Consider the following 56889-nt stretch of genomic DNA (forward strand, 5'->3'; position numbering starts at 1 on the left):
AGGAGTGGAGACAGGTTTCGCGGGCGTATCGAAAACCGCATACGCCCCGGCAACCGCCTCGCGTCTTCGATGGACGCACGGACCGCGAGGCGTCCCATCGGGTGACGCAGCGGATGGTCGGCCGACGGGGAAGGGGCTGTGATCATGCACGAGAACGCGACGGGAGGCGTCGACAGGCGGAGCCTGCTCGGGTGGGGCGGGCTGGCGGCAGCCGGTGCGGCTGCGGCCGCCACGCCGATGGTGGGCGCCCAGCCCGCCCACACCGCCCCGGCCCCGGCCGGCGCCTGGATCCCGCGGGACTGCCTGCCCGGCGGCGCCTACGACCGGTACGTGGCGGAGCTGGCGGCCGCGGACAGGTTCTCCGGTGTCGTGCTGCTCTCGCACCGGGGCCGCACCGTGCTGTCCCGCAGTTACGGCATGGCCGACAAGGAGCGAGGGATCCCCAACCACGAGCGCGTCGCCTTCAATCTCAGCTCAGCGGGCAAGCCGTTCGTCGCGGTGGCACTCCTGCAGCTCGCGCAGCAGGGGAAGCTGAAGCTGGCGGACACCGTGGGCACCCACCTGACGGGCTTCGCCGAGGACATCGCCGAACAGGTGACCATCCATCACATGCTGGCCGGTATCTCCGGGCTCGACTCCCCGGACGAGGATCTGCAGCGCGTCTTCCAAAGCCGGGAGGAGGTGCACGACTACTACGAGGGGTGGGCCCGGCAGTCGAGGTTGGTGGCTCCCGTCGGCACTCCCACCGATCACGCGGGCGCCGAGATCGCTATCTCCGCGATGATCGTCGAGGCCGTGGCCGGTACGAGCTACTGGGACTACGTCGAGGAACACGTCTTCAGGCGCTGCGGCATGACCGGAACGGCCTTCGCCACCAGGCCGCAGTGGCTGACCGACACCCACATCGCGCATGCCTACATGACGCTTGCCGACGGCAGCCGGGTGGACGCCGTGCGCAACCTGGACAAGGGCAGCCCGCACCCCTACGAGCTGGGCAAGAACCCGGCCCGCCTGTTCATCGCCGCTCCCGGAGACGCGGGCTTCGCCACGGCGCCGGATCTGGTCAGGTTCGCCCACGGGCTGAGCGACGGCACACTGCTGGACCGGCCCTGGGCCGACGTGTTCACCGCGGCCAAGGTCCCGCACGGGCCGGCGAGCTTCGGCGCCTACCAAGTGCCCGTCAGCATCGTCCAGGGCCAGTGGGTGTACTCGCGCGCCGGCGGCGACCCCGGTGGCGGAGCCAACTGGAACATCTACCCGGACACCGGCTGGGTCGGCGTCATCCTCGGCAACCACGACGACTTCCCGCTGGTGGAGATGATCGAGCGGGAGACACAGGCCGTCACCGGCGGCCGCTGAGCAACTGCCGGCACGGAGCGGGACACCGTCGGACACCGGTCACGCCGCGTCGGGCATGATCAGCCCGTGGACACGTATCTGGAGACCGAGCGCCTGGCCCTGCGCCGTTTCACCGCCGACGACGCGGAGCTGCTGATCGAGCTGGACAGCGACCCGGCGGTGATGCGCTACCTGACCGGCGGACGACCGACCGCACCGGACCTCGTCCGCGAGCGCTATCTGCCCAACATCCTCGCCGGGTACCAGCGGTGGGGCGGTGACCTGGGACTGTTCGCGGCGCACGAGAAGGACGGCGGCGCGTTCATCGGCTGGTTCATTCTGCGCCCCGAGCCGGAGGGTCCGCTGGACGAGGTCGAACTCGGCTACCGGCTGCGGCAGGCGGCGTGGGGAAAGGGGTACGCCACCGAGGGCTCCCGTGCCCTGCTCCGCAAGGCGTTCACGGAACTCGGCGTCCGCATGATCTGGGCGGAGACGATGTCGGTGAACCACGGCTCCCGCAACATCATGGCCAAACTCGGCATGACGCACACGGACACCGTCCCCACTCCCCCCGACATGCAGGCGGTCGAGGGCTCCGAGCACGGAGGCGTCCGGTACGAGATCACCGCGGAGCGGTGGAGGCAGCAGTGACCAGCGTGCGGGTGTTCCGGGCCGTGGCCCGCGATGCCCGCGGCGGCACCGTCTGAGCACTCCGGGGAATACCGGGCCGCCTTCGCCCCTTTGCATGCGGTGGCACGGTCGCGCCCGGTTCTCCGGCGCGCGGCCGTCCAGGCCATGTCCGGACGGGGGAAGTCGGTGATCACGTGATGCGGGCGGTGCGGTTCCACGAGTACGGCGGGATCGATGTGCTGCGGGTCGAGGAGGTGGAACGGCCGGTACCCGGTCCCGGACAGGTGCTGGTCGAGGTCCGCGCGGCGGGAATCCAGCCCGGCGAGGCGCACATCCGCACCGGCGCGCTGCACGCGCGTTGGCCGGCGACGTTCCCCTCGGGGCAGGGAAGCGATCTGGCGGGTGTCGTGGTGGAGACCGGCCCGCACGTGCGAGGCTTCGCGGTGGGCGACGAGGTGCTCGGCTTCACCCACCGGCGCGCCAGCCATGCGCAGTTCGTGGTGGTCGACGACGTCCATCTGGTCTCCCGTCCCGCGGGGTTGTCCTGGGACGTGGCCGGCGCCCTGTACGTGGCGGGCACCACCGCCTACGCCACCGTGTTCGCCGTCGAGCCCGGCCCGGACGACACGGTCGTCGTCTCCGGAGCGGCCGGCGGCGTCGGGTCGCTGGCGGTGCAACTCGCGCGGCAGCGCGGCGCCACGGTGATCGGGCTGGCGAGCGAGCGCAACCACCCGTGGCTGAAGGAGCGCGGTGTGCTGCCGGTCGCCTACGGGCCGGGGGTGGCCGAGCGGATCCGTCAGGCGTCCGGTGACAGGGTCGACGCGTTCATCGACACCTTCGGCGACGGCTACGTGGCCCTGGCAGCGGAACTGGGCGCCCGGCCCGAGCGGATCAACACGATCAGCGACTGGCAGGCGGCGGCCAAAATCGGCGCGCGCACCTACGGCGAAGGCGCGGCGGCGTCCGCCGTCGTCCTCGGCGAGCTGGCCCGGTCGGCCGCGCGCGGCCTGCTGGAGGTACCGATCGCCCGCACCTATCCACTGGCGCAGGTGCGGGATGCCTTCCGCGAGCTGGAACAGCAGCACACCCACGGCAAGATCGTGCTCCGGCCCTGAGGACCTGCCAACGGGACGCGTGACCGGCCCGCGGACGCGTTGATCCACCTGTCCGGACTCGGCGCAGGCCCGCCGTCGAGGGCGTACTCCAGGCCGGCGCGGGCATGCGCCCCGACGGCCGCGCGGTGCCGACGGGAGGGCTGCGATGGAAACGCCATCAGCGCGAGCTCCGGCGGCACAGCCCCTGGAGGACGAGGCCCACCGAGGCGGTTCGCACGGACTGGCGCGCTACGTCCTCGCCGCCCTGCTCGTACGCAGCGCCGACAGCGGCGCGACCGTCGGGGTGGTCCTGCTGGCGCTCGCGGTGCGCGGCCACCCGGGAGGCGGCGCCGCCGCAGGCGGCCTGCTGGCGGCGGCACTCAGCGCCCCGCACCTGTTCGGCCCCTGGCTGGCCCGGCGACTGGACCGGGCACATGAAGGCCTTCGGCTGCTGGCCGGAGCGTTCGTGCTGTACGCGGTGGCGCTGGCCGGCACGGCGGTGGCGGTGGGCCGCGCACCGCTCGCGGTGGCGCTGTGCACCACGGCGGTCGCCGGATCCTGCGGGCCCTTGCTGACCGGTGGGTTGAGCAGCCGGCTGGCCGCGCTCGCCGGAGGCGGCGAGCACGCGCAGCGCCGTGCGCAGGGCTGGGACTCCACGACGTACGGGCTCGGCGGGACGCTCGGCCCCGCGGCGGTGGCGGGAACGGCGGCGCTCGCCGATCCGCGGGCCGCGCTGCTCGCTCTGTGCGGCGCGGCGACCACCGCGGCACTCCTCACCGCGACCCTGCCGTCGGCCCGTTCGGACGGCCCGCGTCCGAAGCCCGCGACCGCCGCGAACCCCGGGGCCACGCCCACCGTCCGCCAAGGCGTCGGCATCCTCGTCCGGCACGGTCCGCTGCGCCGCGTCACCGTCCTCACCCTCATGTCCGCGCTCGAACTGGGTGCGTTGCCGGTCATCGCCATGACGCACGGCCCTCAGCTCGCCCACCGCCCTTCGGCGGGTGCGGTGTTGACGACCGTCATGGGGCTGGGCAACCTCGCGGGTTCGCTGCTGGTGACGGCCGTGCCGTTGCGCGGGGACGCCGAGGTGTGGGCGCTGCGGCTGTTCGCCGTCCTGGCCGCGGTCACCGCACTCACCGCCTGCGCTCCCGGCTACGCCACGGCACTGGCCGGGTTCGCTCTGGTCGGCGTGGCCAACTCCTTCTCCTTCACGGCCACGTTGGCCGCCCGTTCCGCCTACGCCCCGCCGGCAGCGCGAGCCCAGGTCTTCGTCACCAGCGCCGGGCTGAAGGTCGCTGTGGCCTCCGTGGGAACAGCGGCGGCGGGGGCCGCCTCGGGCCTGGGCGGCCGGCTCATCCTGCTGGCCGCTGCCGCCTGCACCGCGGCCGCCGTCTGCGCCGCCCTCGCCGACCGCCTGCGCGCGGCCCGCCGCGCCGCGGACGCCCACGGCGTGTGAAGCGAGCCCGCAGGTGGGCACGGACCTGGCGGAGCCCTCGGGCCTCGGCGGTGAAGCCGAATATGGCCGCCATCATGGCGACGTTGACCAGTTCGGCATCGCAGTCTCGTTCTGGTCTCCGCAGGCGCCCTTGGACCACATCACCAGGAGGAACCCGTGTCGTGCCCGCAACCGCTCACCGCCGAGGAGAAGCTCGCCGACGCGAAGAAGCTGTTGAGCCTCCCGCCTGTCGTCGTGATCTGCGGGTCCACCCGCTTCATGACCGAGATGAACGAAGCCGATCTCCGGGAGACCGCAGCCGGAAAGATTGTCGTCAAACCGGGCTGCGACATGAAGTCGCCACACGAACTCTGGTCCGACCCTGCCGAGGCCGAGGCGCTGAAGGTACGACTCGACGATCTGCACAGGGCGAAGATCCGGCTCGCCGATGAGGTGCTCGTCGTCGGCGACTACATCGGAGACAGCACCCGCACCGAAATCGCCTACGCCCGATCGCAGGGCAAGCCCGTGCGGTTCACGCACGCCGAAGTCGACCCTGACGCCTGACCGCCCGCTGCCACCTCGACGCCCAGTCCGGCGGCCCGCCGTCTGACCGTCCCGCGGTGGCCTCGGCCGCCGCCCAGGCCACACCCTCCGCAAGCATCGCTGAGAATTGATCACCTAGCTTCGCCCGTGGCGGGTATACGGCTTCCGTAGCCAAGACACTGGCCGTGAGGGGGCAGCGTGGACGGGTCGGACGTGGTGCGCGGAAGCCGGAGCATCGGACGGCAGCAGCGCAGGGGCCAACGGGCCGAACAGCGGGGCCAGCGCAGAGCGGCAGCCCGGACGGTGGAGAAGTGGACCGGGCGCGCCGCGCCGCTCGGCGCCACCTATGACGGCGCGGGCACCAACTTCGCGCTGTACTCCAGCGTCGCGGACCGGGTCGAACTCTGCCTGCTCGACGACGCCAGGCACGAGACCCGGGTGGAGCTCACGGAGGTCGACGGCTTCATCTGGCACGCCTACCTGCCCGGTGTGGGCCCCGGCCAGCGGTACGGCTACCGGGTGCACGGCCCCTACGACCCCGGCAGCGGTCATCGCTGCAACCCGGCGAAGCTCCTGCTGGACCCCTACGCCAAGGCGATCGACGGCCAGGCCGACGGCCACGAGTCGCTCTTCGGCTACCCGTTCGCCGATCCCGCGGCCCGCAACACGGCCGACAGCAGGACGCACGCCATGCTCTCGGTGGTCGTCGACGAGGAGTTCGACTGGGCCGGCGACCGCGCACCGGGCCACTCGTACCACGAGTCCGTCATCTACGAGGCGCACGTCCGCGGCCTGACGATGCGCCACCCCGGTGTGCCGCCCGAGCTGCGGGGAACCTACGCCGGCCTGGCGCATCCCGAGGTGGTGGGCCACCTGACGCGCCTGGGTGTCACCACCGTGGAGCTCATGCCGGTCCACCAGTTCGTGCAGGACGGCCACCTGCTGGACCGGGGGCTGTCCAACTACTGGGGCTACAACACCATCGGCTTCTTCGCCCCGCACAACGGCTATGCCTCCACCGGCGGCCGCGGCGGCCAGGTGGCCGAGTTCAAGTCCATGGTCAAGGCGCTGCACGCGGCCGGCATCGAGGTGATCCTCGACGTGGTCTACAACCACACCGCCGAGGGCAACCACATGGGCCCCACCCTCTCCTTCCGCGGCATCGACAACCCCGCCTACTACCGGCTGGTCGACGACGACCCGGCGCACTACTTCGACACCACCGGCACCGGCAACAGCCTGCTCATGCGCAGCCCGCACGTGCTGCAGCTGATCATGGACAGCCTGCGCTACTGGGTGACCGAGATGCACGTCGACGGCTTCCGGTTCGACCTGGCCGCCACCCTGGCCCGGCAGTTCCACGAGGTGGACCGGCTGTCCGCGTTCTTCGACCTGGTCCAGCAGGACCCGGTCGTCTCCCGGGTCAAGCTGATCGCCGAACCGTGGGACGTCGGCGAGGGCGGTTACCAGGTGGGCAACTTCCCGCCGCTGTGGAGCGAGTGGAACGGACGCTACCGGGACACGATCCGCGACTTCTGGCGGACCTCCGACTCCGTCCTGCCCGAACTGGCCTCGCGGATCACCGGGTCCTCCGACCTCTACCAGGACGACAGCCGCCGACCGCGCGCCTCGGTCAACTTCGTCACCTGCCACGACGGTTTCACCCTGCGCGACCTGGTGTCGTACAACGACAAGCACAACGAGGCCAACGGCGAGGACAACCAGGACGGCGAGAGCACCAACCGGTCCTGGAACAGCGGCGCGGAGGGCGAGACCGACGACGCCGAGGTGCTGGCGCTGCGCGCCCGCCAGCAGCGCAACCTGCTGACCACCCTGCTGCTCTCGCAGGGCGTACCGATGATCTGCCACGGCGACGAGCTGGGCCGCACGCAAGGAGGCAACAACAACGCCTACTGCCAGGACAACGAACTGTCCTGGGTGGACTGGGACCTCGACGCCGAGCGCCGCGGGCTGCTCGACTTCACCAGCCGGCTGATCGCGCTGCGCCGTGACCATCCTGTCTTCCGGCGGCGCCGCTTCCTGCGCGGCGACCCGGACGGCACCGGCCGCGGGGACGCGGTGTGGCTGACGCCGGGCGGGCGGCAGATGCGCGACGAGGACTGGCAGCGGGCCGATGCCCACGCGGTCGCCCTGCTGCTCAACGGCGAGGCGGTCGCGGAACCGGGACCACGCGGCGAGCGGATCGTCGACGACTCGTTCCTGCTGCTGCTCAACTCCCATTGGGAGCCGCTGGACTTCGTGCTGCCCGATCGCACGCATGGTGAGCGGTGGCGGATCCTGGTGGACACCGCGGAGGAGCCGGACGCCGTCGACGAGACCGAGATCAAGGCCGGCGGCACGGTCCCCGTGGCGGCCAGAACCGCCGTCCTGCTGACCCGTCCGCATGCGGGCACCGGCGGCCTGGCCCGCCGCGCGTGGGCGAACGCCACCCGCAAGCGGCGCCAGGGCTAGGGCGTTGCGGATCATCCGATCGCTGGTCCGGGTGTGCCGTTGAGCAACGCGCAGTGGGCGCGGACCGAGCCGTTGTCGCCGGACCGGACGGACGGGCGAGGCGGGCGGTGGCGGGATCAGCGTGCGGCTGCGGATGTGGTCCACCGACGGCACCTCCGGTGTCGGTCGGCTCCCCGATCGGGCGCGCCCACCAGCACGCGGTCGGGGCCCGCAGACAAGGGCCCCGGCCGGCGAACCGGCAGGTCATGCCATGGACCGGTCCCGCGCCGGCCTGGCCACCCGTGACGGCGAGACCGCCACCCTCCACCTCGCCGGACTCGGCATCGTGGGCATGCCTGGCCGTCCGGGGTTGGGTCGTTCAGGATCCGATGAGTGTCCAGTAGGCGTTGACTTCGGCCCAGTTGGTCCAGCCGCCGGCGCTGCTCTGGGAGTAGCCCATGTGCCCGCCGCTCCCGAGTGCGAACGCGGTGTTCTGGGCGGTGTCCGGGTCGTAGACCAGGGTGGGATCCTCGGCGAAGTTGTTCCAGTAGCCGTTGGCCTCGGTCCAGTTCGACCAGCTCGCACCGTCGTTGCCGCTCTGCGCGTAACCGATACGCCCGTCACCACCGCGAGCGAAGACCGTCATCCGGTTGGTCGTGGGGTTGAAGATCACATGCGGGTCACCGGAGAAGTTGTTCCAGTAGGCATTGACCTCCGCCCAGTTCGACCAGCTCACACCGCCATTGCTGCACTGGCTGTAGCCGATACGGCCATCACCGCCACGGGCGAAGACGGTGACCCTCTTCGTGGTCGAGTTGTACACCGCCGAAGCATCACCCTTGAAATTCGACCAGTACGGGTTCACCTGGGTCCAGTTCGACCAGCTCGCACCGTTGTCGGTGCTCCTGCTGATGCCCATGGCACCGTCGGCCGACCCGCGGGCGAAGAGCAGCGTCGCCTTGGCATCCGGGTCATAGACCGCGTTCGGTGTGCCCTGCAACGCCCAATAGCCGTTGGCCTCGGCCCAGTCGCTCCAGCTGGCCCCGCCGTTCGAACTGTTGGTGAAGCCCAGATGACCCCCCGACCCCAGACCGAACAGGCTCATCACCCTCCCACCCGGGTTGTACACCGCCCAACTGCTGTCCGAAGTAGCGGCGCTGGAGTTCCCGTTTCCGGGGACCGAGACGCCCCACTGACCGAAGTCGTCGACGACGGCCTGGTCTTCGTCGACCGACGTGCCGCCGACCTGTATGTCGTTCTGGATCTGCCGCAGTTGGGCGCGGGAATCCCAGTTGCCGCCGGACCAGGCGTAGGTCTGCCAGCCCCAGCTGATCTTGGAGCTGTTGAAGAGCTGCTGGATCGCGTAGTAACCGCCGTACGCACCGGTGCGGTCGCGGCCGATCACCGAGGCGATTCCGTCGAAGTACGCCTCGATCGCGGAAAGGTCCGCGGACTGCACGTCCCAGTCGACACTGAAGTAGATCGGCCGGTCGGCCGGCATTCCGGCCGCCGCTGCCGCACTCTGGGCCTGCTGTGCGTCGCTGACGCCCTGGGAAAGGCCGTTCCGCGGCGCGTACTGCCCCATTTCCCAGTTGCACACCACGTCGATCCCGGCGTTGATGAACGCCAGCGCGCTGCTGCGGGTCAGCGACCCGGGGCCGGCAAGGTACTGGCAGACGAAGGTGTAGCCGTCCGCGGTGATCGTCGAGGGGCTCGGGTTCGGATAGGTGTTGAAGTCCAGGCCCAGCCTCGTGGCGGCCGAAGCGGCTGACGGGTCGCCCAGGTCGAGCCCGAGTTTGACTCCTGTGCCGACGGTCACGGCCGCCATCGCCGCGAGGAGGCGCCGGCGCGAGAGCGATGTGGGGACGTGCTGCTTTTCGGTCAACTTCCACTCCTGGTCTGCGGAGAACGGAACGAGATGAGGGGGGTCGCAGCGGTTGTGGTGACGGCGCATCAGGTTCTGCGGAGCATGAGCCCGTTCTCTTCCCTGTTGTCGGTGCGCGAGGACCCGGTGGTGCTCGGAGGCCGGGTTACGGCACCGAATCTAGGAGCCACCGTCCTGGATCCGTCCTTGTTCCGTCCTTGCAGGGTTTCCTTCGCTGCCGAGCGCGGCGAAGCTCGGGGCACATGGCGTCCCTTCCTCACCGAACCGTCTCGGACGCCAGGACAGCCTCGCCCCACAGCCAGGGACCGCTGCCGCTGGCCGGGCGATTCCCGAGTGCTCATCCCGCGCTCAGCACGAAAGGCCCTGACCCTCTGGTGCGGAGCAGATCCACGACGTCGCGTTCGCCCTCGGGCGCCGTGTGAATGGCTCCGCTCTCCGTACTCACCGCGCTGAGACGCCGTGTCGCCACGGACCGGGATCGCATAGATTGGGACATCGCGTCCGTCGTGGTGACGCGGCCGGGCGAAGGTGCGAGTGACGAGGGGGTTGACCGCGGTGGTGGAGCAGGCGGGGACGAGGCCGGCGAGAGGCGTCGCTTTCCTGGTCTTCGACGGGATGAAGATGCTCGACGTCTCGGGCCCGGCCGAGGTCTTCGCCGAGGCGACTCGGTTCGGCGCCGCGTACGACCTGCGCTACGTCTCCCCCGACGGTCAGCCGGTCCTCACCTCGATCGGGACGCCCCTGACGGTCGACGGCCCGGCCGACGAGGTGGCCGGCATCGACACCGTGATCGTCTCCGGCGCCGACGCCCTGCCGACCTCGCCGATCCCGGCCGAGCTCGTCGCGGCGGCCCGCGCCCTGCGGATGCGATGCCGCCGCATGGTCTCCATCTGCACGGGCTCCTTCGTCCTCGCCGCCGCGGGTCTGCTCGACGGGCGCCGCGCCACCACCCACTGGCGCCACGCCGGCCTGCTGGCGCGCGCCTACCCGGCCGTCTCGGTCGCGCCGGACGCGCTCTTCGTCCACGACCACGGCATCTACACCTCGGCCGGGGTGTCGGCCGGCATCGACCTCGCCCTGTCGCTGGTCGAGGAGGACCACGGGCCGGACCTCGCCCGTGAGGTCGCCCGCAACCTGGTCATGTTCATGCAGCGGCCTGGCGGCCAGTCCCAGTTCGCAGCGCCGCTGGAGGTCCGGGCTCCGCGGACACCCACCCTGCGTACCGTCGTCGACCTCGTGGCGGCACAGCCCGCACTCGATCACAGCACGACCTCGCTGGCGCGGCAGGCCGGAGTGAGTACCCGGCACCTGACGCGGCTCTTCGCCGCCGAGCTCGACACCACGCCGGCGAAGTTCGTCGAGCGCACCCGGCTGGACCACGCCAAGTCCCTGCTGGATGCCGGCCACGGGGTCGCCGAGACGGCCCGCGCGGTCGGCTTCGGCAGCGCCGAGACGATGCGGCGGTTGTTCGTCGCCAGGTTCGGGGTCTCCCCCAGCCAGTACCGGGCACGCTTCACGACCACGACCACGAGCACGAGCACGACGTCGGCGGTCGTGGACCTCGCGGGTCAGTGAGCTCGGCCGCTCACTCCGGCCATGCGTTGCCCTGGATGATGTCGACGAAGTTGGCCCGCTTGAAGCGCAGGTCGAAGTGGGCGAGAACGTCGTCGTTCATCGTGCCGAAGGTCGAGTCCGGCCGGTCGGCCATGCCCTCGTAGAAGGCGTGCAGGATCTGGCGCTTGAAGTCGGGGCGCGGGTGCGCCTCGACGACAGCCTGCTTGTCGGCGTCGGAGATCTGGTCCAGCTCCAACCCCAGGACGTCGGTCTCGACACCGAGGGTGACCACGCCGACCTCGGGCGCCAGGTGCATCGGGATCTCGGGTGTGGTGTGCAGCGCGATCGCGAGCCAGACGTTGCGGGCCTCCTCTTCGGAGCGGCCGTGCTCGCGCAGGAAGCCGTAGGCGGCGTCCGCGCCGTCGACCTCGAAGCGCTGGCTCGTCGTACGGAACTTCCTTGTGAGGCCGAGGTCGTGGAACATGGCGCCGACGTAGGCGAGCTCCGGGTCGACCTCGATGCCACGGGCCTTGCTCTTGAGCATCCCCCAGAGGAAGACGCGGCGGGAGTGGTGGAACAGCGTGCTGCCGACCAGCGGGTCGTCGGTCGCAGCGCGGACGAGGGCGGTCGCCGCCCGGGCGAGCCCGGTGTCGGGAACGGTGATGCCGGCGATGGTCTCGGTCATGACGTGCTCCTGGGAGGTGGAAGTGGGGACACCGTCAAGGCTGGTCCGGAAGCCGCGCCACCCGTCCCGCTTGTTCGGACACACGTCGCTCAAGTTGCGACACCCCGCCCCCGGGGGGGCGAGACCGCCTGAGCGCTGGATGACGTTCGCCCGGCAGACCCCCGAGATCGACGGCGTGGACATCCATCCGCACGTCCCCTCACCGGAGGCCGTACAGCCGTTCCTGGACTACGTGCTGCCCAGGCTGCGGCCCGACCAGACCTTCCTGGTCACCGAGTTCTCGCTGGTCTGGTACTGGCAGGCCCACATGAGCGACCGGATCCCGGCGCGGTTCGCGGACCGTTACGGGTTCGACCCCACCAGCCAGGTCTGGCAGGTGATCCAGGCCTCGATCGAGCAGCCGTTCCCCCAGGAGCAGTGGGACTTCTTCCTCTCGACGAGTCCCTGGTACGAGAGCCAGAAGTACTTCCTGCGCGACCAGATGCAGAAGTTCCGGGACACCGGCCGCCTGGCGGTCGCCACGTACGGCTATCGCCAGGGGCCGTCGATGGTGAAGGACTTCGGGCCGGGCAAGCCGCCGTGGCTGCTCAACACCGTCTTCGCACCCGACACCGTCGAGCCGTGGCGCAACGGCACCACCGGACGCGGTTATGCGTGGATCGAGGAGTTCCGGGCTCTCCAGCAGGGCGTCCCGAACGCGATCGGCTGACGCGCCGCTCCCGGACCGGCCGCACGGACAGGGGCGCCCCACCGATGGTGACCGGTGGGGCGCCGGTGTCCGTGCGGCCGGCGGCTCCGGAGCCTCTGCGACCGCGCAGTGCCCGGATGCCGCCGCGTGACGTGTCAGGGAACAAGGTGGCCCGCGGCGCGGAACAGCTCGTACCACTCCGCCCGGGTCAGCCGGAGGTCCGAGCCCTGGGCGGCGCCCGCGACGCGTTCGGGGCTGGTGGTGCCGAGCACGACCTGCATCTGAGCGGGGTGGCGGGTGATCCAGGCCGTCGCGATCGCGATGGCGGGAACGTCGTACTGGGCGGCGAGACGGTCGATGACCGCGTTGAGTTCGGGGTAGTCCGGCGAGCCGAGGAAGACGCCGGTGAAGAAGCCGGCCTGGAACGGGGACCACGCCTGGACGGTGATGTCGTTCAGACGGCAGTAGTCGACGATGCCACCGCCGTCGAGGGTCGCGGCCTGCTGCTCGGCGAGCATGTTCGCCGCGACCCCCTGCGTGACGATCGGCGCGTGCGTGATCGACAGCTGAAGCTGGTTGGCCACGATGGGCTGACGCACGTACCGGCGCAGCAGGTCGATCTGGCGGGGCGTGTGGTTCGAGACGCCGAAGGCCCGTACCTTGCCGGAGGACTCGAGTTCGTCGAATGCGCGGGCCACCTCCTCGGGCTCGACCAGCGCGTCGGGGCGGTGGAGCAGCAGGATGTCGATGCGGTCGGTCCCCAGGGCGGCGAGAGAACCCTCGACCGACGTCATGATGTGCTCGTACGAGAAGTCGTAGTAGGGGCCGTCCGTGACGATGCCGGCCTTGGTCTGGATCGTGATCTGGTCGCGCTGCGACGGGGTCAGCGCCATCGCCTCGGCGAAGCGGCGTTCGCAGGCGTGCAGTTCGCCGCCGTAGATGTCGGCGTGGTCGACGAAGTCGATACCCGCGTCACGCGCGGTGCGCACGAGTTCCCGGACCTCCTCGTCGGATTTGTCGGCGATGCGCATCAGGCCGAGCACGACGTTCGGGGCGAGGATGTCGGTGCCGGGCAGGGTGAAGGTCTTCACGACGGCTTTCCTTTCAGACGTACAGGTCCGCACAGGACAAGCGGGGCCGCCGGCTCCGCCAGGTACATCAAACCCGTGCCGGTTCACCGGGGAGCCGCCGGGGTGACCAGGTGGAACACGGCGTACGGGGGCTGACCCCACCTCGGGGGTGGGTGGCAGCAGGATCGCCCCGCGCGCCGGAGGTGGATTGACTTGCGGTGACGGTTCGTCGAGCGGAAACGGGGTGTCGGTGATGGGTGCGGCGGCAGGAAAGCGCGGACTTGTGGTGGCGTGGGCGGTGGCTCTGGTGACCACCGCGCTGGCCGCGGTGCCCGCCACGGCACGGACCGGGACGGCGCCCGGCGAGCGGCCGTCCGCGGGCGGCTCGACGGACGGCGGCTACTCCGTGGCCGACCTGCGAAGGGACCTCGCCGCCGTGCGGGCGGCCGGCGACGGGCAGGTGAACGTGGTGGCCGAGCTGGACCGGGCCGGTCAGGCCCCGCTCACCGCCCGCTCCAGCGCCGCGCTCCCCCGCGATCCGGAGTTCCGGGTGGCCAGCACCAGCAAGACCTTCACGGCGGTGGTCGTGCTCCAACTCGTCGCGGAGGGGCGGCTGTCGCTGGACGACACGGTCGACAGGTGGCTGCCCGGCGTGGTGGCCGGCAACGGCAACGACGGCTCCCGCATCACCCTGCGCGACCTGCTGCGGCACACCAGCGGCCTGTACGACTATGTGGCCGATCCGGAGATCCAGGACAAACTCCTCAACCACTTCGAGGAGAACCGGTACGACGACACACCGGCGGCCGACCTGGTGGCCGTCGCGATGCGCCACGCGCCGCTGTTCACGCCGGGCGAGGGTCCGCAGCAGTGGGCCTACTCCAACACCGACTACCTGCTGGCGGCGATGATGGCGGAGAAGGCAACCGGGCAGAGGTGGGACGAGATGGTCGAGCACCGCGTGATCGCGCCCCTCGGCTTGCGGCACACCTACATCCCCGGCGCCGGCCCGTTCCTCGTCGGCCCGCACGTGCGGGTGACCGTCGACGGCCCGGACGGCAAGCCGGTCGACCTGACGGAGGAGAGCTTCGAGCACACGGCCGACTCCGGTGTGGTCAGCACGCCGTCGGACCTGAACACCTTCTTCCGCGCGCTGGCCGGCGGCCGGCTGCTGCCGGCCGCGCAGTGGCGGGAGATGCGGGAGACCGTCCCCTACGACGACCTGCCGGTGCCGCCCGCGGGCCGGCAGGGCGGCTACGGACTCGGACTGCGGGTCCTACCGCTGACCTGCGGCGGGGTGTACTACATGCACGAGGGTGACGGGCTGGGCGTGTACGCGCGGCCCGCGGCGTCCGCGGACGGGCGCCGCGCCGTGACGGTGTCCATCACGACCACCACCGCCCTGATCGACCAGGACCGGGTCAACCGGGCGGTGCAGTCGCTCACCGACCACGCGCTCTGCGGACGCGCCGGCTAGGTCGGCCGGCCCGCGCCGCTGCGCGAGTCGGTACTCTCAGGTGCCGCCCGAGGCGATGCTGACACTGCCCGCCCAGAGCGACCGCCGAAGAAGGCCGCGTGCGGCGCCCGGAATTGAAGGTGTCCCGCCCAACCCGTGCATCAACGCGGGCTGCGAACCCTGGTCTTTCCGAATGGCCTAACTGATTGGTCGTCAGGGAAGGCGGGTGCCGATAATCGCGTCATGGCTGCGATCGTCGCCGCGGGCGCGTTCTTGATGACGCTGATCGGCGGGATCGTCGCGCAGCGCGTCGGCGACCGCCGCCATCTCGTTCTGGGGCTGGCCGCCGGGCTGATGCTCGGCGTGGTCGGCTTCGATCTGCTGCCCGAGGCGCTGAGTGCCCAACCGCACCAGATCTTCCACGTGCCCGCCGCACTGGTGTTGTTCGTCGGCGGTTTCCTCACCATCCATGTGGTGGAGCGGTCGGTGGCGATGCACCGTGCACATGAGGGCGAGTACGCGAGCCATGAGCACGCCCACGCCGTCGGCCACGGTCACGGCCACGGCCACGACGCTCCGGGCCTCGGTGTGGCGGCGGCCGGCGCGCTCATCGCGCACAGCCTGTTCGACGGCTTCGCCATCGGCGCTGCGTTCCAGGCCGGTTCCGGCGTCGGCTCGGTGGTGGCCATCGCCATCATCGCGCACGACTTCGCCGACGGTTTCAACACCTACACCTTGACCCGGCTGTACGGCAACGAGCGGCGCAAGGCGATCGCCCTGGTGGCCGGCGACGCCGTCGCACCGGTGGTCGGCGCGTCGCTGACCTTGGCTTTCACCATCCCCGAAGGGGTGCTCGGCCTCTATCTCGGGTTCTTCGCCGGCTTCCTGCTCTACCTCGCGACCTCCGACATCCTGCCGGAGGCGCACAGTTCGCACCCGTCGCGCGCCACGTTGCTGTTCACGGTCGCGGGGGCGGGGTTCATGTGGCTGGTGGTCGGCCTGACCGGCTGACCGTCGGGCGGCGCGTGCCCGGATCAGATCTGGTTGAGTCCGCCGTCGACATACAGTTCGCTGCCGGTGACGTAGCTGCTCTCCTTCGAGGCGAGGAAGAGCGCCGCGGCGGCGATCTCGTCGGGGTGACTCATGCGGCCGAGCGGGACCTGGCTGGTCAGCATCGCCTTGAGCATCTCGGCCTCCTCGGCGTTCGGGGCGAGGCCGGTGATGCCGGCGGTGTCGGTCACACCGGGCACGAGCGTGTTCACCCGGACGTGGCGGCCTTTGAGTTCGTTGGCCCAGGTGCGGCCGAAGGAACGCACGGCCGCCTTGGAGGCCGCGTAGACGCCGAACGCCTCGGCTCCGCTGCCGGCTGCCGTGGAACCCGTCAGGATCACCGAGGCGCCCTCGGAGTTGAGCAGGGGCAGCGCCTTCTGGACGGTGAAGAGCATGCCTTTGACGTTGGCGTCGAACGTGGCGTCGAAGTGCTGCTCGGTGATCTGTTCCAGGGGCGCGAACTCGCCGCCGCCGGCGTTCGCGAACAGCACGTCCACGAGCTTGCCCCGCTCGGCGACACTCGCGTACAGGCGGTCGAGGTCAGCCGGATCGGAGACGTCTCCGCGGACCCCGGTGGCGTCGGCCCCGAGCTGGGCGACCGCGTCGTCCAGTGCCTCCTGGCGGCGCCCGGTGATGAACACGTACGCGCCTTCGGCGGTGAACCGCTTGGCCGCGGCCAGCCCGATCCCGCTGGTACCCCCGGTGACGACGGCCGTCTGATCCTTGAGTTGCTCCATGATTTTCCTCTTCCAGCTCGGAACGGGCATCCCTGCCGGGTTTCGTTCCTCGTGTGGTCGGTTCGCCGCAGCGGGCCGGGGCCGCGGTGCGGAGGTCAGCCGACCGGACTGGCGCCGTGCTGGAAGACGTTGATGAAGTTGCCGTCGTTGTCCCGGATGGCGGTGGAGACGCTCCCGTCGCCCAGGTCCAGCTCGCTCCACACGATCGTGACCCCGTGGTCGCGGAACCATCGCGTCGCGGCGGCGAGGTCCTGGACGCGGAAGACGAGCGCCTTGGTGCCGATCGGCCGGATGTGTGCCGGAGGGTCGGCGGTCAGTTCGGGCAGCCGGAAACCGTCGGGCGTCCGGAGCAGCTCCAGCTTGAAACCAGGCCCCTGCAGGTAGGCCACGTCGGCGTTGATCGCGTCGAAACGCGACGTCGCCAGGAGTTCGAGCCCGAAGATTTGGCGCCACCACTCGACGGACGCGTCGATATCACTGACGGTCACCGTGATGTTGTGCAGGGTGAACGAGAAACGGTCGGACTTCCCCATGACCATCATCACTTCTGTGTCGTTGACTGCGTGCCTCCTGCGGCCACTGACGCACCCGCCGCCACGCCGGGCTCCCTCTCCAGGGTGCGTCCGCCCCTAGGGGGCGGCAACTTCGCGGGCGCGCGTAACCGTCGGGCCGGCGTCGTCGTTGAACCACACGGATCCCCCCTTGATGGCCTGCGCTGTCCACCCCCCCGGCGCGCAGGCCATCGCCCTGTCCGGGCCGCGGGCCGCGTTCCCGTACCGGCCATCTGATCGAGAGAGCCGGATGACGTCATTGGCGGGTGAACGTTCGCTCGGCGTGGAGTTCAGCGCACCGACCTACGATGGTCGCGCGGGCCCTCCGGCCTCGCGCAGATCCCCCGATTGGACACGCCGTGACCGCGCTTGACCCCCGCACGCTCGACGCGCTCACCCGCGCCCGCTACGTCAGCCTGACGACCTACCGCAAGGACGGCACGCCGGTGGCCACCCCGGTGTGGCACGTCGTGGACGGCGGACGGCTGTACGTATGGACCGAGGCCGGCTCCTGGAAGGTCAAGCGGCTGCGGCGGGATCCCCGGGTCGAGGTCGTGGCTTGCGACGTGCGCGGCCGGATCAAGCCCGGCGCCGCCGAAGCGGTGGGCTCCGGCCGGCTGCTCGACGCCGACGGCGTGGAAGCGGTCCGCCGTCTGCTCGGCCGGAAGTACCTGCTCGCCCGCATCGGCGATTGGTACGCCACCCTCTCCGGCCGGCGCCGCCGCCATCCGATCGTCGCTGTGGAGATCACCTTCTGATCCGACCGGTCCTCCGGCGCTGCTGCGACCGGGCCGGTCGAACCGGTCGCGCTGGTCGAACCGGTCGCACTGGTCGCACTCGTCGAACGCAGTGTGCAGGTGCTGTGCATCAGCGGATCCGGGAGGTGATGGGCCGTCACCTTTGCGGGGAGTATGGGGTCCCTTCGACCCCCATCTACCCACAGGGATGCATCATGACGAGCAGTCAGTCACGGCGCGGCTTCCTCTCCACCGTCGGCGGGGTCGGTGCTCTCGCGCTGCGCCCGGCGGGCCACACGGATCCCGGGACCCACGCCCGGCCGGCCACCCGGACTTCGGAGGCCGGTGCGTCGGCGCCGCGCACCGTCGCGGTGCTCGGCGGCGGAGTGTCGGGACTGAGCGTCGCCCACGAACTCGCCGAGCGCGGTTACGCGGTGACCGTGTACGAGTACTACACGGCGCTCGGCGGCAAGGCCCGCAGCATGGACGTGCCCGGCACCGCCGGCGCCGGGCGCAAGCCGTTACCCGGCGAGCACGGATTCCGCTTCTTCCCCGGCTTCTACCGGAATCTGCCGGACACGATGCGCCGGATTCCCTTTGCCGGCAACGCCGACGGTGTGCACGGGAACCTCCGCAACGCCACCGAGGCGCGGCTGGCCCGGTCCGGCGGCCGGCCCGATCTGTTCCTGCCGTTCCGTACGGTCACCGCGCCGCCCGGACCCGGCGAGCTGTCCCCCGAGGCGCTGCGCGCGTCCCTGGTGGGCGTGCTGAACACCGTCTTCCACCTGCCGGCCACCGAGGTCGCCTACTTCGCGGAACGTTTCCTGGTCCACCTCACCAGTTGCGACCGGCGCCGCGAGGAGCAGTGGGAGAAGGTTCCGTGGTGGGACTTCATCCGTGCGGGCGAGATGTCCTACGACTACCAGCGGCTGCTCGCCGTGGGGCTGACCCGCGACCTCGTCGCGACCAAGGCCGAGCAGGCCAGCACCCGCACCGTCGCCCGCACGATCCTGGAGGCCTTCCTGGTCAACGGGATCCTGGGGCTGGGTGTCGACGGGGACCTGGACCGTGTACTGAACGCGCCGACCAGTGAGGCCTGGATCGACCCCTGGGTGGCCCACCTGCGCTCGCTCGGCGTCACGTTCCAGCTGGACACCGAAGTGACCGAGGTCGTCCACGACGGCGGGCGGATCAGCGGGGTGCGCGTCGCCGCCCCGGGCGGCGGGTCGCAGCGCACCGTCACCGCGGACTACTACGTCTCCGCCCTGCCGGTCGAGCACGCCCGCGCGACCTGGGGAACCGCACTGCGCGCCGCCGACCCCCAACTGGCGCGCTGCGACAAGCTGAGCACCGACTGGATGGTGGGGGTGCAGTTCTATCTGCGTGACCCCGTGCGGATCGTCCACGGGCACGCCATCTACCTCGACTCGCCGTGGTCGCTGACCACCATCTCGCAGGCGCAGTTCTGGGATCGGGATTTCCCGGCCGACTACGGGGACGGCTCGTCCGTCGACTGCCTGTCGGTGTGCGTCTCGGAGTGGAACGAGCCGGGGATCCTGTACGGGAAGACCGCCAAGGAGTGCACGCGGGACCAGGTCGTCGAGGAGACCTGGGCGCAGCTGAAGGCGGCGCTGAACGACACCGGCGAGACCGTCCTGGCCGACGCGAACCTGCGCTCCTGGTTCATGGACCCCGCCGTCACCGGGCTGGGCGGGCCCACACCGGGCAACCGCGAGCAGTTGCTCATCCATCCGGCCGGCACCCTCTACAACCGGCCGTCGGCGAGGACGGCCGTCCCGAACTTCTTCCTGGCCGGGGACTATGTGCGGACCGACGTCGACCTGGCGACCATGGAGGGCGCCAACGAGGCCGCCCGCCGCGCGGTCAACGCCCTCCTGGACGCGGACGGGTCGACGTCCGAGCGCTGCGAGGTCTGGACGCTGTTCCGGTCACCGGAGCTGGAGCCCCTCAAGCTCGTCGACGAAGTCCGCTACGGGCTCGGGCTGCCCAACACGTTCGACCTGGGGTGAGAGAGGGGGCGTCGAGACGCGCCCCTAGCCCGCACGAGGCCCGCGGGTCCCCGATGCGTTGCGCATCGGGGACCCGCGGGCCTTGTGCTGCGCCCGGTGCCGGGGCCGAGCCGTGCCGAGGGCGGCGCGGGACGCGCTGATCGTCGAGCTACGCGCAGAGCGCTCCGGCTTCCGTAGGATCGCGTCGCGGACCGACGTCTCGCGTGGCGCGGTCCAGGACATCCCGTCCGGGCACGATGGCCGTGGTGCGGCCGGCCGAAGGCCGAGGAGGAGAGCAGCGATGGCTGATCTGATCGAGTTCCTGAGAACCCGGCTCGAAGAGGACCGCGCGGAAGCGGAACGCGGCTACGCGAGGGGAGCGGACGACCCCACGAACCCGGGCTGGAACCGGGCGACGCTGGCCGAGGTGCCACCACTCGTGGCACGCCGGGTGCTGCGTGAGGCCGAGGGCAAGCAGCACCTGCTGGCCATCCACGTACCGGACTCCCTGTCCTTGCACGGCCGCGTCTGCGCCGAGTGCCGGGTACCCGAGCCCGGCTGGGAGCACGGCGTCCCCGCTCCCTTCCCGTGCCGCACCCTGCGCGTGCTCGCCACGGTCTACTCCGACCACCCGGACTACCAGCCCGACTGGAAGCCCACCGCCTGACCTCGCCGCCGGACGACGGGAAGGCGGTACGGGGTCTCCGTCAACTGCCGCAGGAGCAGCCGGAAGCGGTGGCCGCGGCGGTCTCCGCCCGGCTCTCTCCCGCGCAGCAGGCATCGCCGCCGGCGCCGGCGCTCCTGCCGAGGTTGTCGGCGTCGGCCTTCACCACGTACACCTCCCAGGGCTCCTTGCCGGGCGCGGTGACCCAGACCTTGTCCTGGAGGGCGTAGCAGCAGGAGGTGTCGTTCTCCTCGAACGTGGCCAGGCCGGCTTCCTGGAGGCGGCCGGTGGCGGCGCTGACCTGGTCGGTGGACTCGACTTCGACCCCGAGGTGGTCCAGCCGGGTGTCCTCGTCTCCTTCGCCTTCGATCAGCACGAGCTTGAGCGGGGGCTCGGCGATGGCGAAGTTGGCGTAGCCGGGACGGAGCTTTGCGGGCTCGGTCCCGAAGAGCTTGGAGTAGAAGGCGATGGAGCCTTCGAGGTCTGCGACACGCAGAGCGAGCTGAACGCGGGACATGACGTCTCCCTCCGACTGGGGTTTGTATCGACATTCATCGATACAGCTCGACAACCCCGAGGTTGCCACCGGAATCGACAGGCGTCAACATAGATCCATGTCTAAGTCAGAACTGCGGATCCTGGGACAGGACGACACCGACGCGGCGTGCTGCTCGCCGATGGTCCGCGAACCGCTCGACGCCTCCGACGCGGCCGACCTGGCGCGCATGTTCAAGGCGCTGGGCGATCCCGTGCGGCTGCGGCTGTTGTCGCTGATCGCCTCCCACGAGGGCGGTGAGGCGTGCGTGTGCGACCTGACCGGCCCGTTCGACGTGTCCCAGCCGACGATCTCCCACCACCTGAAGGTGCTGCGGGAAGCGGGCCTGGTCGGCTCCGAGCGACGCGCGAACTGGGTCTACTACCGGGTCGTCCCGGCAGCTCTGGCCCGGCTGTCCTCGCTGCTGCAGATCGCCCCGGCGCCCGCGAAGGGCGGTGTCCGGGCATGAGCGGCCCCATCCCACTGAGCCGCCGTGCCGCTGCGGAGTTCGTCGGCACGGCCGCCCTCGTGGCGGTGGTGGTCGGCTCCGGCATCCAGGCCGCGAGCCTGTCCCACGACATCGGCGTGCAGCTCCTCGCCAACGCGCTGGCCACCGTCTTCGGCCTCGGCGTGCTGATCGCCCTGCTGGGCCCGGTCTCCGGCGCGCACTTCAATCCGGTCGTGACCCTGGCCGCCTGGTGGACCGGCCGGGCAGACGGCGACGGTCTTCCCGCACGGGAGGTCGCCGCGTACATCCCCGCCCAGATCGCGGGCGGGATCGGCGGTGCGGTCCTGGCCGACGCGATGTTCGCCGAACCGCTGGTCCGCTGGTCCGCACACGACCGGTCGGCCGGACACCTGTGGCTGGGCGAGGTCGTGGCCACGGCGGGCCTGGTCCTGCTGATCTTCGGGCTCGGCCGCACCGGTCAGCAGCAAACAGCCCCGGTCGCGGTGGCTTCCTACATCGGGGCCGCGTACTGGTTCACGTCCTCCACCAGCTTCGCCAACCCCGCGGTGACGATCGGCCGCACGTTCTCCGACACCTTCGCCGGCATCGCCCCGGCCTCGGTGGCGCCGTTCATCGCCGCTCAGCTCGTCGGGGGCGTGGTCGGCCTCGTCCTGGTGGCGTTGGTCTTCGGCCGCCCCGCCCCCGTCCCCGCCACGGTGGTCATGCCCGTCCCCGGCGAACCCGACCTCGCTCCCACCCCCTGACGCAAGGACCCCCAGTGAGCAGTCCCACCGTCCCGTCCGTGCTGTTCGTCTGCGTCCACAACGCCGGCCGCTCACAGATGGCCGCAGCCTTCCTCACCCACCTTGCCGGTGACCGTGTCGAGGTCCGCTCCGCCGGGTCCGCGCCCGCCGACACGGTCAACCCCGCGGTCGTGGACGCCATGAAGGAGGCGGGCATCGACATCTCCGCCGAGGTCCCCAAGGTGCTGACCGACGACGCCGTGCAAGCCTCCGACGTGGTCATCACGATGGGCTGCGGCGACAGCTGCCCGGTCTTCCCCGGCAAGCGCTACCTCGACTGGCGGCTCGACGACCCCGCCGGCCAAGGCGTCGACGCGGTACGCCCCATCCGCGACGAGATCCAGCAGCGCATCCGGGGCCTCCTCGCCGAACTCGGCGTCCAGGAAACGGCATGAGCAGCTCGGCGCTTCCACCGGGCTTCACTGCGTGCGGCAGCGGCGGTCGGTAGCGGCCGATCGCACGCTGCGCCACGAACAGAGCGTGGCCCAGCCGGTTCTCGACGCGTGCACCCGCCACACCGGCATCCACGGCAGGCCTGACGACCGACGTCACGTCGCGAGCCATGAGGCGTGCCAGGGGCTCCGTCGCCGTCAATGCCCGTAGAGCTGCGGCAGGTCGAGCTCCGCGGATGCCAGGGACCCGCCCGCCCGTTCGCGCAGCTGCGCCGCGAGGCGCTGAGCCGGCTCGCTCCGGCGTAGGGCGCGGATGGCGCCGAAACTCTCGGCGAGTTCGTTCTCGGTGGGCGTGGGCTGCCCACCACCGATGAGCTGCTTCGCCGTCGCCAGCGCCGTGGCGTCGAACGTCGCGATCCGGCGGGCGAGGCGGTCGACGTAGTCGTCCAGCTCCGCATCGGGCAGCGCACGGTTCACCCAGCCGTAGCGTTCGGCGGTCTCGGCGTCGAAGTCGTCAGTGCTGAGCACGGCTTCCAGCGCACGGCCGCGCCCGACGTGACGCGGGAGCCATTCCAGGCCGCCCCCTCCTGGCACCAGCGCGAACCCGACCTCGATCTGGCAGAGCCGGCCCGTCTCCAGACTGGCGAAGCGCATGTCGCAGGCACAGACGAACTCGTTGCCGATCCCCCGGGCGCGTCCGCGGATCTTGGCGATCGTGACGACCGGCGCGTTCGTCAGCCACCTGCTGAAGCCCGGCCACGACTGCACGATGCTCTGGCCGCCGGGGATGTCGGGTACCTCCGCGGCCTTGGCGAGGTCGAGATGGGCGAAGAAGAAGTCGGGGTTGGCGGACTCGAAGACCACCACCTTGACGGCGTTCGCGGGGTCGTCCGCACAGCTCCGCAGCAGGTTCAATCCGGCGAAGACCGTCGGGTCGAAAAGGTTGACCGGCGGATTGTCCACGACGGCCCGCACGAAACCCGGCGCCACCTGCGAGACACGCACGACGGCACTGTGCGTCACAGACGCCGAATCGGAGGACGTCATAGCGCGATCCCTTCACGGTTTCCGGCGCATCAGGCCGCCGAAGCGGACGCCGGCGCGTGCCGTGCGCGGACAGGCGCCGAGCGGTCGCCGACCGTTGACGCCCCTGCCGGGACGACCGTAAATCCGCTTGAGGGAGCGGGCCATCCGGGCAGGAGCGCGGTAGGCCACAGGCCTGCCTGCTTCACCCGTTCAGAGCCTCGGGTCGGGTCAGGACGCGCTCACGGCGGGATTTCCCTCGCTCCACACCTTGGTGACCACGCGGTGGGTGAGCTGCCAGCCGTCCGGGGTGCGCCGCAGCCGGTCGTCGTAGCGGCCCCCGACGAGGAGGTTCTCCCCGCCGGGCAGGCCGCGGCGGATGTGCTGGGCCTGGAAGTAGCAGGTGTGCTCGGCCTCGTCCCCGTGAACGGCGACGACATGGTTGCCGTTCAGATGATGCGTGGCGTCGTAACGCTCCCCGCCGGAACTGAGCCGGTCGACGATCGCCTCCCGCCCCCGCAGTTGCTCGCCCGAACCGCTGTACGCCCAGGACGCGTCCTCGCTGAACACCCGGCCCAGCAGCTTCCAGTCCCTGGTGTCCAGGGCAGTCGCGTACGCCACGGCGACATCGACGATCGCGGCGCGGTCCACGTACTCCTGCTGCATGGGAGAGACCCTTCCTTGGCGCACGAGGGGACCACGGTGGGATACGGATCGATGCTCGGTGACGGCCGCACGGGGCGCAAGGACGCCCGTTCCGTCCTCGACCCGGGCCCCCTCGGGCCGAGGCGCATCCTGTAGCGGCACACGAGTACCCCGCCGATTCGCGGGCATCGCTTTCCGGCCGCACGCGGCTCCAGGCCGGCGGTGTGCGGCGGGGCCGGATCGCTGCGTGGCCGGTCCGGAGGGCGCGTGTCACACTGAATCGACCGGGGTCGTGCACCGCACCCTTCCGAGCGATCGACCGCCGGGAACGGTCGGCTGGTTCTCGAACCAGCGGGCTGTCCGCCAGTGCCGCCACCGCACGGTTCGTCGTCGCAGGACGGGTGGCGGCGGGGCGTCCGGGCACATGATCGCTTCCATCTCTGTGTCTCACCGGCCGGTTCGGCGTGGGCAGCTTTTGAGTTCCGGCCGGCGTGAGGCAACGGTCTCAGCCGCATGGGGAATTGATCATGAGCGATTCAGGGACACCCGACGACGGCCGCCCCCAGGAGCCCCCCGGACCCATGGGTCCTGAGGGTCCCGCGGGTCCTGGGGGTCCCGAGACTCCCGACGCAGCGCGCGGCGAGACCCCTCCCGAGGGCGCAGGCGACGAAGGCGGGGGCAACGGTTCCGAGGCGCCCGCGCCCGTCCGGGAAACGCCGAGGGGACCGTGGCAGCGCCGGGCCATGGGCAGCGTGATCGGCGCGCTGGGCGCGACGTTCGTCAGCCTGGTGTTCATCGCGTCGTTCATGGGCGCGCTGCACGCACCCGGCCCGCGTGCGGTGCCGATCGCGGTCGTCGGAACCCAGGCGCAGGCGTCCGCCATCGGCGACAGCCTGGGCAAGGTCCGCTCCGGCGGGTACGACGTCAGCAGCTACCCGACCGCGCAGGCGGCCCGCGACGCCATCCTCGACCGCAAGGTCGACGCCGCCCTGCTACCGGCGCCACCCGGGGCGGTGCTCGCCGTCGCGACCGCGGCGGGTTCGGCGGTCACGAACGCCACCGTCGCCGACGTGAGCACCGTGGCCCAGGCCAGTGGAACGCAACTGGCGCTGCAGAACATCCGCCCGCTGCCGGCGAACGATCCCCAGGGCATCTCCCAGGTGTTCTTCGTGATCGCCCTGCTCGCACCCAGCCTGGTGTTCGCCAACATGCTGGTGACGCGCTTCGGCAGGGCCATGCACCCGGTCGGGCAGCTGCTCTCCATCCTCGCCTACTCGGTGATCGTCGCCGCTGTGGCCGTCGCCGTGACCGATCCCGGGATCGGGGCCCTGACCGGCGCCCCCTGGGGCCTGTTCGGCATCGGCACGCTGCTGGCCTTCGCCGCCGCCGTGACAGCGGCCGCCGCGGCGCGGTGGGCCCGGGGCCTCGGCTACCTCGTGGTGTTCCTGCTGTTCATCCCGGTCGGCGTGGCCTCCTCCGGTACCACGCTCGGCCCCCACATGATCACCCAGTGGTATGCCGACGTCGGCAAGGCGCTTCCGGCGGGAGCAGCGCTTCCCGCCGTTCAGAACACTGTCTACTTCAGCGGCAACGACACCGCCACGCCGCTGCTGATCCTGTCCGCCTGGGCGGTGGCCGGCGCCATGGCCCTGGCCCTCACCGCCTACTTCCGCCCTCCGGCCCTCGGCGCCGGCCGGCATGAGCCTGCGCATCCGACCGCAGACCCCGGTGCGACCGCCCCACAGGCTCAGGCCTGACGGCGTTCAGCCCAGCCACCAGATGGCGCCGGCGCCCACCACGAAGCCGAGGCAGAAGGTGAGATGGACGCGCCGGTACGCCACCAGGAGCGCGACGAACTCCCTTATCGTGGCGCTGGGCAGGAAGTAGGACGCCGTGGGGGATCCCACCACCTGGCCCCTGACCCTGGCCCGGCGGGCGAGCAGGGCGGCCCGGAACACGTGGTAGTTGTTCGTCACGATCACGCACCGGTATCCGGGGGTCGCCTCCTCCATGATGGCCTTGCTGAACCGGAGGTTCTCCGCGGTCGTCGTGGAGCGGTCCTCGCGCAGCAACAGCGAGGCCGGAACGCCGCGTTCGAGCAGGTAGTCGGCCATCGCGTGCGACTCGGGGACCTGCTCGTCGGGGCCCTGTCCGCCCGAGGCGAGGATCATGGGACGCCTGCCGCGCGCCGACAGCCTTCCGTGGACGGCTTGCGCCTTGTCCAGACGACTCGCGAGCAGCGGCGGCACCTTGGACCCCCCGGCCAGACCCGAACCGAGGACGACCACGTAGTCGGCCTTCCTCCGGTAGTGCAGTCGCCCGTAGAGGAAGGCGTAGGCGACGAAGCAGAAGAACAGGAAGCCCACGTACGCGGACACGGCGACCGCTCCTGCCGCCACCGTCTGCAGAAGGCGGTTGTCCAGGAGCAGCGCGCCGGCCACCAGTGCCACGAGCCCCAGCAGGGCGATCCCGGCCAGCAGGGAGAGCAGGTTGGCCGGGCTGACCCCTTCCTTCCGCACCATGACCAGACCGTTGGAGATCATGAACCAGGTCAGGGTGACGACGCCCAGCACCCCGAGCCCGATGAGGACAAGGACCAGGCCCCTGGCCAGCGCGTGGTGTTCCCGGTGCAGTTCGAAGAGCCACGCCCCCAACCCCAGGGTCAGCGACAGACCGAGGAGCACGGCGTTGCCGAACCGGCGCCGCTCTCGCAGCACGGCGAACGCGAACGCGAGGAAGCACACAAGCGCAGGAAGGTAGGCCCACATGCACACAGGTGTACCAGGACGGCCGTACGTGAGGATCCCGCGGTGGACGCCGGTATCCCGAGACGACCGCTACCCAGGGCTGCGTTGCTGCTGACACAAGTCCCGGACGCGCCCTATCCAGACGGGCACACTCGGTGGCACACTGGTCACTCCTTGCTTAGCCCCGGCGCCCGACATCCGCGATCAGCATGCACGCGGTGGATCGAAGCTGAACTTCAACGAAGCGCACGAGAATTGATTGGGGCTGCTGGACTCCGGGCCGGAAGTGTTCATTCTACGGGATGTCGCCGCGACCAGTGGGGGAGAACAAATGACGGATCAACCTGGCGCAGGAGCCATGGAGAACATCGAGCATGTTGTCGTGCTCATGCTGGAGAATCGCTCCTTTGACGGCTTGCTCGGATGGCTTTATGAACACGACCGGCCCCTGCATAATATTCCGGCACTGAAGTCGGACGACCGCCCTTACGACGGCCTGCAGGGTCTTGACCTGAATAAATACATCAACGACGCCGGTCAGCCGTTCAAGCAATCCATTGCAATGTCACTGTCCGGAGTCCTCGAAGCGGCCAGGTGGACCGATGGAAATATCCTCAGGCGAGGCGCGAGGCAGCAGCGTCGGGCCTTGATTCAAAAGCTCGTGGAGCACTCGACGGGAAGTCTGCGGTTTTTCGAATCGAAGTCTGACGATGAGCTCATCGGCATGGCAGGCGTCATCATCTACCTGATGGGCCATGGAGACCGCCGAGCCGACCAGCTCCGCCTCATGAGCGTCGACGACCACCGGAACACTCTCATCGTCGTCATACATGGGCTTACCGGCGAACCAGCGAGCTCCTTGCAGGGAAAATCGAGCAAGACTCTCGTCGAGCAGGCGACCCGCGACACGGCCTGGGTGAACCTGCGCATTCCACCCATACGCGGTGCCAACGCCTTGAATTCACCCAATATCTCGCCGGGCGAAGCCTTTCGTGAAGTCACGTGTCAGCTCTACGGGAAGGAGGAGATCACCGCAGAAGAAGCCAAAGCGGCACCGGGAATGAAGGGCTACGTAAAGGACTACGTAAACGTTCTCAAGAACAAGCAGAACCGCTCCGATGATCTGATCATCCGGTGCGCCGACCAGGTCATGCGAAGCTACACGCCTACGCAATTACCCGTGCTGAACGACCTCGCGAAGCACTACGCCGTGTGTGATGCATGGTTCTCTTCGGTTCCGTCGCAAACCAATGGAAATCGTGCATTCGCGTTCTGCGGAACCTCGAATGGCCTGGTGGACAATGGGTTCCTCGAGCAGGGGGATAAGGCCAAGAAGATCGAAGAGCTTGTCGGCTACAGGCTCGGCGACGATCGGTTCAAAACCGCCACGGTTTTCAATACCCTGGCGCAAGGCGGTTCGACATGGAAGGTCTACTACAGCTCGGGCATACTACAGGACAACATCGCCAAGCTGGTCGATGCTTTTCGCGGATTGAGTGGCGGGCTGACGTTCGCCGCCGGGCCGTACGGCCCGGCACTGATAGCGGCGCTCGGCACGTTCATAGCAGCACTTTCTTCCGAGACCCTCAACTATCTGAGAAGCCTGGCCGACGGGTCCGTCGAGTCCGCATTCAGCTACCGGCTGTTCCCGGAGATCCAAGGGATCGCCGGCGCGAAGGGGAACTTCGCCAAGATCGAGGAATTCCACCGGGATGCGCGCGCCGGAACACTTCCACATTTCACCTTCATCGAGCCCGTGTGGTCCATAAGCGAACAGGGTTCCGGATCCACCGGTTACAAGGATGTCTTGTACCACCTGGGCAATGACTACCACCCACCGTCCAATCTGGACGGCGGTGAGAACCTCCTGCGGAGCGTTTATTCGAGCCTCATCGCCAACTCCGGTAGCTGGAACAAGACCCTTCTCATCGTCACCTTCGACGAGCCCGTTGGATCATTCGATCATGTGCCCCCACCCGCCGCGGTTCCACCATGGGGAGCGGGCAAAGCGCCGGCGCCGTTGGAGGACGGCTTCAATTTTGACCGCTTCGGTGGCAGGGTGCCGACCCTGCTGATCTCGCCTCTCATCGAAAAGGGCACGGTCTTCCGATCCGAAACGGGCACGCCGTATGATCACACTTCCCTGATCGCAACCCTGCTCAAGTGGCGCGGTCTGGGCGACAGGGTCACCGGATTCGGCGAGCGAACCAAGAACGCCCCGACGTTCGAGAAGGTGATCACGCGGTCGGCGCCGCGGACCGATGCCACCGATGTGGGTTTTCTGCGTGGAAAACGAAAGCTCGGCGACAAGGTCCGGTACTTCGATCGGTTTTACTTGCGTGATCAGTACGGGAACTACATAACGGCCTTCAAGGAAGGCAGACCCGGATGGGGACTCTTCTCGATATTCGGCCAGGACGCCGCACTCACGGAATACTATCCGACCGTCGGCCAGGACACCGAGCGAGCATCCCTCTTCTACTGCGTCAACCCCGACCATCGGGTGGATGACGGCGAGGTGGCGAGGTACTCCGGCCCGGAAGAGTCCCGGTCCGACAACTCGCGCGTCAAGCTCGTCTCACTGGACTCGGGGCTGGGCTCGTACAATGTCCTGGGCGTGTGGAGAGACTCCCTCGATTGCTACTACTCGAACGACTACACCGAGGGCGAGAACGACCAGAAAGAGCGCTGGCTCATCTCGACGGCCGATCGGGACGGCGACGCCGGGTCGGGCGACTTGAGATTCGGTCAGCGGGTCACCATACAGAGCCAGTTCTGGCCTGAGTGGTTCCTGTGTCCCGACGGGCAGTGGGTGAAAACCTCGCGTACCGATGTGATGTGGACGGTACTGCCGGCCGGCTTGCACTGGACGTCGCCGGCAAGCGGAGACGACCGCGGCGGTTGGAAGGACCTGGCACTGACGCCCCGCGCGGAACCCCTGATCGGTTTCGAGGTCATAGAGCAGGGTGGCTACGGCACCGTCAACGTGCGCGGCCTGTTCGGGGCCGGCAAACAGTCGACCCCATGGACCTCCGACGATCTCAGCACCGAACGTCGTATCGCACACTCCAGCCCGCATGCCGACGATTCTCTCGAGACTCTCCGCATCAGGAACCAGGGCGACTACGGCATCGTTGACATCTCGTTCGAAACGCGAAGGGGCTACAGGAGCGGCTGGCTCACCGGAAATCCCCATGCCACGGAAGAGTTCTCCGTCAGCGTGGCGGCGGATGACGTCGCCGTCGGTCTCGTGGGGCGGAAGTGGGCCAAGCACGGACTCGTGGATCTGCAACTGGCGTTCCATGCGAAAGCGGTCGTGAACCCTCCTGCGTGATCACCGCTCAGCCCGATCGAGCCGCCGTTTCACCCGTCCCTCGAAGGCGGCGCTCACGCGGGTCAACAGCCGTGCCCCGGCTCAAGTACCGGTGATTCCACGGGCTCAGAGCCGGGTGTCCGTCTCGGCGGCCAGCGCCTGCAGGAGGTCGTCCTGGAACGCCTCGTCGTGGACGGAGGGATGCGGCTGCTTCAACTCTTGGTGGTACCAGTATCCGCCCGTGGTCATGGCCTGCGGGGCGTCGCCGGTGGCGAGCCACTCCTGGGTCAGGTGTCCGAGTTCCAGGTCGTCCGGTGCCTGCGGTCCGCCCATCTTCGTCGGCACCCAGCCGGGATCCACCGCGTTGCTCAGCACCGCGGGGCGCAACCGGGCCACCGCGGCGGCGAGGGCGGTGACGTACAGCTTGCTGTCGGCGTACGAGCCCGCGCTCTCACCCCGCCAGTCGACCCCGTCGAGGACAGGGCGTCCCTGGTAGTGCGAGCCGCTGCTGAGATACACCAGCCGGCGCGGTCCGCGAAGCAGGACCGTGAGCAGGTACGGTGCGACGACGTTGACGGGCATGACCGCCGGTCCGCTCCACACGCCGGCGTTGTGGATGACGGCATCGAGCGGTGCCAGGTCGTTGAGTTCGGTGGCGATCCGGCGCACGGCGTCGCGTTCGGTGAAGTCCCCCACCACCAGGTGTGCCCCGCGGCCGATCAGCGCGTCCAAGCCGGCGGCGCGCTCTTGGCTGCGGGCGTGCACGACGACGTCGTGCCCCTGGGACAGCAGCGCGTCGGCAGCGGCACGTCCGAGACCGTCCGCCGAACCGGTCACCAGGATCCGGCTCATGAGGCCACCACCTTCCGGGCGGGCGTCGTCCGCCTGCCTGTTGCGCCTGTTGCGTCCGTCAGCTGACATCCTGCCTGTCCGTTTCTGCGACGCCGTCATCACCCGCGCGCTCGGCGTGCCGCGCTCAGTCCTGCGGGAGGAACCCGGTGCGCCGGGTGCCGTGCAGGACGGACGCCCCGCGGGGTCGGCGCGAAGGCGGGAACACCCCCCCTGGCCCCCTGCCCACTTTTCACAGGAGCCACCGGCGTACAGCCCCTTTCCGCGCGCACCTCCTGCCGACATGATGGGACACCGACAAGTCCCCGGACGTGCGCGCTTGCGCAGGGCGCGCCAGGGCCGGCCAGTGCCCCAACAGCGGAGAGGAGGGGCCGATGTCCAACGGCCCTGCTTACTTAGGCCGTCGCCGTGTTCTCAAGGCCGCGGCCGCCGTCGGGCTCGGCATCGGTGCCGAGCAGCTGTTCTCCGCCCGACCGGCGGGCGCGGCGACGACACGGAGCGGCGCCGACACCTCGTACGTCATCGACTGCGCCGGCTGGAGCGCCCGTCCCCCCTCCTCGCCCATCTCGCTGTCGAACGGCACGACGGACAGGATCATCGTCCACCAGACGGAGTGGCCCAACACCACCGACTACTCCCAGGCCAGGGCCGTCGCGCTCGCGCAGGAGATCCAGAACCTGCACATGGACACCAACGGCTGGATCGACACCGGCCAGCACTTCACCGTCAGCCGCGGCGGTTACGTGCTGGAAGGCCGCCACCGGAGCCTCGAAGGCCTGAACGACGGCGGGTTCCAGCCGGTCAGCGCGCACGCCGTCGGCGAGAACACCCGGGCCATCGGCATCGAGAACGAGGGCACGTACTTCACCGAGACGCCGACCCAGATGCTGCTGGACGCACTCGTAGGCCTGCTGACCGACGTCTGCACGCAGTACGGGCTCGGCGCCCACCGCATCTTCGGGCACTGGGACTTCAACGACACCGACTGCCCCGGCTACGCCTTCTACCCGCTGTTCCCGCAACTGCGACTGCGCACCGCGCAGGCGCTGGCCCAGGATCCGGCGTCCGTCCCGGCGCGCACCTGGCCGGACCCGTACGCGTCCAGCGCGGGGGCGACCGTCGTCACGGTCCAGTACCTGCTCAAGGCACAGGGCTACCAGCTGAAGACCGACGGCACGATGAGCAACAGCACGCTGAAGGCCATCTCCGGCTTCCAGAAGGCGCACGGCCTGCCGGTCTCCTCGAACGGCACCGTGTCCCAGCCGACGTGGGAGGCGCTGGCCACGCCCACCGGTCCGGGCGCCACCGGCTCGGCCGTGCTCGCGGCCCAGTCGATGCTCGCGCACAAGGGCTACAGCGTGACGGCCAACGGCACCTACGACCAGGCGACCATCTCCGCCGTGGCGGCCATGCAGCAACTCCACGGCCTGCCGCAGACGGGTTCGCTGGACACGGCCGGTTGGTGCGCGACCGTCGGCGGCATCGTGGCCCAGGAGTTCACCGCGCTCGGCACCGCCTGAGGCCCCTCACGGTCGCGGCTCCAGGTCGGTGCTCCTGGTCAGCGTCTCGTTGGCGTCGATCTCGCCCTGGAGCCGTTCCAGGCGGGCGCGCGCACCGGCGAGGGCGTCGGAGCCGAGCAGCAGCCGCAGCGGTGGTGCCGCGGCGTCCACGACGGCGGCGATCGCGGCGGCGGCGCGCACGGGGTCGCCGGGCTGGCGGCCGGAGACCGCCAGCGTGGCGGCGCGCCGTTGGCCGGCGGTCTGCTCGTAGTCCTCCAGGCGCGTCGCGGACTGCCGCATCGACGACCCGGCCCAGCGGGTGCGCAGGCCGCCGGGCTCGACGATGGTGACCGCTATGCCGAGCGGGCCGACCTCGGCGGCCAGCGACTCGGACAGTCCCTCCAGGGCGAACTTGGTCGCGTGGTAGTAACCGGTCGCCGCGAACGCCGCGAGACCTCCGAAGGACGAGACGTTCACGATCCGGCCCCGGCGACGGGCCCGCATACCGGGCAGCACCGCCTTCAGGACCGTGACCACGCCGTGCACATTGGTGTCGTACAGCGCCCGGACCGCGGCGTCCTCGCCTTCCTCGACGGCGGCGAGGTAGCCGTACCCGGCGTTGTTGACCAGGACGTCGATGCGGCCGAACTCCTTCTCGCTCGCCTCGACGGCCGCTGCCACGGACGCCGGATCGGTGACGTCCAGCCGCAGGGCGAGGGCGCGATCGCCGTAGGCGGCGGCGAGGTCGGCCACGCTCGCGGCGTCCCGGGCGGTGACGGCGACGCGGTCACCGCGTTCCAGTGCGTGCTCGGCCAGGGCGCGGCCCAGGCCGCTCGAACTTCCGGTGATCAGCCACACGGGCGTCTCCTCAGGAGTTCCGGCTGAGCGTGCGGTCACGTCGAAGGGGGCGGATATGTCGAAGGGGGCAGGGGTCTTGTTCGTCATGGCTCCATTGCAGCAAGGCGCCGACAGCGCTGCCACGCCCTGATGAGGGTGGCCCCGGGAGGGTCAGTTTCGCCGTCCTCCCAGGCGGGCGGCACGCGACGACCGCGTCGTGGCGCATGCGGCTCCCGGCCGGTCGGCCGCCGCCGGCAGGAGGCGCGGCAGGTACAGTCGGCTGGATGGCCCGCGACGGAACCCAGGACGACAACCGGCTCGGCTCCTTCCTGCGCAGCCGCCGGGCGCGGATCGACCCCGCCTCGGCCGGCGTCGTCGACTCCACGCGGCGGCGGGTCAAGGGCCTGCGCCGCGAGGAACTGGCGCTGCTCGCCGGCGTCAGCCCCTCCTACTACACGCGGATCGAACAGGGCCGGGACCGGCACCCCTCCTGGGAGATCCTCGACGCCCTGGCGCGCGTCCTGCGCCTGGACGACACCGAGCGCACCTATCTCCGCTCCCTGGTGACACCGCCCCTGGCGCCGGCGGGCGGAAGCGCGGGCGAAGCCGTGGCCGGCACCGTACGGCCCGGTGTGCTGACGCTGCTGCGGCGGTGGGCCGACCTGCCCGCGTTCGTCGTCGGGCCCCGCCGCGACGTCCTGGCCGCGACCGCCCTCGCCACCCTGGTCAACCCGGCGTGGAGTCCGGGGCAGAACCTGATCGAGTTCGCCTTCCTCGACCCGCGGGCGCGGCAGGTGTATCCGGACTGGGAGGAGATCGGCCGCCAGGCGGTCGCGGGGCTCCGGGCCACCGCGGCGGCAAGGCCCGCCGACGTGGACACGTTCGTGGCGCACCTGCGCGAGCGCAGCGACACCTTCCGCGCCCTGTGGGACTCCCATGACGTCTACGAGCGTGTGACCGGGGCCAAACGCCTCTGGGTCGAGGGCGTCGGCACCCTGTCGCTGAGCTTCGAGACGTTCGCGCTCGCCGGCCCCGAGGGACACGTCCTGTACGTGTACTTCCCGCTCCCCGGCACGGAGGACGACGCGGCCCTGCGGGCTCTCGCGGAGGGAGCGCCCCCGCAGGGCTCATGACACCGGTGCGGCCTGACGTGTGGTCGGCGTCCGGTGCCGCGCAAGAGGCCGCCGTGTCGCGGGAGTCGGTGAGCGGGAGCGGCGCACGCGGTAAACCCGGCGACGTGGACGGTCACCCCCGGGATACTGGTCGTCCATGGATGAGGTCGAAGTCGTCGTCGCCCATTCCGAGCGCGCGACCCTGCGCGTCGGCGACGTGTTCCTCAAGGTGGACGGCGATCAGGCACGCATCCACACGGAGGTCGAGGCGATGGATCTGGCGCCGGTCCCGACCCCGAAGGTCCTGTGGCGCAAGCCGCCCGTGCTCGCCATCGCCGCGGTGCCGGGGACGGCGCTCGGCCGCCTCGGCGAGCCGTCGACCGCGTCCCCCGCGGCGTGGGCCGCGGCGGGCGCCGCCGTCCGGGCCTTGCACGACGCGCCGTTGCCGCCCTGGCCCGGCGGGAGCGGCCGGAGCCTCGACGACTTGGCGGCGGATCTCGACCGCGAATGCGCCTGGCTCCTGACGAACGGCGTCCTGCCCGCCGACCTGGTCACGCGCAACCGCCGCATCGCCGAGGCGGCGCTGCGGCCGTGGACTCCGGTGTTCGCGCACGGCGACCTGCAGATCACCCATGTGTTCGTCGACGGCGACGAGGTCACGGGCATCATCGACTGGTCCGAGGCGGGCCAGGGCGACGCCCTGTTCGACCTGGCCATCCTGACGCTCGGACACGAGGAGCGGCTCGGCGAAGTCCTCGACGGCTACGGCACGGATGTCGACCGCGACGTGATCCGCGCGTGGTGGTCGTTGCGGAGCCTGCTGGTCATTCGCTGGCTGAGCGAGCACGGATTCGACCCGACCGCGCCGGGATGTGAAGTCGACGTGCTGCGATCCCGGATGTGCGGCCGCGCGGGGCCCTAACCGCCGTGAACACGCCGAGCGGGTGCGCGGGGGAGGCGGACTCCCCCGAGTGGGTGCGCGGGGGAGGCGGACTCCCCCGAGTGGGTGCGTGGGGGCAGGCAGACGCCGCTACCGGCTGGGGGTGAGGTCCTGGAGGCCGACGACGCGCAGGAGTGCGAGCCGCTCGTGCGTCGTGGTGCCGGGACGGGCCGAGTGCACGACGAGCTGCTGGCTGTGGCCGTCGCTGAGCAGGACCTCGCAGTCGAGGTCGAGGACGCCGACCACGGGGTGCACGAAACGCTTCGGGGACGGGCGTCGCACCACGACGTCGTGCTCTGCCCACAGCGCCTCGAACTCCGGTGACGCGGCACGGAGTTCGGCGGCCAGGGCGTTGGGCCCCGGGTCGTCGGGGCGGGCCGTGGTGACCGCCCGCAGCGCGGCCGCGTGGGCGCGGGCGTGCTGCTCGTGGTTTTCGGGCGGCGCCAGGTCGCGGGCGCCGGGTTCCAGGAACCAGCGGCGGATGACGTTCGTCCCCGTGTGGTCCCCGGTCAGCGCCACCGACATGGCGTTCTGGGCGAGGATCTGCCCCCAGTCGGTCAGCACCGACGCCGGAAGGTCGTGCAGCCGGTCCAGGATCATCAGCAGTCCCGGTCGGACGTGCTCCGTGGAGCCGCCGGGCCGCGGCGGCTCCTCCCCCGCCAGGTGGAACAGGTGGTCGCGTTCGGCGTCGGTCAGACGCAGGGCGCGGGCGAGGGCGGTGAGCATCTGCCGGGACGGACGGGGGCCGCGGCGCTGCTCCAGCCGCGTGTAGTAGTCCGAGGACATCCCGGCGAGCTGCGCCACCTCCTCGCGGCGCAGGCCGGGCGTGCGGCGGCGCGGACCGGGGCTCAGGCCCACGTCGGCAGGCGCCAGGCGGGTGCGTGCGCGGCGCAGGAAGTCGGCGAGCTCGGTGCGGTCCATGATCCCAGCATCCCTCCGTACCGGTCCCGTATCCAGGGAGCGGCAGTCCGTGGATAACCGGGTCTCTCCCGCCGGTGCCGCCGCACGCGCAGGCTTCAGGCATGGCTACGACGACGAGGAGGCGGCCATGCTGACATTGGTGACGGGTGCGACGGGGCAGGTCGGACGGCGCTTCGTGCCGAGGCTTCTGCAGAGCGCGGCGCCCGGCGACAAGGTGCGGGTGCTGGTGCGCGACGAGGCCCGGGGCGAGCGGTTCGCCGGGCTGGGCGCCGAGGTGCTGATCGGCGATCTGCGCGACGTGGACGTGCTGGGCAAGGCGACCGCCGGCGTGGACGCGGTGGTGAACGTCGCCGCGGCGTTCCGCGGGGTGCCCGACGAGGAGGCGCGGGCCGTCAACCGGGACGCGGCCATCGAGCTCGGGCGGGCCGCCGTGGTCTCGGGCGTGCGGCGGTTCGTGCAGGTCAGCACCGGGCTCGTCTACGGCACGGGCCGCGGCAGGCCGCTGGTCGAGAGCGACGAGACCGTACCGGGCGGCCATCTGTGGGGCGCCTACCCCGAGTCGAAGTGGGAGGCGGAGCGCGCGCTCGGCGACATGGAGGGGCTGGCCGACCTCCGCATCGGGCGGCTGCCGTTCGTGTACGGCGACGGGGACCCGCACCTGGACGACGTGATGCAGTGGCCGGCGATGCAGCGGCTGCACATGGGTCACCACCTGGACGTGGCGCAGGGCCTGCGGCGGCTGCTGTACGCGTCGGGAGCGCACGGCGTCTACAACATCGCCGACGAGGCCCCGGTCACCACCGTCGACCTGTTCGAGGTCCACGACCGGCCGGTGCCGCAGGAGGTGTACGACCGTGACGCCCCGGACCCCTGGCACAGCGTGATGTCGACGACCCGCATCCGGCGCGAGCTCGGCTACCGCCCGCTCGTCCCGTCGGTGTGGACGGCACGCGAGGCGGGCCTGCTGTAACCGGCGGTCTCTCGCCGGCCCGCTCATTGGGCCACCGCCCTGGAGGAGGAGCACGGGCCGCTCGAAGACCCCTTGTGACACGTCGGAACACGCGCCGGCCCCTCCCCTGTGGCCGGCGGCCACGCGGACCAACGAACGCTTCCGGTAAGCGGGTTCAGACCGCCAGTTGCCGCAGCCACTCGCGCAGCAGAGCCATCTCCGTGGGCCGCAGCGGCACCCCCGCGCCGGAGGCCGGGGGCTCCGCGCCGAGCCTCGCCTCCAGTGCGGCGTCGAGGGCGAGCGCGCGCGAAGCCAGGTCCGGCCCGGACGGAGCGGGCGGGTCGGTCGTGACGGAGGCGATGACGGTGTCCCGCAGTCGTGCCGACGTGGTCAGGTCCCGCTGCGGGGGCTCCTCGCCGATCAGCGCCAGCGTGACACCCGTCGTCGCCGCGTGGATGACGCGGGTCGCCTCCTCCACGGGGACCCGAAGGCGGCCGGCCTCGGCGGCCCGGCGCAGAAGTCCCACCAGCAGGGCGTGCGCTTCGTCCGCGGCGGGCGGCCGTCGCCCGGGCTCCACGGTGCCGTACATGAGCATGTAGAACGCGGGGTGCTGGACACCGAAGTCGACGTGCAGGTCCCAGCCGCGGTAGAGGTCGGCCACCGGGTCGTCGGGGGTGAGCGCCAGCGCCTCCCGTTTCTCGGCCAGGTACATCGCGAAGCCGTAGGCGGCCAGCTCGGCCAGGAGCCCGTCCTTGTCGTCGAACAGGCGGTAGAGCACGGGAGCGGTGACGCCCGCGGCCGCGGCGACGGCGCGTGTGGAGACCGCCTCGCTGCCGCCCTCCTCCAGAAGCTTGGCGGCCACCTGCAGCACCTGCCGTCGTACGGCACGTCGTCCCTCGTCCATGGAACAACGATATCGCATCATGCGTATCACCGGATTATCAGTGATACGGTTTTGCCGTAACAGTGATCCAGCCGTTGCGGCAGGAGAGGAACACCCATGTCCGACATCTCGATCGTCATCGCGTCGCATTCCGGCTACGGCCACACCGCGCAGATCGCCACCGCCGTCGGCGACGGCGCACGCTCCCTCGCCGGGACGCGGGTCCAGCGCGTCGACGTCGCCGACCTCAGCGACGCCGACTGGGAGTCGATGGACACAGCGGACGCCATCGTCTTCGGTACCCCCACGTACATGGGCACCGCGTCGGGGGCCTTCCACGCCTTCGCCGAGGCCACCAGCAAGCGGTGGAGCACCCGGGCCTGGAGCGACAAGCTCGCGGCCGGCTTCACCAACTCCGGCTCCATGAGCGGCGACAAGATGCACACGCTCCAGTACCTGGCGCTCCTGGCGGCCCAGCACGGGATGCTCTGGGTGAGCCTGGGCCTCCTGCCGGGCTGGAACACCACCACGTCCAGCCCCGAGGACGACAACCGCCTCGGCTTCTACCTCGGCGCCGGCGCACAGAGCTTCAACGACACCTCCGCGGTCCACGACGCGGACCTGAACACCGCGCGCCACCTCGGCCGGCGCGTCGCGGAGCACACCCGCATCCACCGCGCCGGACTGACCGCCACGGCGCGCTGACGCGACGACCGGCCCGCGGAACCCCTCCGGCGATGGGCCGGCTCCACGGCCGGGTGCCAGATCGGGCCGTGTCCGGGCCGGGAGGCGGGGAAGGCGCGGCGCATGGGGAGGATCCGCGTCGGGACGTGTTCGTGGACGGACAGGGCACTGGTCGGCAGCGGCTGGTATCCGCCGGGACAGCGGGACGCCGAGGGGAAACTGCGGTTCTACGCGTCGAACTTCGCGGTGGCCGAAGTGGACTCGACCTACTACGGGTTGCCTTCGGAGCGGAACAGCCGGCTGTGGGTGGAGCGCACCCCCGAGGGGTTCCGGTTCGACGTGAAGGCGTTCTCGCTGCTCACCGGGCACCCGACCCCGGCGCGGGCCCTGCCGGCGGACCTCCGGGGCGAGCTGGGCGCCGGGAGCCGGTACGGGGGCGGACGGCCGGGTGCCGACGGCTCCGGCGCCGCGCGCCCGGAGGTGCTGGACGAGGTGTGGCGCCGGTTCGCCGGGGCGCTGGAGCCGCTGCGGCTCACCCGGCGGCTGGGGGCCGTGCTGTTCCAGTTCCCGCCGTGGTTCGCGCCGGGGGCAGCGGCGGAGGCGTCCCTGCGGGAGACCCGGGAGCGCACGGGTGACTGCCCGATCTCCGTGGAGTTCCGGCACCCGGCCTGGTGGCTGCCCGAACGCCGTGCGGACACCGCTGCTCTGCTCACCGAGTTGGACGCCACGGCCGTCGCCGTCGACATGGCCCAGCGTCTGCCGTCCTCGATCCCGCCCGTGGCCGAGGTGACGTCGCCCCGGCTGGCCGTGGTCCGCCTGCACGGCCGAAGCCCCGCCTGGGCCACCGGCTCCAAGGAGGACCGTTTCCGCCACGACTACACGCCGGCCGAGCTGGCGGAGTGGGTCCCGCGGGTCCGCGCGATGGCCGAGGGCGCCCGCGAGGTCCACGTCCTGTTCAACAACTGCTGCGCCGACGCGGCGGTCCGGGCCGCCGCGTCGATGGCCCGCCTGGTCCCCGCCGACCCGCTTCCCGGACCCCCCGCGGCGGCCGATCCCCCGGCCCAGGATCCACTCCCGGGCCTGCCCGGCGACACGTTCCGCCAGGCAGGGCTCGGCCGCCAGTGACAGCGCGGGCCTGAGTCACGACGGGCGGACCGGACCGGCTCAGTTCGACGCGGACTCGCCCGAGAACGCGCCTGCCATGCGCAGCCACGGGGCGGCCTCGGCGTTGCGGCCCTGCCGCTCCAGGGTGCGGCCCAGCATCAGGTGGGCGTAGTGCTCGACCGGGTCGCGGTCGATCACCGTTCGCAGCTCCTCCTCGGCGCGCCGCAGCTGGGCGGAGTGGTAGTAGGCCCGGGCCAGCAGGAGCCGGGCCGCCACGTGCTCGGGGAACTCGGCGACGATGCCGGCCAGGAGCCGGGCCGCCTCCGCGTAGCCCTTCTCCTCGAAGAGCAGCTCGGCCCGCTCCCAGCGCTCGGCCGCGGTCTCCTCGCGCGGCACGGGCACGCCGTTTCCGGCGGCGGCGAGGTCGTCGAGGTCGTCGAAAAGGTGCAGGGCTCCGGCCCACCGGTCGGCCGTGGGCTCGCCGTCGGGCCGGTAGCTGTTGAACCTCGTGCTCATGACGATCCTCCCTGCGATGTGGGGCACTCGCCCGGGCCTGCCCTCGCCCTGGCGAAGCGGGAACCGATCGGCCCGCTCGGCTATTCCGCCCCCCACCCGCGCGTGCTCAGGAAGCGGGGTGCGGGCGCACCGGGTGTTTGCTCAGGATGGACACACGGTTGAAGGCGTTGATGGTGATCGCCACCCAGATGACGGCGGAGATCTCGTCGTCGGTCAGCACCGCGCGAGCGCAGGCGTAGGCGTCCTCCTGCGCGATGGCGTCCGCGGGGCTGGTGGTCGCCTCCGCCAGGGCGAGCGCCGCGCGTTCCCGCGGGGTGAACAGTTCGGTGTCGCGCCACGCCGGCAGCACGCCCAGCCGCCGCGTGTCCTCGCCGGCCTGCAGCGCCGCCCTGGTGTGCGTCGACAGGCAGTACGCGCAGCCGTTGATCTGTGACACGCGCAGGTTGATCAGTTCGACGAGTGTCCGCTCCAGCCCGGCGTCCGCGGCGACCGTCCGCACCACGGCGGCGCTCTCCCGGAAGGCGCGGTAGGCCTGCGGGCTCTGCTTGTCGATGAAGACGCGCTGCCGCGTCTGTTCCGGCAGGACCCCACTCACCACGCCGCTCACCACGTCACTCATCCGTGCTCCCTTTCAGCGAGCCGTCGTGGGCCGCGCCCCCGCGTCCCACACGTCCGCAGGCCCGTCCCCGCGCCCGCGCGTCCGCCGGCACGCCCTACGGTGACATAATAGTTGAACGTGCAATTGAGTAGAGGAGGCGTCGTACGGTGAGCAACACCGAGAGCGAGCCCACCGAGCTGCGGTGCGGCGCCCAGGGGGACGAGGGTGCGGCGCGGCAGGAAGCGCGGGTGGAGGTGCTGACCCCGCGCGACGTGCCGCTGGGCGGTCCTCGGGCGATGACGGTGCGACGCACACTTCCGCAGCGGGCCCGGACCACGATCGGCGCCTGGTGCTTCGCCGACCACTACGGTCCCGACGACATCGCCGCGTCGGGCGGGATGGACGTCGCGCCGCATCCGCACACGGGTCTGCAGACGGTCAGCTGGCTGTTCAGCGGGGAGATCGAGCACCGGGACAGCCTGGGCACCCACGCTTACGTGCGGCCGGGCGAGTTGAACCTCATGACCGGCGGCCGGGGCATCTCCCACTCGGAGGTCTCCACCGAGGCGACCACGGTCCTGCACGGCGTGCAGCTGTGGGTCGCGCTCCCGTCGGAGCATCGCGCCGCCGACCGGAACTTCCAGCACTACGTGCCGCGTCCGGTGCCGCTCGCAGGAGGCGAAGTCAGGGTCTTCCTCGGCTCGCTGGCAGGCGACACCTCTCCGGTCTCCACCTTCTCCCCGCTGCTCGGCGCCGAGCTCACCCTGGACCCGGGCGCGAGCACCACCCTCGCGGTCGATCCCGGCTTCGAGCACGGCCTCCTCGTGGACGGCGGGAACGTCAGCATGGCGGGAACGCCGCTGGCCCCGGCCGAACTCGGGTACCACGCCCCCGGGACCGAGACGCTCACCCTCACCAACACCGGTGACGTCCGGGCCCGGATGATCCTGCTCGGCGGGACGCCGTTCGACGAGCAGATCGTCATGTGGTGGAACTTCATCGGCCGCGACCACGACGAGATCGCCGAGGCCCGTGAAGCGTGGCAGCAGGCCTCGAGCCGGTTCGGCAGCGTCGAGGGCTACGAGGGAGACCGCATCCCCGCACCGGTTCTGCCCAACGCCACGCTCACCCCGCGCCGGAACCCGCCGCGTCCCGCACCCGAAAGGCACCCGATGACGTCGTCGACCGGCCCTGTCGTCGAACTCGCCGAGCACCGGCACCGCTACGAGATCGCGGTCGGCGGACGTCTCGCGGGCTTCACCGAGTTCCGTGATCGCGACGCCCAGCGCGTGTTCTTCCACACGGAGATCGACGAGGCCTTCGCCGGACAGGGGCTGGCCTCCGTGCTCGTCCGCCAGGCTCTGGACGACGTGCGGACGTCGGGCAAGCGCATCGTGCCCGTCTGCCCCTACGTGGCCAAGTTCCTGCAGAAGCACGACGAGTTCGCCGACATCACCGACCCGGTGACACCCGAGATCCGGCACTGGCTCCGCACCGAACTCGGGTGACCGTCGGGCCGGTTCGCCCGCACGGGACGCGTCCGCGACGCCTTTGTAGAGTTCGGCCGTGAACGACGACTGGTTCGCGGTCGGCGAGGGCGAGTTGGGGCCCTCGCACACCGCCGTGGTGGACATCGTCCGCGCACGCGCCCGCACGTGGCCCGAGTGCCGGCCGGGTGCGACCGCCGTGCTCGTCTTTCCCCCCGACGAGGACGACGACGGCGTCGACGGCCGACAGCCCTCCGGTGACGCCTACGACGCCGCCTGGGACGAGGCGTTCGACGCCGGGCACGCGGTGGTCATGCTGATCGTGGACCTCCGGCACCGCGACCGGAATCTGGTCGTGATGACGCTGGGCGCGACCGTGGCCGGGGACCGGCTCTTCTGCAGCGAACGGAACAGCAGCAACTACCACCCGGAGCCCCTCACCGGCATCACGCCGCTGGAGGCGACCGGGACGCCCGAGGCGCTGGGCCGGATCGCCGCCGGCTGGTTCGAGGAGATCGTCACCCGCTCCATGATCGAACGCGACCGCGAGCCCTGGCCCCGCACCTTCGTGGCGAAGGGCACACCTCTCCCGCCCGGTCACTGCTGGGTCCGGAACCCGTGAACGCCGCACGCCCGTGAGAACGGCCGCCCGCCGACCGGGCCGCGTTCCATCCGGCCGGGCAGCTGGCGAGGGCTCCGTCACGCGACGGACGATCCCTCGTCCCGGCGCAGCCCGGAGGAGCCCTCGTCCGGGCGGAGCGTGAAGACCGCGTCCAGCCCGGTGATGGCCAGGGTGCGCCGGAGCTTGGGTGGAGGAGCTGCGAGGACCAGGTCGGCGGCGGCGGCCCGGGCACGCTCGCGAGCCAGGAGAAGGACGGTGAGCCCTGCGGAGTCGCACTGCTCCAGCCGGGACAGGTCCAGTGTCAGGCACGCCCCGCGCCACAGGGCGAGTTCCGCCACGTGCTGTCGCAGGACGGGCGCCTGAACGAAGTCGAGCTCCCCGGCCACGAGGAGGACGGGGCCGGCTTCGGTGTCGCGCCGGGCGACGGTCAGATCAGCCATCGGCCGTGCCCGCGTGATCGGTGAACGGGACGCCGAGGGCCAGCAGGGCCGTGTCGTCAGTGGGACCGGGGGTGGCATCCGCCAGGAGCCCGGTCAGCGCGGCGATCAGCTCCCGCGGTGCGGCGGGCGCGTGCTCGGCGGCGAAGGAGAGCAGGGCGTCCTCGCCCAGCATGCTCCCGGCGTCCGGCCCTGTGCGGGCCTCCGTCAGACCGTCCGTGTACAGCAGGAGCGTGTCGCCCCTGTTCAGGGTGGTCTGGGCGGTCCGCATCCTGGCGTCGGGCAGGACACCGATCAGCATGCCGCCCGGGGTGGGCAGGAGTTCGGCTCCGCCGCCGGTCCTCAGGGCCAGGGCGGAAGGATGGCCGCCGGACGCGAGGCGGACCAGGGCCCGGCCGGTTCGCGGGTCGGGCTCGACGACCCCGAAGAGACAGGTGCAGAAGCGCGGATCGCCGCTGTCGGCATACCGCTCGTGGAGCACCGCGTTCAACGTGCGCAGCGCCACCTGGGGCTCGGGGTCGTGCACGGCCGCGGCACGCAGGGTGTACCGGGTCAGCGAGGTGAGTGCAGCCGCCTCCGGGCCCTTGCCGCACACGTCACCGAGGAAGAACGCCCATCGCTTGTCGTCCACCGGGAACAGGTCGTAGAAGTCCCCGCCCAGCTGCTCGGGGGAAGCGGCCTGGTAGTACACGGCGGACTCCAGCCCCTGGATCGCGGGCAACGAGCTGGGAACGAGGGACTGCTGCAGCACGGCGAGCGCGTCCGCCAACCGTCCCCGGTCGGCCTCGGCCTGGCGGCGGGCGGCCTCTGCCTCGGCACGGGCGCGTTCGGCCTCCTGTCGGCGATGCAGCAGCTCTTTTTCGTAGGCGCGTCGGTCCGAGGCGTCGAAGACCGTGGCACGGATGAGCAGCGGCTCACCCTCGCTGCCGAACTTCACCTGGGAGGAGACGAGGACCGGCAGGCGGCCGCCGTCGGCGGTTTTCAGCTCCAGCGCGATACCGCGCAACGACCCCTGCATACGCAGCAGGGGTGCGTAGTGGGTCTCGTGGTAGAGCTTTCCGCCCACGGTCAGCAGGTCGGGAAAGCGCAGGCGCCCGACCACGGACGTGCGCTCCATGCCCAGCCAGTCCAGCAGCGTGGTGTTGATCTTGGCGATGGTCCCGTCCATCAGCGTCGACAGGTAACCGCAGGGCGCCGCCTCGTACAGCTCCTCCGCGCTGTCCTCCAGCAGAGCGGTGAACGCCGCGTCCGTGCCCGTCTCGCTCCCGGACTCGAAGGGCTCGTCAACGTCGCCCGTACGGCACATCACCGCCGGGTCTCCAGGAACGCGAGGATGGCCTGGACGGTGGCCTCCGGAGCGCTCAGCTGCGGGCAGTGGCCGGTGGCGTCCAGGGTGATCAGCTGCGAGCCGGCGATCTGGGCATGCACGTAGGCGCCCACCTCCCGCGGGGCGATGGCGTCCTGGCTGCACTCCAGGACGAGCGTCGGCACCGCGACCTGGCGCAGTTCGTCGCGTGTGTCGGACAGGAAGGTGGTGCGGGCGAAAACGCGGGCGATGGCCGGGTCGGTCGCGCAGAAGCTGTTGACCAGCTCGTTCCCCAGTTCGGGACGGTCCGGATTGCCCATGATCACCGGGGCCATCGCCGAGGACCAGCCCAGGTAGTTCGCTTCCAGGGACGCCAGCAGCTCGTCGATGTCCTCGGCGGTGAAGCCGCCCCGGTATCCCTCGTCGTCGATGTAGCGGGGCGAGGGAGCCACCATGACGAGACCGCCGATCCGCTCCGGCGCGGACTGCGCGGCCAGTACCCCGACCATGGCGCTCACGGAGTGCCCGACGAACGTGGCGTCGCGCAGGTCCAGCGCCGCACACACCTCGGTGACGTCGCGGGCATACCCGTCGAGCGAGGAGTACCGGTCTTCGTCCCAGGCGGACAGTACGGAGCCGCCGGAACCGACGTAGTCGAAGAGGACCACGCGGTGACGTTGTGCGAGAGCCGGCACGACCAGGCGCCACATGTTCTGGTCACAGCCGAAACCGTGCGCCAGCACCACCACCGGAGCGCCGGGCGGGCCCACGACCTTCACATTGTTCCTGAGCTGGACATCCATGCCGCCGTTCACACCCTCGTCCGCGTGCCGGGGAAACGCTTCTCAGTCACCACACGTCGTCGACGGCACCCGCGGCCCAGCGGTCCGGTCCGGGCGGACGCCGCCGACACGGTGGTCAAGCGAGCTCTCCGGCGGCGACAGGCTCACGAGCCCCCTCGTCCGTCGCGGGCAGCCCGTGATGGCGGCTGCCGCGTGACGCGGGCACCGCGGAGGGGTCGAAGGGGTCCCGCGCCGGAACCGTCACCGCTCCGCCGCGCTGCGGCACCACGCGTTCGACATGGGAAAACAGATCCACGGCGACCTCTGTCCTGTCCGAAGCTCGTTGCGACCCTGATCGCCTGCCCCGCGCACCGGTGCGAAAACCCGCCACACCGGCTCACCGGCGCCCCGGCGCTCCCCGGGTCACTGTTCGGGGCAGCCACTCGGCGGGTCGTTGTACTCCTTGGTGTAGACCCGCACCAGCATCCGCCGGTTGCCGTACTCGCTGATGCTCCACAGGTGGGCGTCACCCGACGAGTCGACCCAGTAGGACATCGACTCGGCGTTGTCGATGAAGGTTCCCTCGGCCGGGCACACACCGTCGTTGTCCTGCTCGTACCACAGCTGGCTGCTGTCGTTGCCGGGGACCGTCCGGTCGATGAAGAACTCCGGGCGTCCGGAGGTCGGGTTCGGCCGGGAGACCACGCCCTGCACGCCCTCGAAGTTCGTCTCGGCCAGGCCGGTGGCGGTGACCGGGGTCGTGGCGCCGGTGTTCATGCGGTCGAGCAGGTCGGCGGTGGACCAGCTGACGATGCGCGCTCCGGCACCGGACGCCGTCATGTCGGCCGGATCGCGGTACTCCGCCGAGACCAGGGCGTTGTCCGACCACTGCAGGGACAGCGACGAGAAGCACAGGCCGGCGTACAGCGTGGCCGGTGTGGTGGAGCAGCCGGTGGGCGTGGTGACGAACCGGCCGGTTTCGAACATGACGTACCGGTAGCCCCCCGCGCACAGTTGCTGGGTACCGGACGAGTTGGTGACCTGTCCGACATCGTTGACCCCTGGGGCGGCCCCGTCCCGACCGCAGGTCGTGTCGTCGGGGACGAGATAGGTGCGGCGGGTGTCGAACACCAGCACTCCGGAGCCGTGTTGTGCGACGAACAGGTAGGGCCCGAACCAGACGACTCCGCCGCCGTGCACGTCGCAGACCGGGCTGAAGGTCAGACCGGAGGCGTTGGGCGCGCCGGGCGCCACCAGAAGGACGTGCCGGAGGCCCCCGTGGGTGCCGTCGGTGTACGGCCGGTCGATGAACGAGGCGCGCAGCCCCACCGACCGCCCGGAGTCGTCGGGCACGCCGGGGCAGCGCGTCCGGTTGTCCGCGTCGGCCTCGTGCCGCCAGAGGACCACCACCTCGTCCCCGCCCGCGTGATATCCGGAACTCCGCTCGGCGTCCTGTGACGTGGTCACCGACTGCGGCACCCAGGCGTTCGACGACGCCTCGTCGCTGGTGTGGTCGAAGCACCAACCGGCCAGCGTGTAGGCCGCGTCGGCTGCGGTCACCGCCGATCGGGCGCTGTCGCACTCGGCGTCGGTCTTGTAGTACATGCGCTTGTTCGTGTGGCTGAAGACCTGTGCCAGACCGGGGCTGCCGTCGGCGGTCAGCTGACCGCCGGCATACGCCGCGTCGATCGCCGCGAGGTTGCCGCTCGGCTGCGGCGACCACACGAGTTGCTGCAGCCCGGCGGTGCTCTTGCCGGAGTCCACGTAGGCGGCGGTGTCGTTCCAGCCCACCGCGAACGCGCTGGAGACGGTGAGCGCGGCGGCGAGCGCCGTGACGGCGAGTACGCCGGTGCGCGCGGCCTTTCTGAGCGTGAACATGGTCGGTTGTGCTCCTTTCCCGGGTGATGCCCGGTCCCCGGTGTCCGACGTGAAGCCGGACCCGGGGCCGGGATGCTGATGGACCCTCAGGAAACCAGGTGCCGCCAGGTGTCGGGGCCCACGACGCCGTCGACGGTCAGGCCCTCGCCGGACTGGAAGGCGGTCACCGCACTGCGCGTCGCCGGGCCGAAGTCACCGTCCACGGTGACGGGACGGCCGTGCGCGGCCAGTTCGTCCTGGACGGCCTTCACCGCCGGTCCGCTGTCGCCCTCCTGTGTGGTGACGATCAGCTGCTGCCAGGTGTCGGGCCCGACGATGCCGTCCGCGGCGAGGCCCTTGCCGGTCTGGAAGGCGATGACCGCGCTGCGCGTCGCCGGACCGAAGTCGCCGTCCACGGTGAGGGCGGCGCCGTGAGCGTCGAGGAGGTACTGAACGGCGGTGGCGGCGTGGCCGGTCGCGCCCTGCGCGACGACGGGCCAGCCGTCGGTGGGCGGCGGCGGGGGCGGGGTGTACGTGCCGTGGGCGAAGGTCCTGAGGTTCGCGGTGGTGCCGTTGAAGACGTCCTGGTCGCCGGGAAAGGTTCCTTTGTCGGCGTTCTGCCAGACGGTGTAGGTGCTCCAGCCGTTGGGCGGGGTGGGCGAGCCGCTGTAGTTGGCGATCCACAGGGGGTCGTGCTGGCCGGGCGTGGCGGAGTTGCCGGTACACGTCGACCACCAGTCACGGGTGGAGTAGATGATCGGGTAGCGGCCGGTCCTGGTGTGGTATTCGGTGCTGAAGGCCGTGATCCAGGAGACCATCGCGCTCTGGCTCAGGCCGTAGCAGGTGGCTCCGTACGGGTTGTACTCGATGTCGAGCGCTCCGGGCAGCGTCTTGCCGTCGTCGGACCAGCCGCCGCCGTGGGCGACGAAGTAGTCGGCCTGGGCACTGCCGCCGGCGGTGTCGGGCAGGGCGAAGTGGTAGGCGCCGCGGATCAGGCCCGCCGCGGCGGATCCGTTGTACTGCTGGGAGAACTGGCCGCTGGTGTAGTCGACGCCCTCGGTCGCCTTGACGTAGGCGAAGGAGGCGCCGTTCGACGCCGCCGACGGCCAGTTGACGTTCTCCTGGAACGCGCTGACGTCCAGGCCCTTCAGCGTCGCCGTGACGGTGGGGCTCGGTGCGGCGGCGGAGTCGGCAACCGTCCCGGGCGCCGTTCGGGCGGTGAGGCCGGAACCCATGTGGTCGGCGTCCTCGTGCCAGGGACGGGCCGCCCCTGCCGGAACCGCCGCGGCACGGGCCGCGTCGTCGGGCAGTGCGGCCGATGCGGCAAGAGCGGTGAGGCCGATCGTGACGACGGCGGCCAGGTTTCTGTTCATCGGTGGTTTTCCGTTTCCCGAGGGTCGTGACAGGAGGACCGGCGCCGCGAGGCACGTGGTGAGCGTGGATCGCGGCGCCGGCCGTCAGGCGGGTGGTGGTGCCGGACGGCCGGCGGAGGCGGGTGCCTAGGGCCGGACCAGCCCGTAGAAGACGGAGCTCGACAGGGGATAGCTCTTGTCGTAGACGCCGATCTGGCTCGAGTTGCTCGGGTTGGACGTGTTGCCGGAGATCACGTAGACGGTCGATCCGCTCACGTGGTCGACGATCCCGATGTGGTAGCGGTTGGTGGCCGTGCCGAAGATGATCATGTCGCCGGGAAGGGCCGAGTGCAGCTGGCTGGTGCCGTACCAACGGTTGTGACTCACCGCCCAGTCGTAGACGTTCGGCACGTAGGTCATGAACGGGATGTTCTCCCCGGCGTCGCGCCACACCCAGGTGGCGAAGGCCGCGCACCAGTCCGCGCAGATGCTGTAGGGCTTGCCGGGGACGCAGTTGCCGGAGTCGGCGCGGACGCCGAGCTGGCTCTTGGCCACGCTCACGATCTCGTCGCGCTGGGCGGTGCCGGTGTGGCAGCTCGCGACCAGCCGGGTGATGCCCATCGCCTTCATGGTGTCCGGGCCGGCGATGCCGTCGGCGGTGAGCTGGTGTGCGCTCTGGTAGTTCTTGACGGCGGTGACGGTGCCGCTGCCGTAGTCGCCGTCCTGGCCGACCCCGGCTTTGCCCTGCACCTCCTTGACGACGCTCTCCAGCTCACCGAGCGTCTGGGTGCCGATGATCCCGTCGACGCTCAGGCACCGATCGGACTGGAAGGACTCCGCCGCCGCCTCGGTCTGCGGTCCGCTGATCCCGTCGACGGTGCCGGCGTTGTACGCCAGCCCGTTCAGGTCGGCCTGGCCCAGGGCCACATCCGCCGGATCCGCCGGATCCGCCGACGCCACGGTGGGTCCGGCCAGCACCGCGCCGGAGACGAGTACCGCCGTGAGAGCACCGAGTACGGCCCTGCGCGTACGCCGCCGCGGGCGAGCCTTCGCCAGGTCACTGCTCATGGTCGTGCATCCCCTCGTTCAGATGGCCCGCCGTGGGTGATTGCGGCGGTGTCTCGTTTGTAGGGGTGGCGGCGTTGTCCGGTGTCGGTGGCTGGACGCCTGACAACACGCCTCGCACAATGAGCACTTCGTCTGGACGAGCAGGAGGTACCGGTGCCCCGGAGTGAGCGGCCGTTGGACGACGACGACAGCCATCTGGTCAGGTTCGCGGCCGACTTGCGCAGGCTCAGAGAAAAGGCGGGAGCCCCGCCCTACCGGAAGCTGGCCCGCTCCGCTCACTACTCGTCCACGACCCTCGCCGACGCCGCGGCGGGACGGAAGCTGCCGAGCCTGCCGGTCACTCTCGGCTACGTCCGCGCGTGCGGAGGCGACACGGCCGAGTGGGAGCAGCGCTGGCACCTGTTATCGGCCGAGTTGGCACAGGCCGACGAGCTTCCCGGCACGGCGTCCGACGCCGGCGAGGACTGCCCGTACGCGGGACTCAGGCCCTTCGAGGCGGGTGACGCCGGACGGTTCTTCGGGCGCGAAAGGCTGACCGAGGCCCTGGAGACCCGCGTCCGCGGCAACCGGTTCGTGGCGGTGTTCGGCGCCTCGGGGTGCGGGAAGTCCTCCCTCCTGCGAGCCGGCCTGCTCCCCCGGGTGTCCGGCGGCCCGGCGCCGTGGACCGCGGTCGTGCTCGCGCCGGGCCCGCACCCCTTCGAGGAGTGCGCGGCGCGACTGTCCGCCCTCACGGGAACCTCCGCCGTGACCCTCCACGAGGACCTGCGGACCGGTCCGCGGGCCCTGCACCTGACAGCGCTCCAACTGCTCGCCGGGCGACCGCCGGAATCCGAACTGCTCCTCGTCATCGACCAGTTCGAGGAGATCTTCACCCTCTGCGCCGACGCGGAGGAACGCGCCGCCTTCATCGCCGCGCTGCTCACCGCGACGCGTGCGGCCAACAGCCGGACACGCGTCGTCCTGGGCGTGCGGGCCGACTTCTACTCCGCCTGCTCGCAGCACCCCGACCTCGCGAGCGCGATCCAGGACGCACAACTGATCGTCGGCCCGATGACGACGGACGAACTGCGCCGGGCGATCACCCAGCCCGCCGTCGACGCCGAGTCCACCGTCGAGGGGCCGCTGCTCGCCCGGGTGGTGGCCGAGGCGACCGGGCAGGCAGGCATCCTGCCCCTGGTCTCCCACGCGATGCGGGAGACCTGGCGCCGCAGACGCGGCAACACCTTGACCGTCAGCGGATACGAGGCGGCCGGCGGCATCGCGCACGCCCTGGCCAACACCGCCGAAACCGTCTACGCCGGCTTCAGCGGGCCGCAGCAACGCCTCGCCCGCGGCATCTTCCTGCGGCTGGTGTCCCTCAACGAGGGCACCGAGGCCTCCAAGCGCCGCCTGGCCAGGGACGAGCTCGACCCCGGCGCCGAGGCCGTCGTCGACGCCCTGGTCCGCGCCAGACTCGTCACCCTCGACACCGACAGCGTGGAGATCACCCACGAGGCCCTGCTCCACGCCTGGCCACGCCTCAGCGACTGGATCAGCGACGACCGGGCCGGCCTGCTCGTCCAGCACCGGCTCACCGACGCCGCCCTGGCCTGGGACAGGGAACAGCGCGACGCGAGTGCGCTCTACCGCGGATCCCGGCTCGCCGTCGCCCAGGAATGGGCCCAGGCTCACGCGGACGACGGGCGGCTGAGCCGGCGGGCGCGGGAGTTCCTGGCCGCCTCCACCCGGCAGCAGGGCCGCGGTCGCCGGCGCCGCCGCGCCGCGTTCGCCGGGCTTTGCCTGCTGACTCTCCTCGCGGTGGTCGCCGCGGGGACGGCGCTGCAGCAGCGGTCGACCGCCAGGTCCGAACGCGACAGCGCGGTCTCGGGCGAAGTGCAGGCCGAGGCGGACCAGTTACGGGGCACCGATCAGTCGCTCGCCGCCCGGCTGGATGTCGCCGGTTACCGCATCCACCCCACCGACCTGCTCTCCACCGATCTGCTGGGCACCCAGACGACGCCGCTGTCCACCCCGCTGACCGGGCACAGCGCGACCGTCTACGCGGTCGCCTTCAGCGCCCGAGGACACCTGATGGCCACAGCGGGACAGGACGACACCGTCCGGCTGTGGAGCGTCGCGGGCGCCACGCCCGCGGTGCCGCTCGGCCACCCGATCCACGCGCACAGCGGCGGCGTCATGTGGCTGTCCTTCAGCCCCGACGGCCGCACCCTCGCCGGCGCGGGGCGCGACCACACCGTGCGCCTGTGGAACCTGAGAGACCCGAAGCACCCGGTCGCGGAACCCGCTCTTCGCGGACATACGGGCATCGTCTTCTCGGTGTCCTTCGGTCCGGACGGCCGCACCCTGGCCAGCGCCGGCGACGACGGCACGGTGCGGTTGTGGGATCTGAGTGACCCCGCCCGCCCGGGCGAGCTCGGAGAACCCCTGCGCAGCCAGCGGGGCGCCATCGCCTCGGCCACCTTCAGCCCCGACGGCCGCGTCCTGGCCAGCGCGGGCCATGACCACACCATCCAGCTCTGGAACGTCACCGATCCCGCGAAGCCGGCCCGCTGGGGCCCGCCGCTGCGCGGCCACACGGACACCGTCTACGCGGTCGCCTTCAGCAAGGACAGCCGGACCATGGCCAGCGTCGGGAACGACTTCACCGTGCGCCTGTGGAACGTGTCCGACCCCGCCGGCCCCGTGCCGCTGAGCACGATTCCCGACGCCGCGACCAACACGATCTACGCGGTGGCCTTCAGCCCCGACGGGAAGGTCCTGGCCACCGCGGGCGCCGACCAGACGGTCCGCCTGTGGAACGTCACCGACCCCACGTCGCCGCTGGCATTGTGCCCGCCCCTCACCGGACACACCGGATACGTGTACTGGCTCGCCTTCAGCCCGGACGGCCGCATCCTGGCCAGCGCGGGCGCCGGCGGCGCCGTACGGCTGTGGGACCTTCCCCGCACCGTGCTGCCCACCCCCAGCTACGAGAACACCGTCGCCTTCAGTCCCGACGGCCGCCTCCTGGCGGCGGGGGCCACCGACGGTGCGATCCGGTTCTGGAACACCGCCGACGCCGGCCGGCCCACGTCCGCGGGCGCCCCCGCGCTCGGCAACGCCAAGGCGGTGAACGGACTCGCCTTCAGCCCGGACGGCCGTCTCCTGGCGAGCGCGGGCCGCGACGGCACGCTCCGCCTGTGGAACGTCAACGATCCGGCCCGTGCACACGAGGTGAGCAGGCTGGTCACCGACCCGGCCCGGACCGCCGTCACCACGGTCGCCTTCAGCCCGAACGGCAGCCTTCTGGCCTGCGCCGGCTACGACCACCTGGTGCGTCTGTGGGACGTGACCGACCCCGCCGTCCCGCACGAGATCGGCACCCCCCTCACCGCGCACTCCGACACCGTACGGGCACTGGCCTTCAGCCCCGACGGCCGCACGCTGGCCAGCGCGGGTGCCGACGACACCACCCGGCTGTGGAACGTGACCGACCCGGCGCACCCGCGGCAGTGGGGGCCGCCGCTGGCCGCGCACACCGGCGGCGTGGGATCGGTCGCCTTCAGTCCCGACGGCCGCACCCTCGCCACGGCGAACGACGACCACACCGTGCGGCTGTGGAACGTCAGCGACCCTCGCCGTCCCGCCGCCCTCGCCGCTCCGCTGACCGGGCACACGAGCTTCGTCCTGTCCGTGGCGTTCAGCCACGACGGCCGGACGCTCGTCAGCAGCGGCGACGACGGAACCATCCGGCTGTGGAACGTGACGGACCCGACCGCGCCGAAAGCCTGGGGCGGCGCCGTCGGCGGCCACACCGGACCCATCGACCAGGTGACGCTGAGCCCGGACGGCCACACCCTGGCCAGCGCCGGCGACGACCACACCGTCCAGCTGCAGTCCGTGGAATCCGCACAGGCCATCCGCCGGATCTGCTCCGTCACGCCCGGCACCCTGACCCGCCAGGCCTGGAGGCAGTACGTCTCCGCGACGCCGTACCGGGAGGTCTGCGGCTGACCGCTGCCCGGCCGCGCCGGGAGAGGCCCCTGCCGACACACGCGATTCCTTGGCTCACCGACCGCCTCACCACCGCCGAATTGTCCGCGGTGTGTTGTCCGACCCCGCCGGCCCGACACCGGACAACCCGACGGGCCCTAGACAGGTGGTCACAGCGCTCCGACCGGGGCCTGTACGACCACCGAGGAGGCTCACCATGTCGAAGTCCCGCATGCGGATGCCGCGGACGGCGCTCACCGTCGCCGCGCTGAGCGTCGTCGCGGTTGGCGGACTCGCCTTGCCGGCGCACGCCATCAGCGGACACGCCTACATCGTCTACGGCGACTCTGGCTACGGCGTGAAGTGCGTGCAGGAGGGCATCGACGACTGGTCCAACCGCCGCTACCACACGTGGCCGCTGACCGTCGACGGCCAGTTCGGCAACAACACCCTCACCTACCTGAAGAAGTTCCAGTCGGCCAGCAGCGGCCTCACCGCCGACGGGATCGTCGGCCCCGCCACGGCCAACGCGATCACCGACAACCTCACCGGCGACGGCAACTGGCGGGCCAACTGCTACACCTCCCTTCCCAGCACCTACAAGTAACCGGCCGCGACGGCCGTGCGGTCGGTGCCGGGCACCGTACGGTCGGTGCCGGGCCGGGCAGGTCAGCCCGGCCCGGCGCCATCACCGGCGAACCAGAAGCCGCTCAGCCGCGTGCGCCCGCATCACCCACGACCTCACACGGGGCCTTCGAGACGCAGGGAAGCGCGACTCCTGCCGTGTCCCGGATGCCGAAGAGGACCGGAGGGCGCAGGCTGGTGAAGGAGGGTGCTGGTTCCTTACGACCCCGCCCGGGAGGTGTCGTGACCGAGCCCGCGGCAGATCCTTTCGTGAGGGTCCGTGACGCGTCCGAGCACAATCTGCGGCACGTCGACGTCGACATTCCCCGCGACGCGATCGTCGCCTTCACCGGTGTCTCGGGTTCGGGCAAGTCCTCGCTGGCCTTCGGCACCCTCTACGCGGAGGCGCAGCGGCGCTATTTCGAGTCCGTCGCGCCGTACGCCCGCCGCCTGCTGCACCAGGTCGGCATACCGCACGTGGAGGAGATCACCGGCCTGCCGCCTGCCGTCGCCCTGCAGCAGCGCCGTGGAGCCGCCAGCTCGCGTTCGTCGGTGGGCACCATCACCACGCTGTCCAACCTGGTGCGGATGCTGTACTCGCGCGCCGGGACCTATCCGCGGGGCGCGCCGCGGCTGGAAGCGGACGCCTTCTCGCCCAACACCCTCGCGGGAGCGTGCCCGCGATGCCACGGGCTCGGTGTCGTGCACGACGTGGCCGAGGACCTGCTCGTCCCGGACACCTCGCTGAGCATCCGCGAGGGAGCGATCGCGGCCTGGCCGGGCGCGTGGCAGGGCGCCAATCTGCGCAGCGTCGTCAGCGGCCTGGGGATCGACATCGACCTCCCGTGGCGTCGCCTGAGGAAGAAGGACCGGCAGTGGCTGCTCTACACCGACGAGCAGCCCAGCGTCCTCATCGAACCCGAACGGGACCGCGTCGACTACGGCTACTACGGGAAGTTCTGGAGCGCCCGCAAGCACATCATGCACGTGCTGGCCGACTCCAAGAGCCAGCGGATGCGCGACCGGGCGTTGCGCTTCGTACGGAGCGTGCCGTGTCCGGTCTGTCAGGGCGCCGGCCTGCGGCAGGAGGCCCTCGCGGTGACCTTCGCCCGGCGCTCCGTCGCCGAGGTCAACGCGATGCAGCTGACGGATCTAGCGGAACTGCTCCGGCCCGTCGCGGCGTTGCCGCATCCGAAGGCCGCCACACCGACGGCCCGATCGGGCGAGAAGACCGAAGTCGCGGTCCGCATCAGCGCCGATCTCGTCGCGCGGCTGGACGTGCTGCTCGACCTGGGCCTCGGCTACCTCAGCCTCGGACGCCGTTCGACGACCCTGTCGCCCGGTGAGACACAACGGCTGCGCATCGCGACGCAGTTGCGCTCCGGCCTGTTCGGTGTCGTCTACGTCCTCGACGAACCGTCCGCCGGCCTGCATCCGGCCGACACCGAACCGCTGCTGGACGTGCTGGACCGCCTGAAGGCGGCCGGGAACTCGCTGTTCGTCGTGGAGCACGACATGGACGTGGTGCGGCGGGCCGACTGGGTGGTCGACATCGGCCCGGGAGCGGGCGCCGGCGGCGGGCGCGTCCTCTACTCCGGGCCGGTGTCCGGACTGGAACAGACCGCGGAATCAGCCACGAGCCGCTCCCTGTTCGCCCACGACCGGCCCCCGGCACGCCCGCCTCGGAAGCCACATGGCCGGCTGCGCCTGTCCGGTGTCCACCGCCACAATCTGCGTGACGTGACCGCCGCCGTACCGCTCGGTGTGCTGACGGCCGTGACCGGTGTCTCCGGCTCCGGAAAATCCACACTCGTCTCCCAGGTGCTCGCCGCTGTGGTGCGCGAGCACCTGGGATCGGCGACGGAGGAGGACGACGAGACGGCGGTCGACGTCGATGTGCGGGACACCTCCGGACTTGAACACCTCGATCGACTGGTGCAGGTCGACCAGAAGCCGATCGGCCGCACACCCCGGTCCAACCTGGCCACGTACACCGGCCTGTTC

Annotated in this window: 50 protein-coding genes and 1 pseudogene (1 of these 51 only partly in view); 30 read left to right on the forward strand and 21 right to left on the reverse strand. The window is 71.0% G+C overall.

What is annotated here, in order from left to right:
- Positions 1-144: 144 nt before the first annotated feature.
- The 6 genes from K7862_RS26475 (at position 145) to glgX (ending at position 7515) form a co-directional block, all read left to right on the forward strand.
- The gene (locus tag K7862_RS26475; RefSeq protein WP_222966931.1) at positions 145-1359 is read left to right on the forward strand and encodes a serine hydrolase domain-containing protein; all 1215 of its coding nucleotides are present in this window, start codon (positions 145-147) and stop codon (positions 1357-1359) included.
- Positions 1360-1425: 66 nt separating this feature from the next.
- On the forward strand, positions 1426-1989 hold the full coding sequence (locus K7862_RS26480) for a GNAT family N-acetyltransferase (RefSeq protein ID WP_222966933.1): 564 nt from the start codon (positions 1426-1428) through the stop codon (positions 1987-1989).
- Positions 1990-2165: 176 nt separating this feature from the next.
- Positions 2166-3083, forward strand: coding sequence for an NADP-dependent oxidoreductase (locus tag K7862_RS26485; protein ID WP_222966935.1), 918 nt, complete (start codon positions 2166-2168; stop codon positions 3081-3083).
- A gap of 145 nt (positions 3084-3228) precedes the next feature.
- The gene (locus K7862_RS26490; protein ID WP_222966937.1) at positions 3229-4518 is read left to right on the forward strand and encodes an MFS transporter; all 1290 of its coding nucleotides are present in this window, start codon (positions 3229-3231) and stop codon (positions 4516-4518) included.
- 156 nt (positions 4519-4674) lie between these two features.
- Positions 4675-5064 (forward strand): hypothetical protein, encoded by a 390-nt coding sequence (locus K7862_RS26495; protein ID WP_222966939.1) that lies wholly within the window; start codon positions 4675-4677, stop codon positions 5062-5064.
- Between the two features lie 282 nt (positions 5065-5346).
- Positions 5347-7515 (forward strand): glycogen debranching protein GlgX, encoded by a 2169-nt coding sequence (gene glgX, locus K7862_RS26500; protein WP_222966941.1) that lies wholly within the window; start codon positions 5347-5349, stop codon positions 7513-7515.
- A 358-nt stretch (positions 7516-7873) separates the two neighbouring features.
- On the opposite strand, the gene K7862_RS26505 is transcribed toward glgX, so the two are convergent.
- Positions 7874-9379 carry a glycoside hydrolase domain-containing protein gene (locus tag K7862_RS26505; protein WP_222966943.1) on the reverse strand — a complete coding sequence of 502 codons (1506 nt, stop codon included), beginning with the start codon at positions 9377-9379 and terminating at the stop codon, positions 7874-7876.
- Positions 9380-9913: 534 nt separating this feature from the next.
- Here K7862_RS26505 and K7862_RS26510 point away from each other — a divergent pair.
- The gene (locus tag K7862_RS26510) at positions 9914-10954 is read left to right on the forward strand and encodes a GlxA family transcriptional regulator (RefSeq protein ID WP_308012198.1); all 1041 of its coding nucleotides are present in this window, start codon (positions 9914-9916) and stop codon (positions 10952-10954) included.
- 10 nt (positions 10955-10964) lie between these two features.
- On the opposite strand, the gene K7862_RS26515 is transcribed toward K7862_RS26510, so the two are convergent.
- On the reverse strand, positions 10965-11618 hold the full coding sequence (locus K7862_RS26515; protein WP_222966945.1) for an HD domain-containing protein: 654 nt from the start codon (positions 11616-11618) through the stop codon (positions 10965-10967).
- Between the two features lie 139 nt (positions 11619-11757).
- Between K7862_RS26515 and K7862_RS26520 the strand changes: the two genes are divergently transcribed.
- Entirely contained in the window at positions 11758-12327 is a 570-nt protein-coding gene (locus K7862_RS26520) for a hypothetical protein (protein WP_222966947.1), read from the forward strand.
- A gap of 134 nt (positions 12328-12461) precedes the next feature.
- On the opposite strand, the gene K7862_RS26525 is transcribed toward K7862_RS26520, so the two are convergent.
- Entirely contained in the window at positions 12462-13397 is a 936-nt protein-coding gene (locus K7862_RS26525) for an aldo/keto reductase (protein WP_222966949.1), read from the reverse strand.
- A 232-nt stretch (positions 13398-13629) separates the two neighbouring features.
- Between K7862_RS26525 and K7862_RS26530 the strand changes: the two genes are divergently transcribed.
- Together K7862_RS26530 and K7862_RS26535 are read left to right on the forward strand one after the other, a co-directional pair.
- Positions 13630-14853, forward strand: coding sequence for a serine hydrolase domain-containing protein (locus K7862_RS26530; RefSeq protein WP_222966951.1), 1224 nt, complete (start codon positions 13630-13632; stop codon positions 14851-14853).
- A 222-nt stretch (positions 14854-15075) separates the two neighbouring features.
- The gene (locus K7862_RS26535; RefSeq protein ID WP_222966953.1) at positions 15076-15843 is read left to right on the forward strand and encodes a ZIP family metal transporter; all 768 of its coding nucleotides are present in this window, start codon (positions 15076-15078) and stop codon (positions 15841-15843) included.
- A 23-nt stretch (positions 15844-15866) separates the two neighbouring features.
- Here K7862_RS26535 and K7862_RS26540 read toward each other — a convergent pair whose 3' ends face one another.
- Both K7862_RS26540 and K7862_RS26545 read right to left on the reverse strand, forming a co-directional pair.
- A complete protein-coding gene (locus tag K7862_RS26540; RefSeq protein WP_222966955.1) occupies positions 15867-16619 on the reverse strand; it encodes an SDR family oxidoreductase in 753 nt (250 codons plus the stop codon).
- Positions 16620-16714: 95 nt separating this feature from the next.
- Positions 16715-17152, reverse strand: a complete 438-nt coding sequence (locus tag K7862_RS26545; RefSeq protein WP_222966957.1) for a VOC family protein — start codon at positions 17150-17152, stop codon at positions 16715-16717.
- A gap of 377 nt (positions 17153-17529) precedes the next feature.
- On the opposite strand from K7862_RS26545, the gene K7862_RS26550 reads away from it, so the two are divergent.
- The 3 genes from K7862_RS26550 to K7862_RS26560 all read left to right on the forward strand — a co-directional run bounded on the left by K7862_RS26550 (position 17530) and on the right by K7862_RS26560 (position 20583).
- Positions 17530-17928, forward strand: a complete 399-nt coding sequence (locus K7862_RS26550; protein WP_308012199.1) for a PPOX class F420-dependent oxidoreductase — start codon at positions 17530-17532, stop codon at positions 17926-17928.
- A 194-nt stretch (positions 17929-18122) separates the two neighbouring features.
- The gene (locus K7862_RS26555) at positions 18123-19937 is read left to right on the forward strand and encodes a hydroxysqualene dehydroxylase (RefSeq protein WP_222966961.1); all 1815 of its coding nucleotides are present in this window, start codon (positions 18123-18125) and stop codon (positions 19935-19937) included.
- A 280-nt stretch (positions 19938-20217) separates the two neighbouring features.
- Positions 20218-20583, forward strand: coding sequence for a DUF6221 family protein (locus K7862_RS26560; protein WP_222966963.1), 366 nt, complete (start codon positions 20218-20220; stop codon positions 20581-20583).
- 40 nt (positions 20584-20623) lie between these two features.
- Here the strand turns inward: K7862_RS26560 and K7862_RS26565 are convergent, their stop codons facing one another.
- Complete coding sequence (locus tag K7862_RS26565; protein ID WP_222966965.1) at positions 20624-21097, reverse strand: ArsI/CadI family heavy metal resistance metalloenzyme; 474 nt, start codon at positions 21095-21097, stop codon at positions 20624-20626.
- Between the two features lie 97 nt (positions 21098-21194).
- Between K7862_RS26565 and K7862_RS26570 the strand changes: the two genes are divergently transcribed.
- From K7862_RS26570 to K7862_RS26580, 3 genes are read left to right on the forward strand one after another with little or no spacing between them, the layout of a single operon-like run.
- The gene (locus tag K7862_RS26570; protein ID WP_222966967.1) at positions 21195-21584 is read left to right on the forward strand and encodes an ArsR/SmtB family transcription factor; all 390 of its coding nucleotides are present in this window, start codon (positions 21195-21197) and stop codon (positions 21582-21584) included.
- Positions 21581-22327: an aquaporin gene (locus K7862_RS26575; RefSeq protein WP_222966969.1), complete on the forward strand. Its 747-nt coding sequence runs from the start codon at positions 21581-21583 to the stop codon at positions 22325-22327. Before K7862_RS26570 ends, K7862_RS26575 begins: the two co-directional genes overlap by 4 nt.
- A 14-nt stretch (positions 22328-22341) precedes the next feature.
- Positions 22342-22761 (forward strand): arsenate reductase ArsC, encoded by a 420-nt coding sequence (locus K7862_RS26580; protein ID WP_222966971.1) that lies wholly within the window; start codon positions 22342-22344, stop codon positions 22759-22761.
- 195 nt (positions 22762-22956) lie between these two features.
- Here the strand turns inward: K7862_RS26580 and K7862_RS26585 are convergent, their stop codons facing one another.
- Together K7862_RS26585 and K7862_RS26590 are read right to left on the reverse strand one after the other, a co-directional pair.
- The gene (locus tag K7862_RS26585; RefSeq protein WP_222966973.1) at positions 22957-23763 is read right to left on the reverse strand and encodes an enoyl-CoA hydratase/isomerase family protein; all 807 of its coding nucleotides are present in this window, start codon (positions 23761-23763) and stop codon (positions 22957-22959) included.
- A 249-nt stretch (positions 23764-24012) separates the two neighbouring features.
- Entirely contained in the window at positions 24013-24447 is a 435-nt protein-coding gene (locus K7862_RS26590; protein ID WP_222966975.1) for a nuclear transport factor 2 family protein, read from the reverse strand.
- A 722-nt stretch (positions 24448-25169) separates the two neighbouring features.
- Between K7862_RS26590 and K7862_RS26595 the strand changes: the two genes are divergently transcribed.
- Positions 25170-26183 (forward strand): hypothetical protein, encoded by a 1014-nt coding sequence (locus K7862_RS26595; RefSeq protein WP_222966977.1) that lies wholly within the window; start codon positions 25170-25172, stop codon positions 26181-26183.
- Positions 26184-26189: 6 nt separating this feature from the next.
- On the opposite strand, the gene K7862_RS26600 is transcribed toward K7862_RS26595, so the two are convergent.
- Positions 26190-27194, reverse strand: a complete 1005-nt coding sequence (locus tag K7862_RS26600) for a YdcF family protein (RefSeq protein WP_222966979.1) — start codon at positions 27192-27194, stop codon at positions 26190-26192.
- 337 nt (positions 27195-27531) lie between these two features.
- On the opposite strand from K7862_RS26600, the gene K7862_RS26605 reads away from it, so the two are divergent.
- Positions 27532-30507: an alkaline phosphatase family protein gene (locus K7862_RS26605; RefSeq protein WP_222966981.1), complete on the forward strand. Its 2976-nt coding sequence runs from the start codon at positions 27532-27534 to the stop codon at positions 30505-30507.
- Between the two features lie 105 nt (positions 30508-30612).
- Here the strand turns inward: K7862_RS26605 and K7862_RS26610 are convergent, their stop codons facing one another.
- The gene (locus K7862_RS26610; protein ID WP_222966983.1) at positions 30613-31338 is read right to left on the reverse strand and encodes an SDR family NAD(P)-dependent oxidoreductase; all 726 of its coding nucleotides are present in this window, start codon (positions 31336-31338) and stop codon (positions 30613-30615) included.
- A gap of 371 nt (positions 31339-31709) precedes the next feature.
- Between K7862_RS26610 and K7862_RS26615 the strand changes: the two genes are divergently transcribed.
- Entirely contained in the window at positions 31710-32855 is a 1146-nt protein-coding gene (locus K7862_RS26615; protein WP_222966985.1) for a peptidoglycan recognition protein family protein, read from the forward strand.
- Between the two features lie 6 nt (positions 32856-32861).
- Here the strand turns inward: K7862_RS26615 and K7862_RS26620 are convergent, their stop codons facing one another.
- The gene (locus K7862_RS26620; RefSeq protein ID WP_222966987.1) at positions 32862-33779 is read right to left on the reverse strand and encodes an oxidoreductase; all 918 of its coding nucleotides are present in this window, start codon (positions 33777-33779) and stop codon (positions 32862-32864) included.
- A gap of 176 nt (positions 33780-33955) precedes the next feature.
- Between K7862_RS26620 and K7862_RS26625 the strand changes: the two genes are divergently transcribed.
- Together K7862_RS26625 and K7862_RS26630 are read left to right on the forward strand one after the other, a co-directional pair.
- Positions 33956-34804 carry a helix-turn-helix domain-containing protein gene (locus tag K7862_RS26625; protein ID WP_222966989.1) on the forward strand — a complete coding sequence of 283 codons (849 nt, stop codon included), beginning with the start codon at positions 33956-33958 and terminating at the stop codon, positions 34802-34804.
- A gap of 136 nt (positions 34805-34940) precedes the next feature.
- Positions 34941-35705, forward strand: coding sequence for a phosphotransferase family protein (locus tag K7862_RS26630; RefSeq protein WP_222966991.1), 765 nt, complete (start codon positions 34941-34943; stop codon positions 35703-35705).
- A 108-nt stretch (positions 35706-35813) separates the two neighbouring features.
- Here the strand turns inward: K7862_RS26630 and K7862_RS26635 are convergent, their stop codons facing one another.
- A complete protein-coding gene (locus K7862_RS26635; protein WP_222966993.1) occupies positions 35814-36644 on the reverse strand; it encodes a helix-turn-helix transcriptional regulator in 831 nt (276 codons plus the stop codon).
- 127 nt (positions 36645-36771) lie between these two features.
- On the opposite strand from K7862_RS26635, the gene K7862_RS26640 reads away from it, so the two are divergent.
- A complete protein-coding gene (locus tag K7862_RS26640) occupies positions 36772-37614 on the forward strand; it encodes an NAD-dependent epimerase/dehydratase family protein (RefSeq protein WP_222966995.1) in 843 nt (280 codons plus the stop codon).
- Between the two features lie 154 nt (positions 37615-37768).
- On the opposite strand, the gene K7862_RS26645 is transcribed toward K7862_RS26640, so the two are convergent.
- A complete protein-coding gene (locus K7862_RS26645) occupies positions 37769-38497 on the reverse strand; it encodes a TetR/AcrR family transcriptional regulator (RefSeq protein WP_222966997.1) in 729 nt (242 codons plus the stop codon).
- Between the two features lie 96 nt (positions 38498-38593).
- Between K7862_RS26645 and K7862_RS26650 the strand changes: the two genes are divergently transcribed.
- Positions 38594-39181: a flavodoxin family protein gene (locus tag K7862_RS26650; RefSeq protein ID WP_222966999.1), complete on the forward strand. Its 588-nt coding sequence runs from the start codon at positions 38594-38596 to the stop codon at positions 39179-39181.
- Positions 39182-39283: 102 nt separating this feature from the next.
- Positions 39284-40285 carry a DUF72 domain-containing protein gene (locus tag K7862_RS26655; RefSeq protein ID WP_222967001.1) on the forward strand — a complete coding sequence of 334 codons (1002 nt, stop codon included), beginning with the start codon at positions 39284-39286 and terminating at the stop codon, positions 40283-40285.
- A 39-nt stretch (positions 40286-40324) separates the two neighbouring features.
- On the opposite strand, the gene K7862_RS26660 is transcribed toward K7862_RS26655, so the two are convergent.
- On the reverse strand, positions 40325-40780 hold the full coding sequence (locus K7862_RS26660) for a tetratricopeptide repeat protein (RefSeq protein ID WP_222967003.1): 456 nt from the start codon (positions 40778-40780) through the stop codon (positions 40325-40327).
- A 106-nt stretch (positions 40781-40886) separates the two neighbouring features.
- Positions 40887-41399, reverse strand: coding sequence for a carboxymuconolactone decarboxylase family protein (locus K7862_RS26665; RefSeq protein WP_222967005.1), 513 nt, complete (start codon positions 41397-41399; stop codon positions 40887-40889).
- Between the two features lie 146 nt (positions 41400-41545).
- On the opposite strand from K7862_RS26665, the pseudogene K7862_RS26670 reads away from it, so the two are divergent.
- From K7862_RS26670 to K7862_RS26675, 3 genes and pseudogenes are all read left to right on the forward strand, one after another.
- A pseudogene (locus K7862_RS26670) lies at positions 41546-42529 on the forward strand (pirin family protein); the annotation flags it as partial.
- A 21-nt stretch (positions 42530-42550) separates the two neighbouring features.
- Positions 42551-42886: a GNAT family N-acetyltransferase gene (locus K7862_RS37845; RefSeq protein ID WP_262413868.1), complete on the forward strand. Its 336-nt coding sequence runs from the start codon at positions 42551-42553 to the stop codon at positions 42884-42886.
- 58 nt (positions 42887-42944) lie between these two features.
- On the forward strand, positions 42945-43487 hold the full coding sequence (locus tag K7862_RS26675) for a hypothetical protein (protein WP_222967009.1): 543 nt from the start codon (positions 42945-42947) through the stop codon (positions 43485-43487).
- 77 nt (positions 43488-43564) lie between these two features.
- On the opposite strand, the gene K7862_RS26680 is transcribed toward K7862_RS26675, so the two are convergent.
- From K7862_RS26680 to K7862_RS26705, 6 genes are all read right to left on the reverse strand, one after another.
- Positions 43565-43927 carry an STAS domain-containing protein gene (locus K7862_RS26680; RefSeq protein ID WP_222967011.1) on the reverse strand — a complete coding sequence of 121 codons (363 nt, stop codon included), beginning with the start codon at positions 43925-43927 and terminating at the stop codon, positions 43565-43567.
- Positions 43920-45230 (reverse strand): PP2C family protein-serine/threonine phosphatase, encoded by a 1311-nt coding sequence (locus tag K7862_RS26685; RefSeq protein ID WP_222967013.1) that lies wholly within the window; start codon positions 45228-45230, stop codon positions 43920-43922. Before K7862_RS26685 ends, K7862_RS26680 begins: the two co-directional genes overlap by 8 nt.
- Positions 45230-46033, reverse strand: coding sequence for an alpha/beta fold hydrolase (locus K7862_RS26690; RefSeq protein ID WP_222967015.1), 804 nt, complete (start codon positions 46031-46033; stop codon positions 45230-45232). The genes K7862_RS26685 and K7862_RS26690 overlap by 1 nt, the downstream gene beginning before the upstream one ends.
- Before the next feature lie 402 nt (positions 46034-46435).
- The gene (locus K7862_RS26695; protein WP_222967017.1) at positions 46436-47890 is read right to left on the reverse strand and encodes a hypothetical protein; all 1455 of its coding nucleotides are present in this window, start codon (positions 47888-47890) and stop codon (positions 46436-46438) included.
- An 86-nt stretch (positions 47891-47976) separates the two neighbouring features.
- Positions 47977-49242 carry a GH25 family lysozyme gene (locus K7862_RS26700; protein WP_222967019.1) on the reverse strand — a complete coding sequence of 422 codons (1266 nt, stop codon included), beginning with the start codon at positions 49240-49242 and terminating at the stop codon, positions 47977-47979.
- Between the two features lie 126 nt (positions 49243-49368).
- Entirely contained in the window at positions 49369-50289 is a 921-nt protein-coding gene (locus K7862_RS26705) for a peptidoglycan-binding protein (protein ID WP_222967021.1), read from the reverse strand.
- Positions 50290-50463: 174 nt separating this feature from the next.
- Between K7862_RS26705 and K7862_RS26710 the strand changes: the two genes are divergently transcribed.
- The 3 genes from K7862_RS26710 to uvrA all read left to right on the forward strand — a co-directional run.
- Positions 50464-54282 (forward strand): nSTAND1 domain-containing NTPase, encoded by a 3819-nt coding sequence (locus tag K7862_RS26710; protein ID WP_222967022.1) that lies wholly within the window; start codon positions 50464-50466, stop codon positions 54280-54282.
- Between the two features lie 196 nt (positions 54283-54478).
- Positions 54479-54868, forward strand: a complete 390-nt coding sequence (locus K7862_RS26715) for a peptidoglycan-binding domain-containing protein (RefSeq protein WP_222967023.1) — start codon at positions 54479-54481, stop codon at positions 54866-54868.
- A gap of 260 nt (positions 54869-55128) precedes the next feature.
- Positions 55129-56889, forward strand: the 5' portion of a protein-coding gene (uvrA, locus tag K7862_RS26720; RefSeq protein ID WP_222967024.1) for an excinuclease ABC subunit UvrA. It continues 705 nt past the right edge of the window; the window shows 1761 of its 2466 coding nt (coding positions 1-1761); its start codon is at positions 55129-55131; its stop codon lies off the right edge, out of view.

This window comes from Actinacidiphila acidipaludis (assembly GCF_019890725.1).
In the GTDB taxonomy this organism is placed as follows: domain Bacteria; phylum Actinomycetota; class Actinomycetes; order Streptomycetales; family Streptomycetaceae; genus Actinacidiphila; species Actinacidiphila acidipaludis.

Excerpts from the sequence above, each read along its gene's own strand:
- K7862_RS26475 (WP_222966931.1), top strand. The coding sequence starts at position 145 with ATGCACGAGAACGCGACGGGAGGCGTCGACAGGCGGAGCCTGCTCGGG.
- K7862_RS26485 (WP_222966935.1), top strand. The coding sequence starts at position 2,166 with ATGCGGGCGGTGCGGTTCCACGAGTACGGCGGGATCGATGTGCTGCGG.
- K7862_RS26490 (WP_222966937.1), top strand. The coding sequence starts at position 3,229 with ATGGAAACGCCATCAGCGCGAGCTCCGGCGGCACAGCCCCTGGAGGAC.
- K7862_RS26515 (WP_222966945.1), bottom strand. The coding sequence starts at position 11,618 with ATGACCGAGACCATCGCCGGCATCACCGTTCCCGACACCGGGCTCGCC.
- K7862_RS26520 (WP_222966947.1), top strand. The coding sequence starts at position 11,758 with ATGACGTTCGCCCGGCAGACCCCCGAGATCGACGGCGTGGACATCCAT.
- K7862_RS26530 (WP_222966951.1), top strand. The coding sequence starts at position 13,630 with ATGGGTGCGGCGGCAGGAAAGCGCGGACTTGTGGTGGCGTGGGCGGTG.
- K7862_RS26535 (WP_222966953.1), top strand. The coding sequence starts at position 15,076 with ATGGCTGCGATCGTCGCCGCGGGCGCGTTCTTGATGACGCTGATCGGC.
- K7862_RS26540 (WP_222966955.1), bottom strand. The coding sequence starts at position 16,619 with ATGGAGCAACTCAAGGATCAGACGGCCGTCGTCACCGGGGGTACCAGC.
- K7862_RS26545 (WP_222966957.1), bottom strand. The coding sequence starts at position 17,152 with ATGGGGAAGTCCGACCGTTTCTCGTTCACCCTGCACAACATCACGGTG.
- K7862_RS26555 (WP_222966961.1), top strand. The coding sequence starts at position 18,123 with ATGACGAGCAGTCAGTCACGGCGCGGCTTCCTCTCCACCGTCGGCGGG.
- K7862_RS26560 (WP_222966963.1), top strand. The coding sequence starts at position 20,218 with ATGGCTGATCTGATCGAGTTCCTGAGAACCCGGCTCGAAGAGGACCGC.
- K7862_RS26565 (WP_222966965.1), bottom strand. The coding sequence starts at position 21,097 with ATGTCCCGCGTTCAGCTCGCTCTGCGTGTCGCAGACCTCGAAGGCTCC.
- K7862_RS26570 (WP_222966967.1), top strand. The coding sequence starts at position 21,195 with ATGTCTAAGTCAGAACTGCGGATCCTGGGACAGGACGACACCGACGCG.
- K7862_RS26575 (WP_222966969.1), top strand. The coding sequence starts at position 21,581 with ATGAGCGGCCCCATCCCACTGAGCCGCCGTGCCGCTGCGGAGTTCGTC.
- K7862_RS26590 (WP_222966975.1), bottom strand. The coding sequence starts at position 24,447 with ATGCAGCAGGAGTACGTGGACCGCGCCGCGATCGTCGATGTCGCCGTG.
- K7862_RS26595 (WP_222966977.1), top strand. The coding sequence starts at position 25,170 with ATGGGCAGCGTGATCGGCGCGCTGGGCGCGACGTTCGTCAGCCTGGTG.
- K7862_RS26600 (WP_222966979.1), bottom strand. The coding sequence starts at position 27,194 with ATGTGGGCCTACCTTCCTGCGCTTGTGTGCTTCCTCGCGTTCGCGTTC.
- K7862_RS26605 (WP_222966981.1), top strand. The coding sequence starts at position 27,532 with ATGGAGAACATCGAGCATGTTGTCGTGCTCATGCTGGAGAATCGCTCC.
- K7862_RS26610 (WP_222966983.1), bottom strand. The coding sequence starts at position 31,338 with ATGAGCCGGATCCTGGTGACCGGTTCGGCGGACGGTCTCGGACGTGCC.
- K7862_RS26615 (WP_222966985.1), top strand. The coding sequence starts at position 31,710 with ATGTCCAACGGCCCTGCTTACTTAGGCCGTCGCCGTGTTCTCAAGGCC.
- K7862_RS26620 (WP_222966987.1), bottom strand. The coding sequence starts at position 33,779 with ATGACGAACAAGACCCCTGCCCCCTTCGACATATCCGCCCCCTTCGAC.
- K7862_RS26625 (WP_222966989.1), top strand. The coding sequence starts at position 33,956 with ATGGCCCGCGACGGAACCCAGGACGACAACCGGCTCGGCTCCTTCCTG.
- K7862_RS26630 (WP_222966991.1), top strand. The coding sequence starts at position 34,941 with ATGGATGAGGTCGAAGTCGTCGTCGCCCATTCCGAGCGCGCGACCCTG.
- K7862_RS26635 (WP_222966993.1), bottom strand. The coding sequence starts at position 36,644 with ATGGACCGCACCGAGCTCGCCGACTTCCTGCGCCGCGCACGCACCCGC.
- K7862_RS26640 (WP_222966995.1), top strand. The coding sequence starts at position 36,772 with ATGCTGACATTGGTGACGGGTGCGACGGGGCAGGTCGGACGGCGCTTC.
- K7862_RS26645 (WP_222966997.1), bottom strand. The coding sequence starts at position 38,497 with ATGGACGAGGGACGACGTGCCGTACGACGGCAGGTGCTGCAGGTGGCC.
- K7862_RS26650 (WP_222966999.1), top strand. The coding sequence starts at position 38,594 with ATGTCCGACATCTCGATCGTCATCGCGTCGCATTCCGGCTACGGCCAC.
- K7862_RS26655 (WP_222967001.1), top strand. The coding sequence starts at position 39,284 with ATGGGGAGGATCCGCGTCGGGACGTGTTCGTGGACGGACAGGGCACTG.
- K7862_RS26660 (WP_222967003.1), bottom strand. The coding sequence starts at position 40,780 with ATGAGCACGAGGTTCAACAGCTACCGGCCCGACGGCGAGCCCACGGCC.
- K7862_RS26665 (WP_222967005.1), bottom strand. The coding sequence starts at position 41,399 with ATGAGTGACGTGGTGAGCGGCGTGGTGAGTGGGGTCCTGCCGGAACAG.
- K7862_RS37845 (WP_262413868.1), top strand. The coding sequence starts at position 42,551 with ATGACGTCGTCGACCGGCCCTGTCGTCGAACTCGCCGAGCACCGGCAC.
- K7862_RS26680 (WP_222967011.1), bottom strand. The coding sequence starts at position 43,927 with ATGGCTGATCTGACCGTCGCCCGGCGCGACACCGAAGCCGGCCCCGTC.
- K7862_RS26685 (WP_222967013.1), bottom strand. The coding sequence starts at position 45,230 with ATGTGCCGTACGGGCGACGTTGACGAGCCCTTCGAGTCCGGGAGCGAG.
- K7862_RS26690 (WP_222967015.1), bottom strand. The coding sequence starts at position 46,033 with ATGGATGTCCAGCTCAGGAACAATGTGAAGGTCGTGGGCCCGCCCGGC.
- K7862_RS26695 (WP_222967017.1), bottom strand. The coding sequence starts at position 47,890 with ATGTTCACGCTCAGAAAGGCCGCGCGCACCGGCGTACTCGCCGTCACG.
- K7862_RS26700 (WP_222967019.1), bottom strand. The coding sequence starts at position 49,242 with ATGAACAGAAACCTGGCCGCCGTCGTCACGATCGGCCTCACCGCTCTT.
- K7862_RS26705 (WP_222967021.1), bottom strand. The coding sequence starts at position 50,289 with ATGAGCAGTGACCTGGCGAAGGCTCGCCCGCGGCGGCGTACGCGCAGG.
- K7862_RS26715 (WP_222967023.1), top strand. The coding sequence starts at position 54,479 with ATGTCGAAGTCCCGCATGCGGATGCCGCGGACGGCGCTCACCGTCGCC.